The sequence below is a fragment of the Pseudotamlana agarivorans genome (genome assembly GCF_001642835.1).
GTDB classification, from domain to species: Bacteria; Bacteroidota; Bacteroidia; order Flavobacteriales; family Flavobacteriaceae; genus Pseudotamlana; species Pseudotamlana agarivorans.
In genome coordinates this window covers 230687-288357 of sequence record NZ_LXEI01000002.1, presented here as the reverse complement: position 1 = coordinate 288357, position 57671 = coordinate 230687, and the positions used below count along the sequence as shown (strand labels likewise).

Annotated in this window: 57 protein-coding genes and 1 tRNA gene (2 of these 58 running past the window's edge); 31 read left to right on the top strand and 27 right to left on the bottom strand. The window is 34.3% G+C overall.

The annotated features are described in order from the left end of the window. Positions 1-525, top strand: the 3' portion of a protein-coding gene (locus A6I66_RS04600; protein WP_067146088.1) for an IMPACT family protein. Its footprint begins 84 nt before the window's first position; the window shows 525 of its 609 coding nt (coding positions 85-609); its start codon lies off the left edge, out of view; the stop codon is at positions 523-525. Position 526: 1 nt separating this feature from the next. Here the strand turns inward: A6I66_RS04600 and A6I66_RS04595 are convergent, their stop codons facing one another. Further along, a complete protein-coding gene (locus A6I66_RS04595; RefSeq protein ID WP_067146542.1) occupies positions 527-925 on the bottom strand; it encodes an acyl-CoA thioesterase in 399 nt (132 codons plus the stop codon). A gap of 190 nt (positions 926-1115) precedes the next feature. Between A6I66_RS04595 and dnaA the strand changes: the two genes are divergently transcribed. The 3 genes from dnaA to A6I66_RS04580 are packed head-to-tail and all read left to right on the top strand — an operon-like array spanning position 1116 to position 3729. Next, positions 1116-2543 carry a chromosomal replication initiator protein DnaA gene (gene dnaA, locus A6I66_RS04590; RefSeq protein WP_067146086.1) on the top strand — a complete coding sequence of 476 codons (1428 nt, stop codon included), beginning with the start codon at positions 1116-1118 and terminating at the stop codon, positions 2541-2543. Positions 2544-2555: 12 nt separating this feature from the next. Then, positions 2556-3011 carry a low molecular weight protein-tyrosine-phosphatase gene (locus tag A6I66_RS04585; protein WP_067146083.1) on the top strand — a complete coding sequence of 152 codons (456 nt, stop codon included), beginning with the start codon at positions 2556-2558 and terminating at the stop codon, positions 3009-3011. 4 nt (positions 3012-3015) lie between these two features. Continuing rightward, positions 3016-3729: an SAM-dependent methyltransferase gene (locus tag A6I66_RS04580; RefSeq protein WP_067146081.1), complete on the top strand. Its 714-nt coding sequence runs from the start codon at positions 3016-3018 to the stop codon at positions 3727-3729. Between the two features lie 7 nt (positions 3730-3736). Here the strand turns inward: A6I66_RS04580 and A6I66_RS04575 are convergent, their stop codons facing one another. From A6I66_RS04575 to dapF, 4 genes are all read right to left on the bottom strand, one after another. Continuing rightward, the gene (locus A6I66_RS04575; protein ID WP_067146540.1) at positions 3737-4393 is read right to left on the bottom strand and encodes a peptidoglycan-binding protein LysM; all 657 of its coding nucleotides are present in this window, start codon (positions 4391-4393) and stop codon (positions 3737-3739) included. Positions 4394-5041: 648 nt separating this feature from the next. Further along, positions 5042-6085 (bottom strand): endolytic transglycosylase MltG, encoded by a 1044-nt coding sequence (gene mltG, locus A6I66_RS04570; protein ID WP_067146079.1) that lies wholly within the window; start codon positions 6083-6085, stop codon positions 5042-5044. After that, complete coding sequence (locus A6I66_RS04565) at positions 6086-6610, bottom strand: GNAT family N-acetyltransferase (RefSeq protein WP_067146077.1); 525 nt, start codon at positions 6608-6610, stop codon at positions 6086-6088. After that, a complete protein-coding gene (dapF, locus tag A6I66_RS04560) occupies positions 6607-7380 on the bottom strand; it encodes a diaminopimelate epimerase (protein WP_067146075.1) in 774 nt (257 codons plus the stop codon). The genes A6I66_RS04565 and dapF overlap by 4 nt, the downstream gene beginning before the upstream one ends. 174 nt (positions 7381-7554) lie before the next feature. Between dapF and A6I66_RS04555 the strand changes: the two genes are divergently transcribed. The 4 genes from A6I66_RS04555 to A6I66_RS04540 all read left to right on the top strand — a co-directional run bounded on the left by A6I66_RS04555 (position 7555) and on the right by A6I66_RS04540 (position 11541). Continuing rightward, the gene (locus A6I66_RS04555) at positions 7555-8964 is read left to right on the top strand and encodes a trypsin-like peptidase domain-containing protein (RefSeq protein WP_067146073.1); all 1410 of its coding nucleotides are present in this window, start codon (positions 7555-7557) and stop codon (positions 8962-8964) included. A gap of 124 nt (positions 8965-9088) precedes the next feature. Then, positions 9089-10537, top strand: coding sequence for a glyceraldehyde-3-phosphate dehydrogenase (locus tag A6I66_RS04550; RefSeq protein ID WP_067146071.1), 1449 nt, complete (start codon positions 9089-9091; stop codon positions 10535-10537). 141 nt (positions 10538-10678) lie between these two features. Then, on the top strand, positions 10679-11281 hold the full coding sequence (locus A6I66_RS04545; protein WP_067146538.1) for a tRNA (guanine-N1)-methyltransferase: 603 nt from the start codon (positions 10679-10681) through the stop codon (positions 11279-11281). 172 nt (positions 11282-11453) lie between these two features. Beyond that, positions 11454-11541 (top strand) — tRNA-Leu (locus tag A6I66_RS04540). A 68-nt stretch (positions 11542-11609) separates the two neighbouring features. On the opposite strand, the gene A6I66_RS04535 is transcribed toward A6I66_RS04540, so the two are convergent. The 5 genes from A6I66_RS04535 to A6I66_RS04515 form a co-directional block, all read right to left on the bottom strand. Continuing rightward, entirely contained in the window at positions 11610-12176 is a 567-nt protein-coding gene (locus A6I66_RS04535) for a TlpA family protein disulfide reductase (RefSeq protein WP_067146069.1), read from the bottom strand. A gap of 108 nt (positions 12177-12284) precedes the next feature. After that, entirely contained in the window at positions 12285-12713 is a 429-nt protein-coding gene (locus tag A6I66_RS04530) for a DUF5606 family protein (protein WP_067146067.1), read from the bottom strand. 54 nt (positions 12714-12767) lie between these two features. Further along, positions 12768-13358: a peptide deformylase gene (def, locus tag A6I66_RS04525; RefSeq protein ID WP_067146065.1), complete on the bottom strand. Its 591-nt coding sequence runs from the start codon at positions 13356-13358 to the stop codon at positions 12768-12770. A gap of 122 nt (positions 13359-13480) precedes the next feature. Beyond that, the gene (gene ruvX, locus A6I66_RS04520; protein WP_067146536.1) at positions 13481-13891 is read right to left on the bottom strand and encodes a Holliday junction resolvase RuvX; all 411 of its coding nucleotides are present in this window, start codon (positions 13889-13891) and stop codon (positions 13481-13483) included. Positions 13892-13977: 86 nt separating this feature from the next. Next, on the bottom strand, positions 13978-14268 hold the full coding sequence (locus tag A6I66_RS04515; protein ID WP_067146063.1) for a hypothetical protein: 291 nt from the start codon (positions 14266-14268) through the stop codon (positions 13978-13980). A gap of 338 nt (positions 14269-14606) precedes the next feature. On the opposite strand from A6I66_RS04515, the gene A6I66_RS04510 reads away from it, so the two are divergent. From A6I66_RS04510 to A6I66_RS04500, 3 genes are read left to right on the top strand one after another with little or no spacing between them, the layout of a single operon-like run. Then, positions 14607-15422, top strand: coding sequence for a 2,3,4,5-tetrahydropyridine-2,6-dicarboxylate N-succinyltransferase (locus A6I66_RS04510; protein ID WP_067146061.1), 816 nt, complete (start codon positions 14607-14609; stop codon positions 15420-15422). Further along, a complete protein-coding gene (locus tag A6I66_RS04505) occupies positions 15423-16466 on the top strand; it encodes a glycosyltransferase family 9 protein (protein ID WP_067146059.1) in 1044 nt (347 codons plus the stop codon). It abuts the gene before it with no gap. A 29-nt stretch (positions 16467-16495) separates the two neighbouring features. Beyond that, positions 16496-17254, top strand: coding sequence for a glycosyltransferase family 2 protein (locus A6I66_RS04500; protein ID WP_067146057.1), 759 nt, complete (start codon positions 16496-16498; stop codon positions 17252-17254). On the opposite strand, the gene A6I66_RS04495 is transcribed toward A6I66_RS04500, so the two are convergent. Beyond that, entirely contained in the window at positions 17251-18015 is a 765-nt protein-coding gene (locus A6I66_RS04495; protein ID WP_067146055.1) for a lipopolysaccharide kinase InaA family protein, read from the bottom strand. The genes A6I66_RS04500 and A6I66_RS04495 overlap by 4 nt on opposite strands. A 95-nt stretch (positions 18016-18110) precedes the next feature. Between A6I66_RS04495 and A6I66_RS04490 the strand changes: the two genes are divergently transcribed. Next, positions 18111-19226, top strand: a complete 1116-nt coding sequence (locus tag A6I66_RS04490; protein WP_067146053.1) for a glycosyltransferase family 4 protein — start codon at positions 18111-18113, stop codon at positions 19224-19226. A gap of 63 nt (positions 19227-19289) precedes the next feature. Continuing rightward, a complete protein-coding gene (locus A6I66_RS04485; RefSeq protein WP_067146051.1) occupies positions 19290-19724 on the top strand; it encodes a VOC family protein in 435 nt (144 codons plus the stop codon). Between the two features lie 117 nt (positions 19725-19841). Here A6I66_RS04485 and A6I66_RS04480 read toward each other — a convergent pair whose 3' ends face one another. Next, positions 19842-20717 (bottom strand): hypothetical protein, encoded by an 876-nt coding sequence (locus tag A6I66_RS04480; RefSeq protein WP_067146050.1) that lies wholly within the window; start codon positions 20715-20717, stop codon positions 19842-19844. Positions 20718-20992: 275 nt separating this feature from the next. Then, positions 20993-21748 (bottom strand): glycosyltransferase domain-containing protein, encoded by a 756-nt coding sequence (locus A6I66_RS04475; protein ID WP_067146048.1) that lies wholly within the window; start codon positions 21746-21748, stop codon positions 20993-20995. Between the two features lie 171 nt (positions 21749-21919). Between A6I66_RS04475 and A6I66_RS04470 the strand changes: the two genes are divergently transcribed. The 7 genes from A6I66_RS04470 to A6I66_RS04440 all read left to right on the top strand — a co-directional run bounded on the left by A6I66_RS04470 (position 21920) and on the right by A6I66_RS04440 (position 27567). Then, positions 21920-22873 (top strand): hypothetical protein, encoded by a 954-nt coding sequence (locus tag A6I66_RS04470; RefSeq protein ID WP_067146047.1) that lies wholly within the window; start codon positions 21920-21922, stop codon positions 22871-22873. Positions 22874-22875: 2 nt separating this feature from the next. Continuing rightward, a complete protein-coding gene (locus A6I66_RS04465; protein WP_067146046.1) occupies positions 22876-23436 on the top strand; it encodes an L-threonylcarbamoyladenylate synthase in 561 nt (186 codons plus the stop codon). A 143-nt stretch (positions 23437-23579) separates the two neighbouring features. After that, entirely contained in the window at positions 23580-23954 is a 375-nt protein-coding gene (locus A6I66_RS04460) for a GxxExxY protein (protein ID WP_067146045.1), read from the top strand. Between the two features lie 28 nt (positions 23955-23982). After that, complete coding sequence (locus A6I66_RS04455) at positions 23983-25401, top strand: CCA tRNA nucleotidyltransferase (RefSeq protein ID WP_067146044.1); 1419 nt, start codon at positions 23983-23985, stop codon at positions 25399-25401. Positions 25402-25498: 97 nt separating this feature from the next. Further along, the gene (locus A6I66_RS04450; protein ID WP_067146041.1) at positions 25499-25861 is read left to right on the top strand and encodes a four helix bundle protein; all 363 of its coding nucleotides are present in this window, start codon (positions 25499-25501) and stop codon (positions 25859-25861) included. 138 nt (positions 25862-25999) lie between these two features. Continuing rightward, positions 26000-27013 (top strand): COX15/CtaA family protein, encoded by a 1014-nt coding sequence (locus A6I66_RS04445; protein ID WP_067146039.1) that lies wholly within the window; start codon positions 26000-26002, stop codon positions 27011-27013. Between the two features lie 38 nt (positions 27014-27051). Further along, on the top strand, positions 27052-27567 hold the full coding sequence (locus A6I66_RS04440) for an IS1096 element passenger TnpR family protein (protein WP_067146037.1): 516 nt from the start codon (positions 27052-27054) through the stop codon (positions 27565-27567). Here A6I66_RS04440 and A6I66_RS04435 read toward each other — a convergent pair. Further along, positions 27564-28637, bottom strand: a complete 1074-nt coding sequence (locus A6I66_RS04435; protein WP_067146035.1) for a hypothetical protein — start codon at positions 28635-28637, stop codon at positions 27564-27566. The two genes, A6I66_RS04440 and A6I66_RS04435, sit on opposite strands and share 4 nt — an antisense overlap. Before the next feature lie 122 nt (positions 28638-28759). Here A6I66_RS04435 and A6I66_RS04430 point away from each other — a divergent pair, with 122 nt between their 5' ends. From A6I66_RS04430 to uvrB, 5 genes are all read left to right on the top strand, one after another. Further along, the gene (locus A6I66_RS04430) at positions 28760-29659 is read left to right on the top strand and encodes an ABC transporter ATP-binding protein (protein ID WP_067146033.1); all 900 of its coding nucleotides are present in this window, start codon (positions 28760-28762) and stop codon (positions 29657-29659) included. Positions 29660-29681: 22 nt separating this feature from the next. Further along, complete coding sequence (locus A6I66_RS04425; RefSeq protein ID WP_067146031.1) at positions 29682-30506, top strand: ABC transporter permease; 825 nt, start codon at positions 29682-29684, stop codon at positions 30504-30506. A 25-nt stretch (positions 30507-30531) separates the two neighbouring features. Further along, positions 30532-33234 carry a T9SS type B sorting domain-containing protein gene (locus A6I66_RS04420; protein WP_067146029.1) on the top strand — a complete coding sequence of 901 codons (2703 nt, stop codon included), beginning with the start codon at positions 30532-30534 and terminating at the stop codon, positions 33232-33234. Positions 33235-33614: 380 nt separating this feature from the next. Further along, positions 33615-38462 (top strand): T9SS type B sorting domain-containing protein, encoded by a 4848-nt coding sequence (locus A6I66_RS04415; RefSeq protein ID WP_084399458.1) that lies wholly within the window; start codon positions 33615-33617, stop codon positions 38460-38462. Between the two features lie 27 nt (positions 38463-38489). After that, complete coding sequence (gene uvrB, locus A6I66_RS04410) at positions 38490-40493, top strand: excinuclease ABC subunit UvrB (RefSeq protein WP_067146020.1); 2004 nt, start codon at positions 38490-38492, stop codon at positions 40491-40493. Positions 40494-40548: 55 nt separating this feature from the next. Here uvrB and A6I66_RS04405 read toward each other — a convergent pair whose 3' ends face one another. Further along, the gene (locus tag A6I66_RS04405) at positions 40549-40962 is read right to left on the bottom strand and encodes a hypothetical protein (protein ID WP_067146018.1); all 414 of its coding nucleotides are present in this window, start codon (positions 40960-40962) and stop codon (positions 40549-40551) included. A gap of 346 nt (positions 40963-41308) precedes the next feature. Here A6I66_RS04405 and A6I66_RS04400 point away from each other — a divergent pair, with 346 nt between their 5' ends. The 3 genes from A6I66_RS04400 (at position 41309) to A6I66_RS04390 (ending at position 43588) form a co-directional block, all read left to right on the top strand. Further along, the gene (locus A6I66_RS04400; RefSeq protein ID WP_067146016.1) at positions 41309-41560 is read left to right on the top strand and encodes a DUF1456 family protein; all 252 of its coding nucleotides are present in this window, start codon (positions 41309-41311) and stop codon (positions 41558-41560) included. Between the two features lie 281 nt (positions 41561-41841). After that, positions 41842-43125, top strand: a complete 1284-nt coding sequence (locus A6I66_RS04395) for a hypothetical protein (protein WP_157614081.1) — start codon at positions 41842-41844, stop codon at positions 43123-43125. A gap of 25 nt (positions 43126-43150) precedes the next feature. Further along, positions 43151-43588, top strand: a complete 438-nt coding sequence (locus tag A6I66_RS04390) for a hypothetical protein (RefSeq protein WP_157614079.1) — start codon at positions 43151-43153, stop codon at positions 43586-43588. Positions 43589-43957: 369 nt separating this feature from the next. On the opposite strand, the gene sucC is transcribed toward A6I66_RS04390, so the two are convergent. Beyond that, entirely contained in the window at positions 43958-45151 is a 1194-nt protein-coding gene (gene sucC / locus A6I66_RS04385; protein ID WP_067146010.1) for an ADP-forming succinate--CoA ligase subunit beta, read from the bottom strand. Positions 45152-45344: 193 nt separating this feature from the next. Between sucC and lysA the strand changes: the two genes are divergently transcribed. Next, entirely contained in the window at positions 45345-46580 is a 1236-nt protein-coding gene (gene lysA / locus A6I66_RS04380) for a diaminopimelate decarboxylase (RefSeq protein ID WP_067146008.1), read from the top strand. A 213-nt stretch (positions 46581-46793) separates the two neighbouring features. Here lysA and A6I66_RS04375 read toward each other — a convergent pair whose 3' ends face one another. From A6I66_RS04375 to A6I66_RS04360, 4 genes are all read right to left on the bottom strand, one after another. Beyond that, complete coding sequence (locus A6I66_RS04375) at positions 46794-47051, bottom strand: Txe/YoeB family addiction module toxin (RefSeq protein WP_067146006.1); 258 nt, start codon at positions 47049-47051, stop codon at positions 46794-46796. Between the two features lies 1 nt (position 47052). Further along, entirely contained in the window at positions 47053-47307 is a 255-nt protein-coding gene (locus A6I66_RS04370) for a type II toxin-antitoxin system Phd/YefM family antitoxin (protein WP_067146003.1), read from the bottom strand. 83 nt (positions 47308-47390) lie between these two features. Next, a complete protein-coding gene (locus A6I66_RS04365; RefSeq protein WP_245683421.1) occupies positions 47391-47966 on the bottom strand; it encodes a hypothetical protein in 576 nt (191 codons plus the stop codon). Positions 47967-48078: 112 nt separating this feature from the next. After that, on the bottom strand, positions 48079-48936 hold the full coding sequence (locus A6I66_RS04360) for a PPK2 family polyphosphate kinase (RefSeq protein WP_067145999.1): 858 nt from the start codon (positions 48934-48936) through the stop codon (positions 48079-48081). A gap of 136 nt (positions 48937-49072) precedes the next feature. On the opposite strand from A6I66_RS04360, the gene A6I66_RS04355 reads away from it, so the two are divergent. Next, positions 49073-49846, top strand: a complete 774-nt coding sequence (locus tag A6I66_RS04355) for a hypothetical protein (RefSeq protein ID WP_067145997.1) — start codon at positions 49073-49075, stop codon at positions 49844-49846. Between the two features lie 84 nt (positions 49847-49930). Here A6I66_RS04355 and A6I66_RS04350 read toward each other — a convergent pair whose 3' ends face one another. The 6 genes from A6I66_RS04350 to A6I66_RS04325 all read right to left on the bottom strand — a co-directional run bounded on the left by A6I66_RS04350 (position 49931) and on the right by A6I66_RS04325 (position 56396). After that, positions 49931-51094 carry a sigma-54-dependent transcriptional regulator gene (locus tag A6I66_RS04350; RefSeq protein ID WP_067145994.1) on the bottom strand — a complete coding sequence of 388 codons (1164 nt, stop codon included), beginning with the start codon at positions 51092-51094 and terminating at the stop codon, positions 49931-49933. A gap of 35 nt (positions 51095-51129) precedes the next feature. Then, on the bottom strand, positions 51130-52059 hold the full coding sequence (locus A6I66_RS04345) for a mechanosensitive ion channel family protein (RefSeq protein ID WP_084399454.1): 930 nt from the start codon (positions 52057-52059) through the stop codon (positions 51130-51132). Between the two features lie 6 nt (positions 52060-52065). Continuing rightward, on the bottom strand, positions 52066-53379 hold the full coding sequence (locus A6I66_RS04340; RefSeq protein ID WP_067145992.1) for an ABC transporter permease: 1314 nt from the start codon (positions 53377-53379) through the stop codon (positions 52066-52068). Between the two features lie 6 nt (positions 53380-53385). After that, positions 53386-54312 (bottom strand): ABC transporter ATP-binding protein, encoded by a 927-nt coding sequence (locus tag A6I66_RS04335; protein ID WP_067145990.1) that lies wholly within the window; start codon positions 54310-54312, stop codon positions 53386-53388. Between the two features lie 393 nt (positions 54313-54705). Continuing rightward, positions 54706-55824, bottom strand: coding sequence for a molecular chaperone DnaJ (dnaJ, locus tag A6I66_RS04330; RefSeq protein WP_067145988.1), 1119 nt, complete (start codon positions 55822-55824; stop codon positions 54706-54708). A gap of 8 nt (positions 55825-55832) precedes the next feature. Further along, positions 55833-56396: a nucleotide exchange factor GrpE gene (locus A6I66_RS04325; RefSeq protein ID WP_067145985.1), complete on the bottom strand. Its 564-nt coding sequence runs from the start codon at positions 56394-56396 to the stop codon at positions 55833-55835. A 150-nt stretch (positions 56397-56546) separates the two neighbouring features. Between A6I66_RS04325 and A6I66_RS04320 the strand changes: the two genes are divergently transcribed. Beyond that, on the top strand, positions 56547-57209 hold the full coding sequence (locus tag A6I66_RS04320) for a YceI family protein (RefSeq protein ID WP_067145983.1): 663 nt from the start codon (positions 56547-56549) through the stop codon (positions 57207-57209). A gap of 57 nt (positions 57210-57266) precedes the next feature. Here the strand turns inward: A6I66_RS04320 and A6I66_RS04315 are convergent, their stop codons facing one another. Then, positions 57267-57671, bottom strand: partial view of a TIGR01777 family oxidoreductase gene (locus A6I66_RS04315; RefSeq protein WP_067145981.1) — the final stretch only. Its footprint extends 498 nt past the window's final position; only the last 405 of its 903 coding nucleotides appear in the window; its start codon lies off the right edge, out of view; its stop codon occupies positions 57267-57269.

Genomic DNA, 57671 nt, shown 5'->3' with positions numbered 1-57671 from the left:
TATGCATTTCCAGTTACTAATGAAGATGAGATCAAAAATCATTTGGCATATGTTAAAAAGGAGCATCATTCGGCCAGACACTGGTGCTATGCCTACCAATTAGGTACAGAAACAATCACCTATCGGGCAAATGATGATGGCGAACCAAGTAATTCTGCAGGCATGCCTATTTATGGTCAAATTCAGTCTTTTGATGTTACAAACGTCCTCATTGTTGTAGTGCGCTATTTTGGAGGTGTAAAGTTAGGGGTTGGCGGACTTATTAGCGCCTATAGAACTTCAGCACAAATTTCTTTAGAGGCTGCAAAAATCATTAAGAAAACCATTAATCAGGATTTCCTCATAACATTTGACTATAAAAACATGAATACAGTCATGAGGATCATCAAAGAGAAAAAATTAAACATCACGCACCAAAAATTAGAACTGGATTGTCAGATTACCATAACGGTAAGAAAAAAAGATGCTTCATCAATTTTCGAGATTTTTAATAATCTATATGAAATAAAAATAAAAACACTTTAAGTTAATCACCAATAGCGTCTAAAATATATTTTGGCGGTCTTGTGGGCTTATTCGTTTTTTTGTCGATAAAAACTAAAACGGTACTCGCTGTGGTTAAAATTTCACCCTTTGAGTTGGTAATTTCATAGTCAAATTCAATCTTTACAGAAGGGATCTTTTTGAGTTGTGTTTTTACATTAATTACATCATCATAACCCGCTGATTTTTTATAGTTTAAGGTCATAGAAACAACTGGTAACATGATACCATCCTCTTCCATTTTTTTATATGACACGCCTATCTTACGAAGCCACTCAATACGCCCCATTTCAAGGTATAACGCGTAGTTTCCGTGATAAACGACCCCCATTTGGTCGGTTTCACCATAACGAACTCTTATTTGTATTTCATCGAATTTCATCTTCATAAGTGGATATTTTTTTGTAGCTTCGGCTACGGGTTAAACATGCGTAAAAAAATCTAAATATTCAATAGCTATTGATTTTTTTTTTAAGATTTTTGTTCACATATTTGCCCCACTATTAAAGAGGGTGCGAAAGTTCGATTTTCGCTGATTTCTAAACTAACAATTAAAATCTATATTAACAAAAATGAGTGTAACTGCGCAATCGGTATGGAATAACTGTCTTGAATTTATAAAGGATAATATCCAACCGCAAGCCTACAAAACTTGGTTTGAACCTATTGTAGCAGTTAAACTAACGGGCACTGCATTAAGTATTCAAGTACCGAGTAAATTTTTCTACGAATGGCTTGAAGAACACTATGTGAAAATCCTAAAAGTTTCACTCACCAAGGAGTTAGGAGAAACCGCCAAGTTGGTTTACATTATTAAAATGGAAAACACTTATGGCAACAAACAACCCTTCACTGAAAAAATTCCAAGTGCGAACCGCTCGGCTGTAAAATCGCAAAATGTTGATATTCCTTTAAATAATAAGAGCCCAGAATTACGCAATCCGTTTGTCATTCCAGGCATTAGAAATGTAAAGATTGAATCGCAACTAAATCCGAATTACAGTTTTGAAAATTTCTTAGAAGGTGACTCTAACAGATTGGCACGAAGTGCTGGATTAGCTGTAGCAGCCAAACCTGGAGGAACTTCTTTCAACCCCTTATTAATTTTTGGAGGAGTTGGTTTAGGAAAAACACACTTAGCTCATGCTATTGGTGTTGATATTAAAGATAAATATCCAGAAAAAACCGTTTTATATATTTCAGCTGAAAAATTCACGCAACAATATATAGATGCCGTTAAAAAGAACAACAGAAATGATTTCATCCATTTTTATCAAATTATTGATGTTTTAATTATTGATGATGTTCAATTCCTTTCTGGAAAAACAGGAACTCAAGACGTTTTCTTTCACATATTTAACCATTTGCACCAAAACGGCAAACAAGTTATATTGACAAGTGACAAGGCTCCTGTTGATATGCAAGATATTGAACAACGCTTACTGTCTCGTTTTAAATGGGGATTATCTGCAGAGTTACAAAATCCTGATTTCGAAACCCGAGTTTCCATCCTGAAGAACAAACTATACCGAGATGGTGTTGAAATGCCAGAGGAAATTATCGATTATGTGGCTAAAAACATCAAATCGAATGTTCGTGAACTTGAAGGCGCTATCATTTCTTTAATTGCTCAGTCTTCTTTCAACAAAAAGGAAATTACGATTGACTTAGCGCGTGTTATTGTTGAGAAATTTGTAAAAAACACAAAACGCGAAGTTTCTATAGACTACATCCAAAAAGTGGTATCCGATTATTTCCAAATGGATATCGACACTTTACAGTCTAAAACAAGAAAACGCCATATCGTTCAAGCCAGACAATTGGCTATGTTTTTTGCTAAAAAATACACTAAAGCTTCTTTAGCTAGTATTGGATCTCAAATAGGAAAAAGAGATCATGCCACCGTATTACATGCTTGCAAAACAGTGGATAATTTATCTTCAACAGACAAACAATTCAAAAAGTATGTTGAAGACATTACTAAAAAACTTTCGGTTTAAAACTTTTAAATCATGATTAATATACTGATGGTTTGCCTGGGAAACATTTGCCGTTCTCCCCTAGCTGAAGGCATCCTAAAATCTAAACTCCCATCTGAAGGATTTTACGTAGATTCTGCTGGCACTGCCAGTTACCATATTGGAGCCTCTCCAGATAGGCGCTCGGTTGAAGTCGCTAAGAAGGATGGTTTAGACATTTCGAATCTTCGCGGCAGGCAACTTGTAGTTTCAGATTTTGATAAGTTTGATTACATTTATGTGATGGATGCTTCTAATTATCAAAACGCACTTAAACTGGCTAGAAATGATGACGACCGTAAAAAAGTGAAATACATCTTAAACGAAGTGTATCCAAATCAAAATTTTGATGTTCCCGATCCCTATTATGGTGGAGATGAAGGTTTTCAAAATGTGTATAACATGCTTGAAGAAGCCTGCGAAAAAATTGCAAACGACTTAAGGTCTTAATATAATGACAAACCACGGCAAACTTTATTTAATTCCAACGACTTTAGGTGATAACAACCCTATGGAAGTGTTACCCATTACGGTAAAAAACACCATAGAGCAAATCGACATCTTTATTGTTGAGAATGAAAAAACAGCAAGACGCTTTATTAAAAAGATTTGCCCGGACAAACCTCAACCTTCGTTAAAACTTTTTCTTTTAAACAAATTTACGAATGAAGCTGATTTGCCAAGCTTTTTAGATCCGTGTTTATCAGGGACTTCAGTAGGGCTTTTATCGGAAGCGGGATGCCCTGGAGTTGCCGATCCTGGAGCCGATGTTGTTAAAATCGCTCATGATAAAAACATAAAAGTTGTGCCTTTAGTAGGACCATCATCCATACTTATGGCGATGATGAGTTCTGGTATGAACGGACAGAGTTTTGCCTTCAATGGATATTTACCTATTGATAAAGGCGAACGTAAAGCTGAAATTAAACGTTTAGAGCGCTTATCTTACGAACAAGATCAATCACAATTATTTATTGAAACACCCTACCGAAACAATAAAATGATTGAAGACTTAGCGAATATTTTAGAAAATAACACTCAAATTTGTGTGGCTTGTGACATCACTTTACCTACAGAATTCATCAAAACACAAACAGCTAACGATTGGAAAAATAATAAGGTAGACCTTCATAAAAGACCTACCTTATTTATTATTCATAAAAGTTAAAGACGTATTAAATCGCTTTAGCTTTTTTATCTGGTTTGATAAACGACGTATCGTAACCAGAAAAACGTTTCATATAATGACCAACAGTTGTTCCATAACCATCGGCAAAATTATCGATACCGTAACTTCTTAAGAATTTTTTCACACTACCAGGACCAGCTAAATGTGCTGCTGCAAGGATTCCAGATTCTGTAACCAAAATACCATTCACCTTTTTACCAACAAAGTTTTTAATATCACGCCTTAAAATCCATTTATTACGTGCTGTATTGGCGATAAAGGCATTTTCCTGTAAACTAGGACTGTTTAAAAAGTGATCTGGATTCGTAACCCCTAACAGTTTTAAAGTCCCTTTTCCAAATTGATACTTCCCCAAGTACCCATAAGTATTCACTACTGTATATTTCCCTCTTGACTCCTTAAAAGCTAAAGCTTCTTTAAAACCAACAAATGATTTTCCTAAGTAAGGGGTGAAAGTTTCCTCGTTATATTTTTGAGGCGCTGTACTTTCATCTATAACATCCAAACTTACGGTATAATCTAAATCTAAACCTTCAGTTGAATATTTACCAGAATCAAAAGTTTCATTTGATTGAAATGAGAAATACGCTAGTGTTGATATTGTAAGTGCGATAATTCCAATACTTCCAATATTTTTAACCATAATTTTAAATTTTTTCGGTGTGTTTTTCAATTAAAACCACCTTTGAAATTTGAGCCGGCAAAATTAAGCCTTTTATCAGTAACTTCAAAATTAATCGTTTAACTGTTTCTTTTTATTGAACAATAGACGAAATACACTGGTTTCTATTAAACATTTTCTACAAAATGAGTTCAATCATTAAGATTAAATCCATCATAAATTCGTCTGTAAACGTCCAAAACTATGACTTTATTTCATTCAATCTTAAAACATTAACAAATTATAACATTTTAAAAAACAGAAACTTACACTTTACAAATCACTATTTATTCGGCATTTTACTTAGCCTCAAGCTAGAAAAACATCCTATAAATAGGACTCAAACTTTAACATAAATTACGAATTCTAATGACTTTTATTCGTCCCTTATATTAACAATCAGTTGACAGAACAGATGTCATTTCTATAATATTTTTAACTCAAAATAGTTGTAAAAACACCTTAGAAAGTCATTTTTCTGCATCTCAACTTAAAAACTTAATTAAAGTTACACCTATTTTCAATCAAAATTTACGACATAGCATGTCCTAGATCCCAATTGAATATTCAATTTGACTTTATACGTAAAGTTGGATTAAACGGATGTTTTAAAAGTCACAAAACAAAAAACTATTTTCTAATACCTTGTGAAGAAAGGTAACGCCAATATTCTGCAGCGTTCCTATTATGCTGAGCCAATGTTTTTGCAAACTTGTGAAAACCTAAACGTTTTGCATCGGCTACAAAATAATAATAACCATGTTTTTCGTAATTTAAAACAGCATCAATCGCAGTGATATCTGGCATGGCTATAAGTCCAGGAGGTAATCCTGTGTGAAGGTATGTATTATAAGGAGACTCGATTTCCTTGTGTACATTTAATACACGTTTAATTACGGTATCTTTATATTCTGGCAATTGGTAAGCTGCATATTTAAGCGTAGGATCGGCCTGTAAAGGCATGCCCACTTTAATTCTATTCATGTACACCCCTGCAATTCTAGGTAATTCGGCAGCTTGCTTTGACTCTTCATGAACGATAGACGCTAAAGCAATCACTTGATCTTGAGATAATCCTATTGCTTTCGCTTTTTTAAGTCTGGAATCGTTCCAAAAAGCTTTGTATTCTTTTAACATGCGATCTCTAAAACCTTCAGCAGAGGTATTCCAGAAAAACTCATAACTATTAGGCACATACATTCCTAGTGCTGTAGCAGAACTAAATCCATTGTTTTTTAAAAAAGTCGCATCAGTCATCGCTGTTAATAAAGATAGACTATCAGCTTCGATTTGCTCGGAAACACGTCCTGCAAGCTTTTCAAGAGATTCTTGATTATTAAATGAAACTCGAATAGGCAAATTTCTACTTCTTATAGAATTAATAATATCATTATTATTCATGCCCTTTTTTATCTCAAAACGACCAGCTTTAATGTTAGATATGTATTTTTTCTGTTTCGCTAGATCATCAAAAGTCTCGATGTCGATTAATAAAGGCTCTAATTGAGCTCTTACATCTTGATAAGTTGCTTGAGTAGGTACAAAAATGTAAGCAGATTCATTGTTAAAAGCAGTATTAGGCTTTAGCATTGCCTTATAAACAAAATTTGCAAAAAACACGGCGGCAACAAGCCCTAAACCAACAATAGCAAGAAGTATCTTTTTTATATACATTTAATTATTAATAAGTTGAAATAAATATTCGTTTTTATATGTGCCTCGAACACAAGTCCAATCTTTTTTAAGTCCAATTTCTTTAAAACCATGATTAGAAAACAGCTTTATACTAGCCATATTACCTTCGGTGATATTACAATATAGCTGATGCAAATCTAAGTGTGTAAAACAGTAATCTATAAGCAAGCTTAGAGCTTCCTTTCCATAGCCTTTTAATCGATCGCTTGGCGTTTTAACCAAAATACCCACTCCTGCCCTTTTATTTTTAACATCGAAATCGAACAAATCGATCATTCCAACAGCAATATCATCATAAGTGGAAATCACCAAGCGCAATTGCTTTGCTTCATATATATCCTTATGAGCATTCTCTAAATATTGTTTTATTAAAAATCTAGAATAAGGCGTTTGAGTGCTGCTCATTTCCCATATGGATTCATCATTTTCTACCTCATAAACAAAGTCTAAATCCTCAGGTTCTAAGGCACGTAAATAAATGATATCACCTTTTAAAGTTATCATATGTTTCCTTCAAACACGTAAGTTGCTGGACCGATTAGCCAAACATTGTGGTAATTGCCATTTTCTACATCGAAACGTACTTGAAGCTTACCGCCTTCAACATTTAAGTTTACAGTATTCTGATTGGTTTCACCGGTAGCATGCATAGCGATGGCTACGGCAGTTACTCCTGTTCCACATGACAAAGTTTCACCCTCAACACCACGCTCATATGTGCGTACTCTAAAAGTGGTATCTGAAATTTTCTGAACGAAATTCACATTAGTACCTTCTTGATTATAAGGTGCACCATAGCGAATGCCAGAGCCTTTACTTTTAATATCAAAATCTTCAATAGCTGTTTCGAACTGTACGTGATGTGGTGAGCCTGTATTTAAAAACACATGATTATCATGTTTTTCAACAACATCAACATCTAACATTTGCAAGTGTACTATACCGTTTTCTATGGTAGCATGATGTAAGCCATCAATAGCTTCAAAAACAGCTTTATTGGTAATAACACCTAATTGCTGAGCAAAAGCCACCAAACAACGCCCCCCATTACCACACATGGTACTTTCGTTTCCATCGGCATTATAATAGACCATTTTAAAATCGTATTCAGGGTGATTTTCTAATAAAATTAAACCATCTGCCCCTACGCCAAAACGTCTGTCACATAAAAAAGCAACTTGTTTGGTATTATTTTTGTCGAATGTTTGCTGACGATTATCAATCATCACAAAATCGTTTCCTGTTCCTTGGTATTTGTAAAAAGTCTGTTGCATAATAGGCGGCAAAGATAAGATTTTATACGGTTTTTTGGGTTGTTAAATCGCAGTTAAAGTTGAAATCAAAACTCAATAAATATTTAATTTTAATCATTATTATCGTTAATTACTTAGAGAAACAGAGGTTTGAACTCAATAAAATAAATTTAAAATAATACTTAAAACGAAATTATGAAGAAGATTTTTTCCATGCTATTAGTTTCAGCTTTAGGTGGTATTTTCACCTTAAGCGCATACAAAATTTTTATAGAAAACAACCATTCAGAATTGGTTACAACTACCGATACTGAAGCCGTAAGCATACCAACAACCCCTGTTAATAACATGGGTAACTACAAAGCTTATGAAGCCCCTGATTTTTCTGTAGCTGCAGAAAACACCGTTAATGCCGTGGTGCACGTAAAAAATGTGACACTAAGCTCTGGCCAAATGACCTTTCAAGATTTCTTTTACGGAAGAAGTCCGCAGCGAGCACAAGTAGGTACTGGTTCTGGGGTGATTATTAACGCCGATGGCTACATTATCACCAACAATCACGTGATTAAAAATGCACAAGAACTATCGGTAACATTAAACAATAACAAAACCTACACCGCCCAACTTATTGGTGCGGATTCAAAAAATGATATTGCATTACTTAAAATAGATGCTGATGAAGCATTGCCTTTTGTGACTTTTGCCGATTCTGATAACGTAAAAATTGGTGAATGGGTATTAGCTGTTGGTAATCCTTTTAATTTAACATCTACAGTGACCGCTGGAATTATTAGTGCCAAGTCGAGAGATTTGTCTGGAACCAGTTCGCAATCCTTTCTTCAAACCGATGCAGCTGTTAACCCTGGAAATTCAGGAGGGGCTCTGGTAAACACAAAAGGGGAACTTGTTGGTATTAACACAGCCATCTCGTCTCAAACTGGATCATATATTGGATATTCCTTTGCCGTACCTAGTAATATCGCTAGAAAAGTTATTGAAGATATTTTAGAATACGGCAATGTACAAACCGGTATTTTAGGTATTCAAGGTGGTGCATTAAACAGTTCTGTCGCAGAAAAAATTGGCATCAACGATACCGAAGGTGTTTATATCGATAGTGTTGTTGAAGGTTCTGGAGCAGACAAAGCGGGACTTAAAAATGGTGATATCATCAAAGAAATAGATCAGATTAAAGTTTCAAAATTTTCAGACTTAACAGGACACTTAAGCGCAAAACGTCCGGGTGATGTTGTAAACCTAACTTTACTAAGAGACGGATCGATAAAAAATGTGAATGTGACGCTCGCAAAAAACAATACGTATAACATGCCTTTAGTCGGCCGTATTAAAAACACCACCAGTAGCGATCTAAAAAAACTGAAAGCTAATAATGGCGTAAAAATTATTGAGTTGAATGGTGAATATGAACAATACTGGAAAAACAACGGCATTTTAGAAGGTAGCATCATCACCTCCATAAATGATGTTAAAGTGAACACCGTTGATGATGTTCAAAACATCTTAAAAGAAAGGTCGACTTATGAGCCTATAAGACTAGAGCTTATTAATACAAACGGACAAAGAGAACGTTTTAATTTTAGATAAAACACACTCGATATTATTAAATAACCCTTCAGTTTTGAAGGGTTATTTTTTTGTTAAAACCAATTACGAAAACGTTTGAAATATGGTATTTTTGAAAAATAATACCATTAAAAAACTAAACTAAATGACTTCTAACAAAAATTACGAGAAGGAATTAGCCTTTCAGGCAGACCGTAGAAAAGCTACCGTGGCCTTTATTAAGATTGTAAGCGACCTTTGGTATGACAAATCAATCGAATTGGTTCTTTTTAGAAACCAGCTTATCGACAGAAATGTGAGTCAGATTTTAAACTTACATGAATATGCTGGCAAATTTGTGCAAAAACCTATTTCTATTTTTGATACCGTTGAAATTGCTGAAGCTATTAAAGCCTTAGACATCCCTCCTGCCAAACTAGATATTGGAAAACTCACTTACGAGTACCATATTGAGGAGAACAAATCTATTAATGCGACAGCTTTTGTTGCCGATAAATTAAAAGACGCACATAAAAGTGGTAATATAGAACCTAAAGATGTAGTGTTATATGGCTTTGGACGTATTGGAAGACTGGTTGCACGCGAACTTATGGTGCGAACAGGAAAAGGTAGTCAATTGCGATTACGCGCCATTGTTACACGTGGACAAATAGACGCCAAAATATTAGAAAAGCGTGCTGCGCTACTACGCAACGATTCTGTTCATGGTGATTTTCCTGGAACTGTTTCCATAGATGAAAAAAAAGAAGCCCTAATCATTAATGGTACCACCGTAAATATTATTTCTGCCAATACCCCTGAAGACATCGATTATACCAAATATGATATTAATAATGCACTTGTCATTGATAATACGGGTGCTTTTAGAGATAAAGTAGCACTGTCTAAACATTTAAAATCGAAAGGTGTTGACAAAGTTTTACTCACTGCACCAGGGAAAGAAGTTCCTAACATTGTATACGGTGTTAATCATAAAACCTATAACCCAGATGAAATCGATATTTTTTCAGCAGCATCATGTACTACCAATGCGATTACACCAATTTTAAAAGCTGTTGAAGATTCTTGTAAAGTTAAAAGTGGACATTTAGAAACCATTCACGCTTATACCAACGATCAAAATTTAGTGGATAATTTTCATAGTAAATACCGTAGAGGTCGTGCAGCAGCACTTAATATGGTTATCACCGAAACTGGAGCAGGCAGTGCTGTTGCTAAAGCCTTACCTAGTTTGGAAGGTAAATTAACCTCTAACGCCATACGCGTGCCTGTCCCGAATGGGTCATTAGCTATTTTAAATTTAGAGATCGAAAAAGAAACTACCGTTAACGGTATTAATAGTGTTTTAAAAAAATATGCTTTAGAAGGCGATTTGGTAGAACAAATAAAATATGAACTTAGCGATGAACTTGTTTCTAGTGATATTGTAGGTTGTTCGGCCCCTTCAATTTTTGATAGTAAAGCCACTATAGTTAGAAAGGACGGTAAAAACATCATTCTTTACATTTGGTACGATAACGAATATGGTTATAGTCACCAAGTGATTAGACTAGCAAAATATATCGCTAAAGTGAGACGTTATACATATTATTAAAATAATATAATCTAAATCACGTTTAAAATCGTATCTATACCAGCCTCACTAGTTGAGGCTTTTTGTATATCTTGAATTATATACTAAACATTATTTTATAAATTGCGAAAATTAGAAAAATTACGAAACACCATGCCAAAAATGACATTCATCAAATCATCACTATGCATTGCCTTTACTTGCCTTTTTACACTACACTCAACTGCCCAAACGGATATCGATGAAGATAAATTATCCTTAAACAGCGGTACTATTGATAGTCAGTTTGAATATGTTATTCAAAAATCAAATAAATATCAGGATTACAAGGTTGTAAAAAAAGATTGGTTATACACTTTAAAATCGCATACTATTGATTCTTTAAATGCCGTAAGAAAAGATTTGGTAGCAACACAAGGTGTTGTTAAAACTCAAGAGCAAGAGATTTCAGACCTAAAATTAAAACTCACGAACACTCAAACGGACTTAGATCAAACGAACATTGAAAAAGACAACATGTCTTTATTTGGGATCCAATTAGGAAAAGCGAATTATAACGTATTAATGTGGTCTATTATTGGAGTTCTTCTGGCCTGCTTGATATTCTTTATCTACAAATTTAATAACAGTAATATCATTACCAAAGAAGCTAACCGTAACTTAGCGGAAGTGGAAGAGGAATTTGAAGAACACCGAAGAACAGCCTTAGAGCGTGAACAAAAAGTACGTCGTCAACTTCAAGACGAACTGAATAAGCATAAGTAGTTATCCTTATAACTCATATAAATTATAAAAGAAGGCTAAACCTAAGGCAAAACACCAAAGGTTTAGCCTTCTTTCATTTGAAGTACTGGGATATAAACTGTAATTCTTCAAAAAACATAAGAACAAGTTGAGGAAACTTTTAAAACTTCTGTATATTTGCGCCTCAAATTAAGCGCACGTGGCGGAATTGGTAGACGCGCTGGCTTGAGGGGCCAGTATCCGTTTAGGATGTGGAAGTTCGAATCTTCTCGTGCGCACCACTTGTTATAAGGTTTTATTAATCATTTTAATAAAACCTTTTTTTATACCTCAAAGCCACATAAATCCATCAAACTTTACGATCTAACAATGCATCAATGGTAGTCCTTACGGTTTCACTATTCCAATTGGCAGCTCCTGTTTTATCGATTATTATATGTCCAGATTGATCGATTAAAAAAGTCCGTGGAATATTAGTTACATCTAACAGGTCTGGTAACTGACTTTTAATCGTATAGGTTTCAAACGTATAGCCCTCCTTTTTTATAAAGGCTTTAATTTTTTCAGGAGGATCACTTGAAACAAAAACAAAATCTACTTGATCTTTATAATCCTCATAAAGCAATTGTAGACTAGGCATTTCAGCAATGCAAGGCGCACACCAGGTTGCCCAAAAATTTAAAAGCACTACTTTGCCTTGACTTTGTTCAAAACTAACAATTTGTCCTGATTTTGTTTGTAAAGCCCATTTATAATCTGTTAAAACAGCTTGCTTATTTTCGTCAACTACGGCTGGACTAAATAATGCTAAGCCCTTATTTAGCCACACTTGAATTGGGTGTCTTGTTTGAGGAATTAATAGTAAAACTATTACAACAATAAACAGAATATTTTTTGTGCTAAAATTAGTTTTCATACGAGTTTAGTTCGTTTGGCTATGAGTTGGCAACTTTACAAGTTAACAAATTCCCATAAAAAAACCTCCCAAAAAAGGAGGTTTAAATATTTAACAATGCTAAATCGTTTAGGCTTCTTCTTCTGAAGACTCAGTCGCTTCAGCTTCAACTAAATTATCAAGCATCTTATGTTCTTGTAGTAAGTTGTACCATTGGATAACCTTTTTAATATCGCTAGCATACACACGATCCTCATCGTATTCTGGCAGTATTGAAAAGAAATATTCTTCAAGTTTATCTTTGCTATCTTTAGGTTTTACCGACGCTTTTTCGCCATTTTCTTTCACCTTGATGTTTTCAAAAACCTGAGCTAAAGGCACTTCTTCCGTTAAGGTATAAATAGCTATTTCACTTAATACGCTTACATTGTTTTGTACGCTTACAGAAATGCGTTTTTTGTCTATTAAAGACTCTGCAACAAAACCACCACGGGTTTGTGTTACCAATTTATATAATCCTGGTTTACCTGAAATTGATATAACTTTTTCTAAACTCATATTTTATTTTTTAAGGGTCACAAATATCAACTGATTATTGATGTATTGCAAACATTATCGTTTCTTTTTTTGATCTGGAAAACGCATTCTATAATCTACATTTATCTTTCCTTTAGAGATATTAGTAAGTCTTCCTTTTATTAATTTTTTCTTTAAACTTGATAGCTTATCGGTAAATAAAACACCATCTATATGATCATATTCATGTTGAATAACACGAGCTACTAATCCATCGAAAGATTCCTTTTGAGGCTGAAAATTTTCATCCAAATATTCTATAACAATATTAGGTTTTCTAAAAACATCTTCTCTAACGTCTGGGATACTTAAACACCCTTCATTAAAAGCCCATTCATCTCCCGATTCCTCAATAATTTTAGCGTTAATAAAAACACGTTTAAAACCGACTAATGCCTTTTGCTCTGCCTCAGATAAATCTTCATCTTCCGAAAAAGGCGTCGTATCTATTACAAATAAACGAATAGGCAATCCTATCTGAGGAGCAGCTAAACCAACCCCATAGGCGTTGTACATGGTTTCAAACATGTTTGCTAATAAATCCTGTAGGTTAGGATAATCATTTGTAATATCGGTGGCTTTCTTCTTTAAAACGGGATCGCCATAGGCTACAATAGGTAAAATCATAAGGTGCTTTATTAAGGCTTGCAAAAATACAACTCTTATTAATTATGTTATATGTTTAACAGGAATTATTCTGAAAAAATTAAGAAATTAGGTATTTATAACAAGATTTTATCAAAAAAAGGTTACTTAGAATGTAAATAATCTTGCAGAATAATTGTGGCACTAATTTCATCAATTAATGCTTTATTTCGACGCTGTTTCTTTTTTAACCCACTATCAATCATCGTTTGAAAAGCCATTTTAGAAGTAAAACGCTCATCAACGCGTTTGATAGGCATATTAGGAAATGTTTTTTCTAATTTTTTTAAAAAAGGTATTATATAAGCTTCACTTTCTGATGCCGTATTATCCATTTGTTTGGGTTCGCCAACTAAAATTAATTCTACATCTTCCTGTTTTATATAATCTTTTAAAAAAGGTAAAAGCTCTTGAGTAGGCACAGTAGTTAAACCTGAAGCTATAATTTGTAAAACATCGGTTATTGCTATACCTGTTCTTTTTGTTCCGTAATCTAATGCTAAAATGCGAGCCATCTTTTTTTTTACAAAAATAGTGTATAAAAAAAGGTTACCGTAATATGGCAACCTTTTTCTATTCATATATAGGTAATGGTTAGTTTTTAAGCTAAGGCTTCTAAATTCATTTTAGGAAAAACTAAACTGATATTTCCTATTTTTTTCTGCCTTTTGTAATATAATTTGATATCACTTTCTAATCGTACGAATTTTAAATTAACTTTTAATTCGTCAAATAATATAACATTTTTTGGAGTTAGCTCATTAACAGAAAAGTTTCTAGTTTCTGAGATTTGCTGCTTCTTTCCTGCCTTCAAAGTTGAATCAGGATTTTGAGCACTGGCAATAGAACCAAAAAATAAAAATATTAAAATGAAGTAAAAATTGATTTTCATCTGCGTTTTAATTAAATGATTACTTATGATTAAAATGACTAAGGTAATATTGGCCCGAACCTAATTATAGATGGAGCAAACCATAAAGCTTTAAATGTAGTGAGACAAAAATTACCCTCTTATAAACACCGTTAAAAGTCATATTTTAACGATGAACGAAGTAAATCTAATAATTTTTTTTCAATTACAAAAAATACGTGTTAATAAACTCACAAAATTTTATAAAAAACCAGCAGTTTTATAAATACATCCGTATAAGGACCCTTTTTATATTAATTTGATAAATCCTTTATTGTATTTAAATCATAGCTAGTATATTTGCTTAAAATAATTTTACAATGACAGAATTACAACAGATCATAGAAAATGCTTGGAATGACAGAGCGTTATTAAATGAAGAAAACACTATTGCTTCAATAAGAAAAGTAGTAGATTTAATAGACCAAGGTGAGCTACGTGTTGCTGAACCAATTGAAAACGGTTGGCAAGTAAACGAATGGGTTAAAAAGGCCGTAGTTTTATATTTCCCGATTCAGAAAATGGAAACTATAGAGTGTGGTCCATTAGAATTTCATGATAAAATTCCTTTAAAAACAGGTTACAAAGAAAAAGGTATTCGTGTCGTACCTCACGCTGTAGCACGTCATGGCGCTTATATCTCTTCAGGAACTATTTTAATGCCTAGTTATGTAAACATTGGTGCTTATGTAGATGAAGGTACTATGGTTGATACTTGGGCTACTGTTGGTAGTTGTGCTCAAATTGGTAAAAACGTTCACCTTTCTGGTGGTGTTGGTATTGGTGGTGTTTTAGAACCATTACAAGCTGCTCCAGTTATTATTGAAGATAACGTTTTTGTGGGGTCACGTTGTATCGTTGTTGAAGGGGTTCGTGTTGAAAAAGAAGCCGTTTTAGGTGCTAATGTTGTACTTACCATGAGTACAAAAATTATTGATGTAACTGGCGACGAACCTATTGAAATGAAAGGTCGTGTTCCTGCCCGTTCTGTAGTCATCCCAGGAAGTTATACTAAAAAATTCGCTGCAGGAGAATATCAAGTACCATGTGCTTTAATTATTGGAAAACGTAAAGAAAGTACTGACAAGAAAACCTCTCTAAACGATGCGCTTCGTGAAAACGACGTAGCTGTTTAAATGAAAATTCTTGTTATTCAACAAAAAATGATTGGCGACGTGCTTACAAGCAGTATTCTGTTTGAAGCACTTCGCCATAAATATCCTCAAGCTCAATTACATTACCTCATTAACGAGCACACCTACCCTGTTGTAGAAAACAATCCTTTTATAGATCGCTATATTTTCTTCACCAAAACTGAAGAAAACAGTAAAAAGGCTCTAATAAAGTTTGCTAAAAACATTCAATCTCAACATTATGACATTGTGATTGATGTGTACTCCAAATTATCTAGCAATATCATCACCGCTTTTTCAAAGGCTAAAACTAAAATTTCGTATCATAAATCATACACCTCATTTGTATATGATTATAATATAAAAAGGCAACAAAATCTTGAAGCAAATAGTCTAGCTATAACTCATAGGCTTCAATTGCTAAAACCTTTGGGTATTGAAGTTAAAGACATTCAGCCAAAAATTTATTTAACTGAAAAAGAAATTCACGACAGCAAACAGTTTTTAGAAGATTCGGGTATTGATTTAAACCATCCGCTTTACATGATAAGTGTATTAGGTAGCGGAGAAAACAAAACCTATCCCTTTGATTATATGGCTAAGCTTATTGATGAGATCATTAATGAAAAACCTGAAGCTCAAATTCTATTCAACTACATTCCTAATCAAGAAAGAGAGGCACAGGCTATTTACGATTTATGTGTACCAAAAACTCAAAAACAAATCTATTTCGAGGTTTTTGGAAAGAGTTTACGTGAATTTCTTACCATTACGCAACACTGCGATGCCTTAATTGGTAACGAAGGAGGTGCTATTAATATGGCTAAAGCACTTAACATTAAAACCTTTGCTATATTTTCGCCTTGGATTAATAAAAACACTTGGAATCTTTTTGAAAACAAAAACCATGTTAGTGTACATCTAAAAGACTTTAATCCTGAAATTTACAACCAGGAAGAAAAAAAATTTAAGAATCAAACAGAAATCCTATACAAACAGCTTAAACCCAAATTATTTATAGATAAGCTTAGAACTTTTTTGAAATAATTACTTTTGCCAAAAATTAGATTTTTATAATGATAAAACTTTCGGGCGTTATTATAACCTACAATGAAGAAGAGCACCTAGAGAAATGCTTACAATCACTTGTAAATATTGTTGATGAAATTGTTGTAGTGGATTCGTTTTCGACGGACAAAACCCCTGAAATTTGTGCAAAATACCGAGTTAACTTTATTCAACATCCATTCGAAGGTTATATTGAACAGAAAAATTTTGCCATCTCCCAAGCAAAACATGACTACATTTTGTCGCTAGATGGCGATGAAGCACTTTCTGAAGCGTTAAAAGACAGCATCCAAAAAGTCAAACAAAATTGGACTCATGATGGTTACTATAGTAATCGCTTAAACAATTATTGCGGACAATGGATCAAGCATTCCGACTGGTATCCCGACAGGAAACTACGTTTATTTAAAAAAGGTAGTGGCGAATGGCAAGGTATAAATCCGCACGACAGCTATACCTTAAAAAAAGGGTATAAGGCAGGGTTTTTAAAAGGAGACTTATTACATTGGATTTATAGAGACTACCAAGAACACAACCAAAAAGTAGAACGTTTTTCAACGATTGCAGCTCATGCTTATTACAAGTTAGGCATTAAATCGTCTGTATTTAAAATTGTATTTAGACCCACTTGGGCATTTTTCAAAGCTTACTTTTTACGTTTAGGATTTCTAGACGGCCTAAATGGTTTTGTAATTTGTGTACAAACCTTTAACGTTACCTTTTTAAAATATTTGAAGCTTTACGAGTTATACAAAGGAAAAGATTAGTCTTTTTTCCAAAACTTCAACTTCTTTTTCAAACGTTGTTTATTATGGTATTTTTCTTGAAACGCTTCCGTTTCTCCCCACATTAAATCAAAAATAGTTTGATAATCTTCGCCTGAGCATTTAGCATATTCATCGCTCATCACTTCAACCATAGATTTATGAATCGTAAGTCGTGAAAAGTTCTTTATACGTGTTTCAAAATCTAAAGTCCCAAATTCCATGCGATTTAAATCCACTAAATAAAATTTATAATCGCCATTATTATATTGAATTAAAGTGTTTCCTGGAGAATGATCTAGAAAATGAACACCGTTTTCATGTAACTTAAATGTAAACCTCGTAAAAGCACGAAGAATGTTTTCGTAATTGGGGATATTGAAATCTGTGGTTAATTCTCGATACGTAATATCATAATCCACATACTTACTTATGTAATAACTTTTTTTAAATAAATATGGTGTTGTTTTTTCAAAATAAGCAATAGGTTCAGGGGTGCCAATTCCCAATTCTAATAGTCTCGTAGCAAACTCAAAAGAGCGTTGTGCTTTACTTTTTCTAAAATAATTATAGGCAATTTGATTTACGAGATTCGGGATTTTAAAGGCTTTTATACTAATTTTTTCACCATTAAAATCAAATAATTTTATGGTGTTTCTATCGCCGTCAACAAAACGTTCACCGAGTTTATTAAATTTTTTTACAAAACGCTTTAATTGTTTTTTATCGCCTTTATACGCCGGTGTAAAAACTTTCTTCTTCATCCTGCGAAATTACAAATTTTATGCTTACAGTTTAACAGACTAAATCCCCACATATTTCTTTTGTCTTTTTTACCTTTGGTGTTTAAAATAAAACTATGCGCTTATTACAAATCACTGCCTCTGGAGTTTGGAGAGGTCACGAACAAAAAATCGTTTACCTCTATGAAGCTTTTAAAGACAAGGGGTATGTTGAAGATCAGTACATCGTTTGTGCCAACAACACGCCTATTTTTGATGTTGCGACTTCTAAAAACATGCAAGTTATTGGGTTTGATTATAAAAGTGAATACGATTTAGGTTTTGCCAAGCGTTTATCGAAAATTGTAAAAGAAAAAAATATTGATGTTGTGTTTATTCACAATAGCAAAGCCCATACATTGGCGGTATTATCGCATTTATTATTCAAACTTCCTGCTCCACTTGTACTTTGCCGCACTCTTATTAAACGGGTTGATTCTAACGCGTTACGCAAGTGGAAATACGATTACTCTGGAATCAGAAAGATAATTTGTGTGTCCCATCCTGTTGTTGAGATTTTAAAACCAGCCGTTAAAGACCATAGTAAAATGTGCGTAGTGGGAAGCGTAACGGATGTGAATAAATTCACTAAAAAAACAAAAAACGGATTGCTTCATAGGGAATATAATATTCCTTTAGACTATAAAATTATTGGCAACATCGCAGCTTTTTCTGAGTTTAAAGACCATTATACTTGGGTGGATACGGTAGAAATTTTAGTAAAAAGAAACAACTTTAAAGCTAAATACCTTTTGATCGGTGAAGGCGAATTAGAAAATGATATTAAACAATACGTCACCGAAAAAAACTTAAACAATCATATTATTTTTTCTGGCTTTAGGAAAGATATTCCTGAGGTCTTACCAGAATTTGATTTATTCCTATTTACGTCTAACAACGAACCTACCGGTGGTGTTTTATTAGAGTCTTATGCTTGTAAAGTACCTATAGTAGCTGCCAATGCAGGTGGCATTCCAGAAGTGATTGTTAATAATAAAACGGGACTACTTGCCGAGGTTGGTAATCCAGAAGATTTTGCCGATAAAGTTGAATTTCTAATCGATAACGAAACTTTAAAACAAGAACTCACTGAAAACGGCTATAAATACCTCTTAGACAATTTTACCAAGGATGTCATTTCAAAAAAGATGTTTGAAGAGTTACAGGATGTTGTAAATAAATATAAACGTTAATTTTTAATTATTTTTTTTTAGAAAACATTATATATCAATACCTTAGACATAAAAAACTTTTTTATGGCTACAACAAACACATATTTAAATTTTAATGGCAATTGTGAAGAAGCTTTCACTTTTTACAAGTCCGTTTTTGGAGGTGAGTTCAGTTACTTAGGTCGATTTAGTGACATACCGCCTAGTGAAAATTTAACGATTCCTGAAGCAGATAAAAGCAAAATTATGCATATTTCGCTTCCTATAGGAAATTCTATTTTAATGGGCAGTGATTCTGGTGGTGAATGGGCACCTGATTTCAAGCAAGGCAACAACTTTTCAATTTCCATTTCGGCTGATAGTAAAATAGAAGCTGATAAACTATTTAGTGCTCTTTCTAAAAACGGAAAAATAAACATGCCTTTAGAAAACACTTTTTGGGGTGATTATTTTGGCATGCTCACCGATCAATTTGGTATCAGTTGGATGGTAAGTTTTAATGAACAACAAAATCAATAGAACTTTCTTCTAGACCTTAAATCATTTTAATTTCAAAAAAAACAGCCAATAGGTATAAAAAAAAGCGATCGACTAAAATATTTTAGTCGACCGCCTTTTTAAAAATATCTATAATTATTAGTCTCTTTCAACTTTCACACTTGAAATATGATCATTCCAACCATGTTCTAAGCAACCGTTATCTTCATATAAGGTTTTGCTGCTTCCTCTCCATCCACCATCTTGGTAAATAATAATTTTATAACCTCTTGGTACACGAATAGAAGATACTCTATCATTTCCAACACCGAGTTCATCATGATCATAACGACCAACACCTAAAGTCTTGTGACTTCCCTTAAAACTACAGTCTCCGTATAAAGTTACACCATGATCAGATCCGCTACTGTGATGACTGCTGTTACTGTGCCCATTATAATTATTGTGTGAGCTGCTTCTAGCTCCACTTTTACACATGCTAGAGTTTGACATTTTAGTCACAGAAGTAACACGGTCATTTTTTACCATCATTAGTAAACACTTGTCATTACTTTCTTTGTGCCAGTACATTGAAATAACAGATGAACCAAATTGGTTCGTCACTCTATATCCATGATCTTGAAGTTTTGTTGAAGCATTTGGTTCAGACATACCACTTAAACTAGACAAATTAAGATTATTATTATGTGAAGAATTGTGAGAAGAATGGTTTGAACTACTATTACCCGACTTACCACAATCGAAAGCATCAGTATTTACAACAGATTTAACTCTACCATCTTCAATACGTACAGTTACACATTTGCCTCTTCTACTGCTCCACCAGTTTTGATAAATTCCTGCAGAAGACTTATCAACTTTTTCTAGATGATATCCTTTATCTTGTAATACAGTTTCGGATGACATACCTTTCAATCCGATAATTTCATTTAGTTCCGTTGCATTACTTTGCCCGAAAACTAAGGTGTTAACTACTAAAAATGCTATAATAGCACATAATTTTTTTGTATTCATAATTAGAAAATTTAAATTATTAAGTTCAATGAATCGTAAAATAAAGGTAATATAAAATATTCATTAAAATTAAAATAAATTAAATTCCCTCCCCGAAGCATTGACAAAATATAAGAATAAGATTACCAAATTAGAATATAATCCATTCGTAATTAATCGTTTTACCCTAACGAATAAACTCACAAGTTTAACAAGAAAATAAGCGTTAAATCTAAGTCGGTATTAAGGATTCTTTCCAGAATTCTGCCCATTGAGACGCCTGTTTCATAAAGCATTTACTCAATTCTCAGAAATCGTTTCAGTTTCAGTTTAAAAATTTTAAAAGCATAACTATCTCTGTGTCTTATCGTATAAAACCAAGGATTTCCTTCACGAACATCACCATCAATTAAACTAAAGCTTGTGAAATTATGCTTCCAAGCCACATAATTAAAACTTAATTGATCTCGTTTACTTTCGTTTAAAACAATATGCCACCAAGCTTCCATTAGGTTAATAATTTCTGGATCGAAGTGTTTTCTAATCAAAATGGGAGCAGTTATAAGTCCATTATTTTCCGGATAACCCTCTTTTTTAAAACGATCCATTTGCTGCTTCATAACTGCAGGATCGTCCTTTTGATAATCATTTCTAGTGGCAAAATCTAAAATACCAAGATACTCTTCGTAAATACAATTACGCCTATCTCTAGTTGTTTGATTATGGTCAAAACATGCCATTTTTGCATTTTCAAGTTTTTCTCTAACAAGCGTATTGATGTCTTGTAATATCCAAATATTCGAATCTATATAAATACTAATATCGTACTCATTCGATAAATGCTTATGTGGCAGTATTTTATAATAACGATTACTTCTAGTGTTATCATTTTCAATAGGAGGCTTAACCTTAATAATTTCCCAGTTTTTAGCGACTAAATTTTGATCTGTATAACAAATATAATCTACGTTTTCTATTTTGGGTTGAGCTATTAAGCCACTATAACTTCCAAAAATGGCGGTATATACCACTATCCTACTTTTTTCTACCATAAATTCTCTTGTAATATAACAGCCAACTTAGTAACCTTCTATAATTATATTTTTATTTAAGAATACCAATTTTATATTTTTTAAAAAAATTGTTTGAATTAAAAAAACAACTAGACCCAATTTAATTGAACAATTTGTTTTTATTTGAAAACAAACTTATACTTTTATTCCATGAAAAAAAAGAAAATACTACTTATCAACTGCAGTGCTAGTACCTATTACAATATTATTAATGAAGAATTATCACAGCAATTTACTGAAGTAGAATTTCATAATGCAGTCTCCCTAAAACCATTTAAATATGAATCCTTCGGACAATGGCTTAGAGTTAAAGCTAATAAATTAATTGGACGTAAAAACTTCAAAAGCCATTATAGGTTTAAATATGTGATGGACTCTACCGCAAATAAATCTTATGATTATATCATAATAATACGGCCAGATGTCCTTCTAGACGCACAGTTGAAGGAATTAAAAAATAAAACAAAACATTTTATTGCCTACTTCCACGATTCAATCAATGATATTCCTAGAGAAAAAGATATTATACATTTTTTTAACAAGGTATATTCTTTTGAAAAGAGCGATGTTAAAAAATATAATTTACAGTTCCTTCCTAATTTTATTTACCTAAAGGAACAACTACCTAGCGCCCCTCTAAGTTATAATGCTTTTACTATCATGTCGGATGATTACAGAGTTGATTGCTTAGAAAAATTAGGCCACTTTTTCAAAACAAAGAATATCAACTTTAAATTTTTAGTTCAGTCTGATAAAAGAAACACTTCAACCATCATTGATTTTATTAAGCAACGTAAAAGCAATGAACAGGTTTTACAGTATACAAATAAAACGCATGTACTAGTGGATATACACAAGTACCGTATTCAAAACGGGCTCACCTTTCGCGTTTTTGAAAGTTTATTTTTTGAAAAAAAGTTAATAACGACAAATGCAGATATAAAAAACTACGATTTCTATAACCCTAATAATATTATAATAATCGATCCAAATGCTGAAATAAATATCCCTGAAGACTTCTTTAGTACACCTTACGAAAAAGTACCTTCAGAAATTTATCAGAAATACCATTATACCAACTGGTTAAAAACCATTTTAAGTTAATTATGCAAACAGAAATTAAAAACGCTTTAGATACTTTAAAACAAGGAGGTATTATACTCTACCCTACTGATACCGTTTGGGGTATTGGTTGTGACGCTACAAACCCAGAAGCTGTAAAAAAGGTTTACGATTTAAAAGAACGCATTGATAGTAAGGCGCTTATTTGTTTAGTTGCAGACGACCGAATGCTTACTAAATTTGTAAAACAGGTACCCACTGCTGCTTTAAATATTATTGAAGTAACCGACAAACCCACGACAATAATATATGATGATGCTCAAAATTTAGCAAAAAATTTAATTGCCGATGATGGGTCCATTGCGATTAGAATACCAGATGACGAATTTTGTTACCAGCTCTCCAGAAAACTAAATGGTGCCATAGTATCTACTTCGGCGAATATTAGCGGTCATCCAACACCAAGCTCATTCAAAGAAATAGCACCCGCTATTTTAAAAGGTGTAGACTATGTTGTAAATTTGCATCACGAAAAAATTTGCGCAAAACCGTCGTCCATTATTAAATTAAGCAATAATGGTGTTGTGAAGATTATACGCAAGTAAAAACAGCCACGAATACACGAATAATTTTGCTTTTTGCCATTAAAAAAAGAAACAAACTAGAATAAATGTTAAGTTCTAGTTTTAGAATGGGGTAAAGCATTTTATAATGTTGGTGAATTGGGGCTAATAAAAACTATAATTTAATGTCTAAAATTGTATATAAAGACGAAAGCTATGAAATTGTTGGTGTTTTATTCGAAGTTTACAACAACTTAGGAAGTGGCTTTTCTGAAATTGTATACAAAGATGCTATTGAACATGAATTTAAATTAAGAAATATTCCGTTTCAAAGAGAAAAAGAATACTCCGTTAACTATAAAAACATTGTTTTAAAACACAAGTTTTATGCAGATTTCGTAGTGTTCGATAAAATAATATTGGAAATAAAATCTGTAGAAAGTTTACACGACAAGCATATTTCACAATGCATTAATTACCTAAAAGTCTCACAAAACAAACTCGCACTTTTGGTGAATTTTCATAAAGATTTTCTAGACCATAAACGCATCGTATTATAAAAACATTCGTGTATTAGTGGCAAATAAAATGAATTACAAAGAAGCATTACAACATCCAATATTTAAAATCATTTCGCAATCGGCAAAAGAACTACAATTAGATTCTTATGTTATTGGCGGTTTTGTACGCGATTTTATACTTAAAAGAGGTACGGCGAAAGACATTGATGTTGTCGCCATTGGTGATGGTATAAAACTAGCGAAGCAAGTCGCCAAAAACTTACCAAATAAACCTAAGGTTCAAGTATTTAAAACTTATGGTACAGCCATGCTTCGTTATGATGATATTGAAGTTGAATTTGTTGGTGCCAGAAAGGAATCATATACAGAAGACAGCAGAAATCCTGCAGTTGAAAACGGCACTCTTGCCGACGACCAAAACCGAAGAGATTTCACTATAAATGCATTGGCCTTAAATTTGAGCACCGAGAACTTTGGTGATTTATTAGATCCCTTTAATGGTGTTCAAGATTTAAATGATAAAATTATCAGGACGCCATTAGATCCAGATATTACTTATAGTGACGACCCTTTGCGCATGCTACGAGCTATTCGATTCGCAACGCAATTAAATTTTACCATTGAAGCCAAGTCTTTAAAAGCCATAACCAAAAATAGTGATCGCATAAAAATTATCACTAATGAACGTATTGTTACCGAAATCAATAAGATTTTAGAAAGTAAAGTACCTTCCATTGGTTTTTTATTGCTAGAGCAAACAGGACTTTTAAAACATATTCTTCCTGAGCTTACCGCTTTAAAAGGCATAGACGAAATTGAGGGACAACGACACAAAGACAATTTTTACCACACCCTTGAAGTCGTAGATAACATTGCTGAAAACACAGATAATGTTTGGCTCCGTTGGGCAGCATTGCTTCACGATATAGGTAAAGCACCTACTAAAAGGTTTAGTAAAAAAGTAGGCTGGACGTTTCATGCCCATGAATTTGAAGGCTCGAAAATGGTATATCACCTGTTCAAGCGTTTAAAAATGCCTTTGAATGACAAGATGAAGTTTGTACAGAAAATGGTGTTTATGAGTTCACGTCCTATTGTTTTAGCTCAGGACATCGTAACCGATTCGGCAGTACGCCGTTTAGTTTTTGATGCTGGTGAATATGTAGAAGATTTAATGACCCTCTGTGAAGCAGACATCACTACTAAAAACCCGAAGAAGTTCAATAAATACCACAACAACTTTAAAATTGTTCGTGAAAAAATTATTGAAGTAGAAGCCCGTGATCATGTTCGTAATTTCCAACCTCCTATTTCTGGTGAAGAAATTATCGCTGCTTTCAACTTAAAACCTTCTAGGGAAATTGGCATTATCAAAGAAGCTATTAAAGAAGCTATTTTAGAAGGCGTAATTCCGAATGAATATGAAGCAGCACATGCTTTTATGTTGGAGAAGGGACGAAAATTGGGGCTTACTGTTGGAGGTTAGTTTTATAGTAATAGAGGCTTACAGCAGCAAAGTTCCAAAGTCGCAAAGCTACAAAGTAACTTTGATACTCTAAGTTACGAAGAATAAGTGATTCAATATGCAAAACAGTTACACCTATAGAAAGTTATTAGTTTGGCAAAAATCTATGTCTTTAGTCACGGAAGTATACCGTAGTGTTAAAAGCTTTCCTCAAGACGAACTGTATGTACTCACTTCTCAAATAAAAAGATCTGCAACATCAATTCCCAGTAATATTGCTGAAGGTTATGGCAGAGATGGCACAAAAGATTATTTACGATTTTTAAATATAGCTTTAAGTTCTTTATTCGAATTACAAACACAACTAGAAATAGCTTATAATTTATCATTTTTAAAAGAAGAAAATTTCAATAAATTATTTTTAGACAAAAGAGAAATTGAACGTATGCTCACTAGTTTCATCAGAAGAATTAAGGGTTAAGCGTTAGAGTGGGAAAGTAACAGAATCGCAGAGGGAAAAAAACAATTAAAATAAAACAAAGATTAACAAACTAGAGATCACTTTGAAGCCATGAGTCTTTGAAACTTTGAAGCTTTGAAACTCAGCAACTCCAAAACCATGAAAAAAGACAACAAAAACGTAATATACTGGCTACTAACAGGCTGTTTCCTGATTTTCATAATGGTTGTAGTTGGTGGTATCACTAGATTGACCGACTCAGGTTTATCCATTTCAAACTACCGATTAATTACTGGAACCATTCCGCCTATTGGGGATCAAGAATGGCAAGTAGCTTTTGACCTCTACAAACAACATCCGGAGTATCATGCCTATAATAATCATTTTAATATAGAAGATTTTAAAAACATTTACTTCTGGGAGTGGCTACACCGTGTTATAGGGCGTTCCATAGGATTGGTCTTTATTATTCCGTTTTTATATTTTTTAATTAGAAAACAGCTTAGTAAAAGCACCATAAAAAAATGCATGGTGTTATTAGCTCTAGGAGCTTTTCAAGGCTTTTTAGGCTGGTACATGGTTAAAAGTGGCTTGGTAGATATGCCAGATGTAAGTCACTATAGATTAGCAGCACATCTCGTAACCGCCTTTTTAACTTTTGCTGCTACACTTTGGGTAGCCTTAGATCTCATGTTTCCCATACGCAAACCCGCCAATATCCCCATGAAAAGACTGCTTATTTGGGGCTACATTGTTTTAATTATTCAAATTATTTATGGCGCTTTTATTGCTGGTTTAAAGGCTGGTTTAATGCACAACCATTGGCCATTAATGAGTGAAGGCAAGTTTATACATCACACCGTTTACGTATTAGATCCTTTTTATAAAAACTTAATTGAAAACCCAAGTGGGATTCAGTTTGTGCATCGTATTTTAGCTTTTGTGGTGGTGTTATTCATTTTCTTAATTTGGAGAAAATCTAACAAGTTTACGCTAACAGCACATCAAAAACAAGGTGTTAATTCTTTAATACTTCTCGTATTATTACAGTTTTCATTAGGAGTTTTCACCCTTATTTATCAAGTACCCTTAGGATTAGGAATTGCCCATCAAGTCGGAGCCTTTTTCTTGTTAACGAGTATGACTTTTACTTTACATCGTTTTACTAAATAGTTTAAATAACATACCTTTGTGCTTTAATTTTTTCACCAATGATTTACAGATTTAGAGTCATATTAGACAACGATACCACCGACGAAGACGTTTTTCGCGATTTAGAAATTCGTGATAGCGATACGCTTGAAGATTTACACAATATCATCACGCAGTCGTTTGGCTTTGATGGTACCGAAATGGCCTCTTTCTACGTAAGTAATGATATCTGGGAACAAGGTGAAGAAATCTCTTTATTCGATTTAAGTGAAGAAGCTACAGCGCGTTTAATGCACGAAACATCTTTAGATGGTCTTCTGGATGAAAATCAGACGAAACTTATCTACGTTTACGACTTTTTAAGTATGTGGACATTCTTTGTTGAATTAGCAGAAATCGTTGAAGAAACTGAAGGACACGACTACCCTAACCTGATGTACGTACAAGGTCAAGTGCCCGAATCTGCTCCAGAAAAAACTTTTGAAGCCGATGCTCTTGATGATTTTAACGAATTTGAAGATGATTTCGATCCTGAAGATTACGACCAGTTAGATTTTGACGAAAACTGGAACTAGTATTTCTTCCTTTTTAGCGCTTCTAAATTGACATTTTCATAGTTTCTTGTTAGAAACTCTAAAGAAAACCTCAAAATTTCGCCCATGTTTTTGCTCTTTTTAAAGTTAACATCATGGGTATAATTAAAGATGGTTGTTTTTAGTAATTGAATATTTTCTTCAGTAGAAATCACATCATTTTCTAAACTATCTAACAACATTTCTACACGAACATGTGAACTTTTGAGACGTTTAACCAAAATAGAACGTTCTTCAGTTTTATATTGATCTATAGATAATTTCTGAATAATATTAGAGACCAATTGAACCATTTCATAGTTTTCTTTAAAAAACTGAGGTCGGTAAATATTAAATTTCCCTTCATAGCACTGCTGATCAAAATCGATGGCTCTAATTTTATAAACCACTTTATCAAAATCGTGGGTAGGTACAATAACATAATTATAGGAGCGCATATCTCCCAATAAACGAATCATACAGCGCTCATTAAACTTCACAAACTCTTTAGCTATTTGCGCTTTTTCCGATTTACTACAATTTGGCAGCATGTTCTTTATAAACTCGTCACCTGGAATACCCGCTATATGTTCTTCAATTAAAGTATTTTCATAAACCAAATAATTCAAATTATATGGCGATAGCATATGCTCTAACTCTAGCCCATATACACGAGATGCATCAGCGGTTTTAATATAAAAATACGTGGAGTTGTCATTTAAAACATTTCTAATTTTAATCCTAAAAGGCTTCGAGTTCCCAAAGGTGCAATAATCAATAGCATCAACACTTAAAAACGGCAAGATGTTTTCATTACCATCAGAATGAAATATGGTATACACTTTTTTTAGCGAGGACTCTATCTCTTCACGTTCAAATTCATTAAAGTAAACGCGAATCCAAAGTGTATCGTTATCATCTTTATCGTATACTACAACAGAGCCTTGAAATCGAAGTAAATCATCATAAAAAATAGGGATTTCTATATTTCTATTATATCGTGATAAATACTTTTGTAACTTCGGGGTTATAGGATAAGATGGTTTTCTCTTTGATATTTTTAAATCTTGCATAACGACTAATCTTCCTCAAATTTAAGCTTTTTAAAAAGATATTGTGTAACAATATGGCATAGGATTCGTCATATTTATGATTACCAAAAAGCCTAAAAAGTTAACTTTTAAAATTTACACTTTTGGAAACCATTCTAAAAATTGAAAATCTCACTAAAAAATTCGGGTCATTAACTGCCGTTAATAATTTATCCTTTACCATTAAAAAAGGTAATGTTTATGGTATTCTAGGTCCCAATGGTAGCGGAAAATCGACCACCCTAGGTATTGTTTTAAATGTTGTAAATAAAACGGAAGGCCAATTTCAATGGTTTGATGGAACGATGACCACACATGAAGCATTAAAGCATGTTGGTGCTATTATCGAACGCCCCAACTTTTACCCTTACATGACGGCTGTTCAAAACCTGAAACTCGTTTGTAAAATTAAAGGTGTTGATATTAGTAAAATTGAAGAAAAACTAGAGATCGTAGGCCTTTTAGAAAGAAAACACAGTAAGTTTAGTACTTTTTCTTTAGGTATGAAACAACGGCTAGCCATTGCCTCTGCCCTTTTAAACGATCCACAAATATTAATCCTAGACGAGCCTACTAACGGTTTAGATCCCCAAGGCATCCATCAAATACGAGAAATTATAAAACAGATTGCCGCTAAAGGCACTACCATTTTGTTAGCCTCCCACTTGTTAGATGAAGTTGAAAAAGTATGTTCGCATGTGGTGGTTTTACGCAAAGGTGTGAAACTGTATTCCGGTCGTGTAGATGCCATGATTTCTACACATGGTTTTTTTGAAGTGACATCCAATAACAACTCAAAATTAATTGAACTTTTAGAAAACCATAATGCGTTTGGAACTATTAAAGTTAACGACAACCAAATGATTACCGCTCATTTGAATGAACCAATGCTATCAGAAGACTTCAACAAATTCATGTTCGACAACCAAATTATACTGACTCACTTGGTACAGCGTAAAGAAAGTTTAGAAGAACAATTTTTACAACTTACAGACCATAATTAACTGTCAAAAAAAACCATTTTAAATGTTCCGACTTTTAAACTTAGAATTGCAAAAGCTCCTGCTAAACCGCGCCAGTAGAGTCTTAATTTTTATATCGTTTATATTACCCTTTTTCGTTATATTACTTTCTTCATTAAAAATTAATGTCTTTGGTTTTTTTACCTTAGAACTAGGTGAACTTGGCGTTTTTAATTTTCCGCTAATCTGGCACCTAACCACCTTTTTTGCTTCACAATTCAAATTCTTTTTTGCCATTGTAGTGGTGAGCATGATTGGTAATGAATACAGCAATAAAACGATTAAACAAAACCTCATTGATGGCCTTAGTAAAAAGGAATTTATTTTATCGAAATTCTATACTATTGTCTTCTTTTCATTAATTTCTACCATACTTATATTCTTTATTACCTTAAGTATTGGTTTATATTATTCGAGTTATAATGAGGTATCAATAATCTTTACTAACATTGAATTTTTATTAGCTTACTTCGTAAAACTTGTTGGCTTTTTTAGCCTCTGTTTGTTTTTTGGTATGTTGGTAAAACGTTCGGCCTTTGCTTTAGGATTTCTATTCATTTTGTTTATTGCTGAATGGATTGCATTTGGTATTCTAGCTTGGAAATTTAACAGCAAAACAGCCGAAAGCATTCAAAATTTCTTTCCTCTAAAATCAATGTACAAACTCATAGATGAACCCTTTCAACGTATAACTATGTCCAAGTTTCCAGACAAGGTCAACTTGGCATACGACTATAGCGTACATGCCTATGAAATCATTATCGTTCTCGGATGGACCTTCTTATTTGTGTTTTTATCTTATAAACTATTAAAACGTCGCGATTTATAATATCTTTACCTCTTTATACCTAAAGATGTTAAGAAACTTTATCGCTTTATTTTGCATTATTTCCATACATACTTTCGCACAAAATCAAGCTGCAAATTGGTATTTCGGAAAAAATAGTGGTATTCATTTTGATTCTAGTACCAATACCGTAACCCCTGTTTTTAATGGTAAAATTAACACCCTGGAGGGATGTACTTCGATTTCTGATAATTCAGGTCATTTATTATTTTACACCGACGGTATAACGGTTTGGAATAATAACCATGAGATTATGGTTAACGGTTTTTGGCTCTATGGTAATCCTTCTAGTTCGCAATCGGCCATAATCGTTCCTAAACCTAACCACCCCAATATTTACTATATTTTTACAGTTGATCATTATGGAGGTCCTTCCGAACCTAGTAAAGGTTTAAATTACTCTGAAGTCGATTTATCTTTAGATGGTGGCTTAGGTGCTGTAACCTCTAAAAACATCAACCTCCTTAGCAATTCGACCGAGAAAGTAACAGCGGTACTTAAAGATTGTCGAGACAAATCTATTTGGGTACTTAGTTATGCTTCTATAGATGGGACATCTGACGTGTTCGACACCTTTCATGCTTTTGAAATTACCGATGCAGGTGTTAACACCAATTCTGTAAAATCGACTTTGTCAAAACAAGTATTAGATCGTCGAGGTTATTTAAAATTATCGCCAGATGGTTTAAAATTGGCTTGTGCTAATTCGTACGACGGACTCGATTTATACGATTTTGATATTGCAACAGGTCTTATTTCCAACCATACACCGCTCATTCTTCCGGGCATCAGGTCTGCCTATGGTGTGGAATTTTCACCAAATAGTGAATTATTATATACACAGACTTCAAATATTCTACCAGATTTTGCTGACATAAATGACCCTAACATTCATAATTCGCAGTTAGTCCAATTTGATATCTATGCCGCCAACGTCGCTGGTTCGGTTACCATTATTGACAACAGAAAACTTTACAGAGGCGCACTACAAATGGGACCTAATGGTAAAATCTATCGGGCTTTAAGCGCGTCATACAATACCGGACTCCCTTACTTAGGAGTTATTAACGAACCCAATAAAAGAGGCCTAGCCTGCGATTATGTTCACGATGCTATAGACCTTTCTCCTTCGTTTTCAACACAAGGCTTACCACCTTTTATCAGTTCTTTTTTTAATAAACAGATTGATATTATTAAAAATGGTAAACAAAATACAAGTTTAAGTCTATGTGAGGGCGAAACCTATACTTTACAAGCCGATCCGATTTCTGGAGCAACCTATTCTTGGTTTAAAAACAATACGCCCCTACCTGAAACCGGCCATAAACTTCCAGTTTACGATTCTGGATATTATGAAGTTATTGTTAGTCCGAATAATGGCGAGTGTGACATAGAAGGTGCCGCGAGCGTTATTTTTAATCCGAATCCAACTGCTCTAGACATGACCCTTTTGCAATGTGAAGACGATCTTGTTTTCGATGGAAAATCTATTTTTAACCTCAACGAAGCAATTAATGATCTCACTGGTAATGCCACCGATGTTTCAGTTAAATTTTATTTAGACGCCGCTAGAACTAACGAAATTCTAGACCACGATAAATTTGTAAACTCCTCAAACCCACAAACCATTTACACTTCTGTAGTTAATGAAAATACAACTTGCATTTCATTTTCTGAATTGACGCTTGAAGTGAGCAATACAAATATTAAATCTGGACAACTCTTTTCTTGTGATGATGATGGCATTGAGGACGGCTATTATATATTCAACTTAAAAGATGCCGATTCCTTTATTCTTGATGGTAGCTCTATTGGTTTAGATATTACGTATTATGAAACCTATGAAGATGCTCTTTTAGAGCAAAACCCTTTGACTGACCAATACCAAAACTTAATCCCTTATTCGCAAACCATTTTTGCACGAGCAGAAAACGCGAATAATTGCTATGGCATAAATGAAATAGAGCTTAAAGTACAAGAGCCTTTCTCTATATTAGACGACAGTACTACTTATTATTGCTTAAACAGGTATCCAGAAAAAATTACTATTGATGCTGGACTAACAAGTAATAATCCGAGCGATTACTCATATCTATGGAGTACAGGAGAAACAACGTATAGTATTGATATTAACGCCGCTGGTGTATACTCGGTGACTCTAACCAACCTTTCAGGATGTGAAAGAACCAGATCCATAACTGTAGAAGCTTCAAATATTGCCACAATTAATCATGTAGAGGTTAAGGATGCCAGAGAAAACAATGTAGTTTCTATAATTGTTACAGGAGAAAGTACTTACCAATACCAACTAACCAACACGAATAATAATTTTAGTACAGATTACCAGGACAGCAACGTATTTGAAAACGTGCACCCTGGACTCTACACAGTGTCGGTTAAAGATGTGAAAAATGATTGCGGTACGACAAACGAGCTTATTTCGGTGATAGGCTTTCCTAAATTTTTCACCCCAAACAATGATGGGATTAATGATACTTGGCAAGTTTATGGTGTTTCTGAAGCCTTTCAAGCCAATACTAAAATTTTAATCTTCAACCGCTATGGTAAACTACTCAAAGAGCTTCATCCACTTGGCGAAGGTTGGAATGGTACTTTTAGAGGTGAAAAATTACCACATGATGATTACTGGTTTTCAGTTAAACTAGCAGATGGCCGCCTGTTTAAGAATCACTTCACTCTAAAGCCCTAGAGCTTAAAAACCAATTAAATTGTATTTCAACTAAAGTTTTTTAAAACAAAAAAATTATACACTACTTTTCTCGCAAACTTAAGCCCCAGCACCTTAAGTTTTATAACTGTTTTGATTAAAACCTCAACGAGGCAGTATGAAAGTTAATAAATTTTGATTTGTCAAGTTGATCTTGTCGAAACCGATACTAATTCGTTAGCTATAAATATTTCGACAAGATCAATATGACATAAACGAGACTATGACACCGCTTCATATAATGGTTTGTGAGACTTTTACGTTTATAAATAGTTATTAACGAAAAAATCAAACTGAAATACCTACTCGCAATGAGATTAAATTACTTCTTGGTCATATTTACACTTTTAAGCTGTGAGCTTATGTTCTCACAGCGCATAATCGTTAACGACGCGGTAGACTTAACCACATTAATTCAGGACAATCTTGTAGATGGTTGTGTTAACATCAGTAATATTAACTCTCCTGTTAATGGTACATCAAGCGGATTTTCAAGTTACGCCTATTTTGAAAGAGGGAGCTCAAATTTCCCGTTTGCCAATGGCATTATGTTAAGTACAGGAGGAGCTTCATCCGGAGGAAATTCTGTAATCACCCCTACCCTTAGTGAGGGTTCTACCACTTGGGGCACCGACCCCGATCTAGAAGCAGCTTTAGGCACATCCAACACCCACCTCAATGCTACGGCTATAGAATTCGATTTCGTTTCCATTTCCAACCAGTTTCAATTCAATTATATTTTAGCTTCAGAAGAATATTTCGACGTTTATCCCTGTCATTTTTCCGATGGTTTTGTTTTTTTAATTAAAGAAGAAGGCACCGCAGACCCTTTCCGAAACATCGCTCTCATTCCTAACACTAATATACCAGTAAACACCAATACCGTTCACGATGAAATTTTTGGAGTTTGCCCTGCCGAGAATAAAGCCTATTTTGATGGTTACAATGTTGGCGACACGAATTATAACGGACGTACCACCGTATTAACGGCATCGGGCACCATTAAACCTAATGTTAAATACCGCATCAAGTTAATCATTGCCGACCAAACCAATGGTGGGTATGATTCTGCTGTTTTTATTGAAGGTGATAGTTTTAGAGTTTTAGACTTAGGAGATGATATTACAACCTGCGAGCCCAATGTAACCATAGATGCTAATATACAAAACCCAGCTGCTTCTTATGCTTGGTACCTAAATAACACTTTAATTCCAGGTGCGGGAAACGCCACCTATAATGCCACACAAGATGGTACCTATCGTGTTGAAGTTTCTGTGCCCGTTAACGGATCCATTTGTGTAGAACAGGATGACATTGCTATCGTTCTCAATACTGAAGAACCTATGCAAACACTGTCCGATTACACACTGTGCGACGATGGTAGTGGTAGTAACACGCGAGAATTCGACTTATCTACGAAAGATGCCCAAGTTGCTTCACTAAGCCCTTTTACTAACTTTGACTTTAGCTATCACTTATCAGATTCCGATGCTCGGAACAATCGAAATCCCATTACTTCTCCAATAACGAATACGAGTCCTTCTCAAACCATTTATGTTAGAGTTCAAGATTTAGATGGCAATTGTTATGCCTACTCAACCTTTAACATTGCTGTTAACCCATTACCTAACATTATCACCCCTACACCATTGGAAGTATGTGATAGCGATGAAACCCCAGACGGCTTTGCGGTTATAGATTTAAGCGTAAAAACCGATGAAATCACTGGAGGCAATCCCGATTTATATGTGTCTTACCATTATAATGCTCTTGATGTTACCACTGGGGCCAACCCAATTCCTTACCCGTACATCAACACCAACACGCCAAATGAAATGGTTTATGTTCGTGCGGTTGACATCAATACACGTTGTTCTACAACCACAACTCTCGATGTTAATATTCAAATTAGTCCGATTGTTAATACCGACCCGCAATACATTGATGCCTGTGACACCGACTTGGATGGGCATGCTTTTTTCGATTTGACTGAAGTTTTAGACAATATACTAAACGGCTTAACAGGCGTAACAACAACTTTTCATGTTAGTTATTCTGATGCCGATAATGGCACAAATCCTGTGGCCGACGAAACCAATTACGAGTTTATAAATGGTATCGATGAGCCCGGATACACAACTATGTATTTAAGAGTTGAAGACAATACTACAGGATGTGCCTCGGTGGTTCCTTTTGAAATTCACACCAATTTATTATTAACAGCAACCGATACGGGAGATTTTGCCATGTGTGATGAAAATGACGACAGTACCGACACGGCTTTATTTAATCTTTTTTCTGTTGAAACTTTTATTATTAATGACTTGCCCTACCCGATTACCGTTGATTTTTACGAAACTGAAGCCGATCGAGCTAACGGAAATAGCTTAGACAAAAATCAATTTTTTGAAGCAACGAGTCCGCACACCTTATTCATTTCCATGGGATATGGCTCCTGTACCAATGAAGCCGAAATAAACCTAAGAGTGAATCCTATTTTACTTTTTAATAGTCCGCCATTAGCGTATTGTGATGATGATGACGATGGATTTACGAGTATTGATTTGGAATCCTTAGACGAAACCATTACCAATGGCAACCCTAATTTTACGGTGAGTTATTTTGAAACTGAAACTGCTGCTGAAAACAACGACACCTCACAACGATTACCTCGTTTTTTTAACAATACTACTGCCACAACCACATTATATGCTCGTATTGAAAGCATTGGATCTACAGGCTGTTCTACTGTTAATGAATTTCAAGTTGAAGTACTTACTGCTCCCACAACCATTCAGCCAAGCGATATTGTTATTTGTGATAGTGATCAGGATGGCTATGCGGTTATTGATTTGAATAGTAAAATCTCTGAAATTACTTCGAGTGCTTCTAGCTTTGACGTCTCTTTTTATACCACTCTAAACGACGCCAATAATAAAACCAACGAAATCCCAGCCTCTGAACATACCAGCTACAATACAAATACACAAACTATTTTCGCGCGTATCGAAGATCCTTCAAATCCAACTGGATGTTATGCCATTGAAACCTTTGAAGCGATTATTAATACCTTACCTGTTTTTCCTGTTATAAGCAATTATCAAATCTGTGAATCATCAGGAGCCAGTGTAGCCGATTTTTATCTTTACGAAAAAGATGCTGAAATTTTAGATGGTCAAACTGGTAAAGAGGTTTTTTACTTTGAAGATGCTGCCTTAACTATACCTATTCCTAAAAATACGGCCTATCAGAATACATCTAGAATGCAAACCATTTACGTTCGGGTAGAAAATATTTCGGATCCGAGTTGTTTTGGCACGTCTTCATTTACCTTACAAGTTTCTCCCGATCCGATTTACAATCCAATAAGACCATATTTAGTGTGCGACGATATTTCGAACGATGGAAAACATGAATTTCATTTTCAAGATAAAGTAGACGAAATCACTCAAGGCATATCAGATGTTTTAAATGTTTCGTTTCACGAATCACGACATGATGCTGATAATAACCTCGACCCATTGCCTGATGTTTATACAAACATAACCAACCCACAAACCGTTTACATTAGAATTGAAAGTGACGATTCGCTTTGTCATGTGGTTGAAGAGTTAGGTATCAACATTATTGTTGCCCCAGAAATAACCGATGCTTCGCCTCTTATTAACTGTGACACCGATTATGATGGCATCACCACTTTCGACTTAACGACAGCGGATTTCGACATATTAGATCGTGTTCAAACCGATCTTATAATCAATTATTTTAATGCTTTTGAAGATATCAATCAGGATGATGGCTTAGACAATTCTCAGGAAATTACCGATCCTGTAAATTTTATTTCGGAAGCAAAAACGGTGTACATTAAAGTTGCCAATACCCTAACCGGATGTTTTAGTGTTATCCCTTTAGAACTTATGGTTAATCTGCCTCCAAACATTAATACGATTGGCAATTACGCCATTTGCGACAATGCTTCTAAAACGGTAGATCTATCTACCATAAGTCCGTTGATAGTTGATGACATCTCTACGGTTAATATTAATTATTACAACAATTTAACCGATGCAGAAACCAGCACGGCACCGTTAGTTCCAACGTATAATTTCACCGCCAATAGGCACACCCTATTTGTTCGAGTATCTAACCCTACAACCGGCTGTTATATCATTGATGATTTCGATTTAATTATTAATGAAAACCCTTTAGCACATACCCCACCAGATTTAGAACATTGCGATGACGATTTTGACGGACAATATGTTTTTGATTTGACATCAAATACAGCTGCAATTCTGGGCACACAATCACCATCACTTTTTACGGTAAGCTACTTTATGGCCCTAATTGATGCTGAAGAAAATACCAATCCGTTACCTTCATCATATACAGCATTCGACGGCGAGACCATTTTTGCTCGTGTGGAAAACACAAACACGGGCTGTTTTAGTACTACCGAATTCAATATCATTTTGCATCCCTTACCTATAATTCCTATTGAAGATGTAGTGACACTTTGCCGGGAATCGTCACCTTTGTACATTGACGCCAATACAGGGGAAGCCGGAGATATCTACCTTTGGACGACAAGTGTAAACGCATCAGTCAATAATTCAACGGCCTCTAGTATTTCAATAGATGCCAGTCAATTAGGAACGTATTCAGTTGAAGTAACTACGCCTAACATGTGTAGTTATACTAAAACTTTCACGGTAATAGAATCAGAGCAAGCCGAAATTAACTTCACTTCAAGCATTGATTTTTCAGACCCCAACCAAATTTCAGTAGATATAAACATGGGAAGAATTGGTGACTATGTTTATATTTTAGATGGAGGCTCCCCTCAAACGTCATCTGTTTTTGAAAATGTGAGTTTTGGAAATCACACCGTTACAGTTCGTGATTTAAATGGCTGTATGGATATTTCTAAAGATGTTTTTGTTTTCGATATTCCTAAATTTTTCACACCAAACAACGATGGTTTTTATGACACTTGGCATATCGTTGGTGCCGATCAGCTCCCGGGAAGCTATGTGTATATTTACAACCGCCTTGGAAAACTCCTTAAAACATTAAAACATTCATCACCAGGATGGAATGGCACATTTAATGGCGAAAACATGCCTACTGATGATTATTGGTATGTGGCAAAAATTATCCAAAATGGAAATGAAATGGAAATAAAAGGCCACTTTACTTTAAAACGATAGCTTGTAAATTTTGCTTAATTTTGCAACATGCAGTTTAAAGTCGAATCAGAGTTTAGTCCCACTGGAGATCAGCCTCAAGCCATAAAGCAGCTTGTGGATGGTATCAATGAAAACGAAAAATATCAAACCCTACTTGGTGTTACCGGCTCGGGAAAAACCTTCACCGTCGCTAATGTTATACAAGAGGTACAACGCCCTACCCTAGTTTTAGCACATAATAAAACTTTAGCAGCACAGTTGTACTCGGAGTTTAAACAATTTTTCCCAAACAATGCGGTAGAGTATTTTGTGTCCTATTACGACTATTACCAGCCCGAAGCTTACATTCCCGTTTCAGGTGTTTATATAGAAAAAGACCTCTCTATTAATGAAGAAATAGAAAAAATGCGATTAAGCACGACCTCGTCACTCCTTTCTGGAAGACGTGATGTATTAGTTGTCGCTTCGGTGTCGTGTTTATATGGTATCGGGAATCCGGTAGAGTTTCAAAAAAACGTGATTACTTTAGAGTGTGACCAGGTCATTTCTAGAACCCAGCTTTTGCATCAACTTGTGCAAAGTTTGTATTCCCGAACAGAAGCCGATTTTAAACATGGTAACTTCAGAATTAAAGGCGATACTGTAGATATTTTTCCGAGCTATGCCGATGATGCCTTCAGAATACACTTTTTTGGTGATGAAATTGAAGAGATCGAATCTTTCGACATTCAAACCAACCAAGTTGTTGAAAAATACGAGCGCCTAACCATTTATCCTGCCAACATGTTTGTGACATCACAAGATGTTTTGCAAGGTGCCATAAAAAGTATTCAGGATGATTTAGTAATTCAACATGATTATTTCAAAGAAATAGGCAAACATTTAGAAGCCAAACGCCTTAAAGAACGAACCGAATTTGATCTTGAAATGATTCGAGAATTAGGCTATTGTTCTGGGATTGAAAACTATTCGCGTTATTTGGACGGACGATTACCAGGCACAAGACCTTTCTGTTTACTGGATTATTTTCCTGATGATTACCTGATGGTTATCGATGAAAGTCATGTTACCGTTTCGCAAGTTCACGCCATGTACGGTGGTGATAAAAGCCGAAAAGAAAACTTGGTGGAATATGGTTTCAGATTGCCTGCTGCCATGGACAACCGTCCTTTAAAATTTGAAGAATTCGAGTCTTTACAAAACCAAGTGATTTATGTAAGCGCGACGCCCGCCGATTATGAATTGGAAAAAACCGATGGTATTTATGTCGAACAAGTCATTCGCCCTACAGGTTTACTGGACCCTATCATTGAAGTACGCCCTAGTTTGAATCAAATAGATGATTTAATTGAAGAAATTCAGCAACGGGTTGAAAAAGATGAACGTACTCTTGTAACGACTTTAACCAAACGTATGGCGGAAGAACTCACCAAATATTTAGATCGTATTCAAATTCGTTGTCGTTATATCCATAGTGACGTTGATACTTTAGAACGTGTTGAAATCATGCAAGATTTACGGAAAGGCCTATTTGATGTTCTAGTTGGTGTTAACTTACTTCGTGAAGGTTTAGATTTGCCAGAAGTATCTTTGGTTGCAATTATAGACGCGGACAAAGAAGGTTTTTTACGTTCGGCTAGATCTTTAACACAAACGGTAGGACGTGCCGCAAGAAACTTAAACGGAAAAGCTATTATGTATGCTGATAAGATTACAAAAAGCATGCAAAAAACCATTGATGAAACCAATTACCGTCGAGAAAAACAAATAGCATACAACACTAAGCATCATTTAAAACCAAAAGCGCTAAATAAAAGTTTAGATAATGTGCTATCGAAAAACTCGGTAAGCACTTATAGCTACGAATTGGAAGCTGCCAGAGCTGCAGAGCCAGAAAGCGCATACCTTAGCAAACCAGAACTTGAAAAGAAAATACGTGAAAAGCGAAAGCTTATGGAAGAGGCTGCTAAAGCATTAGATTTTCTAGTAGCAGCAAAATTACGTGATGAAATAAAAAGCTACCAAGATAAACTAGAAAAGCTAAAAGTGTAAACTTTTAGCTTTTAATGGGCTATCAATGGCCTATAAAATGAAAAGAGAGAACGGTTTAATTGTATTGTGTTTTAAAAATATCGATTAATACATCGGGCGGTACAATTTTATTCGGAAAGCTCTCCATGAGATAGAGTACTTTCGTAATAGATTCGTGACTTAACCCCATACGCAATCCGAAATTATATAGCTTTATAGCGCCTTTAGAATTATTGTTATCACCAAACTTCTGTTCAATATTTAATAACAATACTAATCTATGAAACTGAACAATGCGTTCGCTATGCGATTTTAAATGCGTATAGTCAATGGGGTTATCTAGTAAATAATCAAAATCATGTCTAGATATTTCCAACTGTTTAGCAACACCTAATAAAAAATTGTATTCTATACGGTTAATGTCATTATCATATTTTGCAAAAGCAATCATTTCAGACAATAGACTTAATTTCTCGAGCTTATTAATCATGTTTTGAGGGAGTTAATGCGTTACACTATAAATTTAAACAGAAAAAACCATTATATATCGTTGAATCTTAACGTCTTATCGAAAAAATGCAGGTATTTTATCGTAAATTTTATTGCGTTTATCAGTTTCACTTTAAAATACATCTTAAATAATGGCATTTTATCTAAACTACTTTTAAATAACAATTACAAACACACAACACAAATAGTTGATTATTAGATTTTTACAACAATTAAAATAAGACTTCTTAGTCAGCAATAAAAAAAGTACCTTTACCGATGCATCAAAACGCTAAATCTTCGTCTTTTGTGATTACAAATAGATGAAATGAGTAAATACAGAAACTATGACGAATAATGATATCTTTAAAAAATTACGTGTAGCCCTAAAACTTCGGGATGATGACATAGTAAAAATTTTAGAGCTCGTTGATTTTAGGATTACTAAAAGTGAACTTGGCGCTTTTTTCAGAAAAGAAGATCACCCAAAATATATGGAGTGTGGTGACCAAATTCTTCGTAATTTTTTAAATGGACTGGTCATTCATATGCGTGGACCGATGCCTAAAAAAGGAGAAGCTCCTAAACCTAAAAAATAAGCATTCGGTTTTCTTAACGACACACACCTCGACATCGTTACTTTTTTATTATAAGTTGAATTAATAACCCTATGTTAATATTGGGTAAATTAATCAACCAATAGATTGCCAATAACTTAACCTTTTATCGAGTACATATCGCGCTATTACTCTTAATATACCAATAACCTAAGCGTAAACTAGAATTTTAACATTTCCCTTTTTCATATTATAAATTTGTGTTTCATTTTTTCTTAAAGCTATGTCTTGAGAAAATTAATGTAAACCCCAAATAAATTATTATGAAAAAGAACTACACATTACTGTGTTTATACTTTTTTAGTATAAGCATAACGTGTCTCCACGCACAAACAGATACTTCCAGATGGATGAATGGTTGGACAAATTTTCAGCCCAATTTAGAACGTTACTTTGAAGCCGATACCAAAATTCCTTCAATGATTACTAATGATTTAACACTTACAAAAAACAAAGTATATCTCATGTCTGGTAATGTTTACGTTGCAAACGGTGCGACATTAACCATTGAACCTGGTACAACAATTAGATGCGATCATACTAACCCTGCTAGTTTACTGGTAGCCAAAGGAGCAAAACTCATTGCTGAAGGATCGAAGTTTGAGCCCATAGTATTCACGTCTAATAAACCTGCAAAATCAAGACAAACAGGCGATTGGGGCGGTATTGTCATCTTAGGAAATGGAAAACTAAACACGGGCTCTGGAGTTGCAAAAGTAGAAGGAAATTTTGCACCACAATATGCTTTATATGGTGGGGATAACCCTGAAGAAGAAACAGCCATAATAAAATATGTACGTATTGAGTATCCTGGTCGTAAAATAAATGAGGCCAAAGAGTTAAACGGATTAACACTTTGCGGTATTGGCTCCAAAACCATTTTAGAAAACATCATGATTAGTTATTCTGCCGACGATGCTTTTGAGTGGTTTGGAGGCCAGGGTGATTTCAGTAATTTAATTTCATACAAATCTAAAGATGATGATTTCGATATTACCAACGGATTTCAAGGTAGTCTAACACATATTCTCGCGGTAAGACATCCTTATATTTCAGATGTTAGTGGCTCCTATGCGATTGAAATTGATGGTTATACTTCTGAAAATTTCAAACCAATGGACGAGCATTTATCCTCATTAAAAGTGTCGTATGCCACTATAATAAACTTAGCTAATCAAGAAAGTACTCCTTTTATAAAAGCGGCAATTTCTGCCAAGTCACATGCCTATGTTTCAGTGGAGTACTCATCTATTTCTGGATTTGCTCATGTGATAAAACTAGACCAATCTTATGTAGATTCTAGTGATATCGTGAGTAAAATAAGCCTACAAAAGAACCTCTTTAATATAAGTGACCAGGGATTAAACTACCGAAAAAATACCATTTACCACCCTAATGGATTCTTTGCTAGCAATGTTTTCACTAAAGGATTTAGCAATCCGGAAGATCTATACATTGCGCCCTTGGATGATGCACGCCCATCTTTCGTTTTAAAATCTACCGAAATGAAAAATAACCTCGGACAACCTATTTCATTAAGTCATTAACAATTAACAAACAAACCATCCAAAAATGAATAAAATTTTACTTAGTATCTCCATTCTAATAATGGGAAGCTCAATTATAAACGCGCAATCGGTTAATACCTTTTTTACCAAATCAGATCGCATAAATAAATTTCATACCATCGATGACTTAGAAGGTTTGGGAAAAGGAGATTTGGTAAGTCTATACGCCGATCGCTTTGCTGAAATAACTAAAATAATGCCTTTCATGGCCATTACTACGAAATCGGATCAGAAATTACAAGATGTTGGAATCCGTGAAAATTCTGAAAATTTAAAATTATTAAGCAAGTATAAAGAAGATGAACGTGAGCGCATCAAAGCTAGTAACAACTTAATAGCTGACTTTGTTGCTTATGCCGATAGCGAAAATATAATATGGTCTATTCTTTATATGGAGGACATAATTAAGAAGCTGAGACTTGGATTCCATGGGAATTTTTAGACTCTATCGAGAGTTATAGGTTTTATGCAATGGTAAGTACATTATTATTTTATAAGGACAAGACATAACGTCTGAAGGTATTGATTATTTATTATTGATAATTGATTATTAAGGCTTAAATAAAACCTTGTACCAAATTGTCACACCTATTCTATTGTCGAGGTACCTCTTTATGACTTTACAGTTCAGCAATCTTCTGTGATTCATATGACCAATAATGACACGAATTGTAATACTGAGCTTGTCAAGATACTTTTGTAACCTTAAAACCTTATAACTTTATAACTTCAATTCTATAAAACAAAAATCTCCGAAAGTTAAAACTCTCGGAGATTTTTTATGTAAAGTGTTTATTTAAAACGCTTATAACTATTCAGCAAGTACTTGTTGTACTTTATCTGCAGCTTCTTGGAATTCAGTTGCACTTAATACAGCTAAACCAGAATTGTCAATTAATTCTTTAGCGATATCAGCATTTGTTCCTTGTAAACGTACAATAATTGGCACATTGATGTTACCCATGTTTTTGTAAGCATCAATAACACCTTGAGCTACACGGTCACAACGTACAATACCACCAAAAATATTAATTAAGATTGCTTTTACAGCAGGATCTTTTAAGATAATTTTGAAAGCTGCTTCTACACGAGCTGCATCGGCAGTACCACCAACATCTAAGAAGTTAGCTGGCTCACCACCTGCTTGCTTAATTAAATCCATGGTTGCCATAGCTAAACCAGCACCGTTAACCATACACCCAACGTTTCCGTCAAGGTCAACATAGTTTAAACCAAGTTCTCCAGCTTCAACTTCAATAGCACTTTCTTCACGTACATCACGTAAATCTACGTAGTTTTTATGTCTGTATAAGGCATTGTCATCGATAGTTACTTTAGCATCAACAGCCATGATTTTATCATCACTTGTTTTTAACACCGGGTTGATTTCAAATAAAGAAGAATCAGATTTTACGTAAGCAGTATATAAAGCAGTTACGAATTTTGTCATCTCTTTAAAAGCAACACCTGATAAACCTAGGTTAAACGCTATACGTCTTGCTTGGAAAGGCACTAATCCTACGATAGGATCAATTTCTTCAGTAAAAATTAAATGAGGTGTTTCTTCAGCAACAGTTTCGATATCCATTCCACCTTCTGTAGAATACATAATCATGTTACGACCTGTAGCTCTGTTTAATAAAACAGAAACATAAAACTCACTAGTTTCACTTTCACCTGGATAGTATACATCTTCAGCAACTAAAACTTGGTGTACTCTTTTACCTTCTGCTGAAGTTTGAGGCGTTATCAAATCCATACCAATGATTTGTCCTGCAATTTCTTCAACTTCTTGAAGGTTCTTTGCAAGTTTAACTCCGCCACCTTTACCACGACCACCAGCGTGAATCTGTGCTTTAATAACATGCCAGCTCGTTCCGGTTTCACTAGTTAATTGCTTTGCAGCAGCTACTGCTTCTTGAGCATTCTGTGCAACAATACCTCTTTGGATACGAACTCCAAAACTACTCAATATCTCTTTACCTTGATATTCGTGTAAATTCATAATTTGCTAATTGTTTAAGAAAAAAGCAAATATATATGATAGGCTTTACTTACCCTAATATTTAATAGTGAAAACAACAATAAGTTTTTACTTAAAAGTTAAATAATTAACACTTTGTTTATTTTGTATAATTTTTTATTTATTCCTTTTTTTTATTCAACAAAGAAATATCTTTGCCAAAAATTTTTAAATTATGTTAGATAGTCAATTGCTTAAAATTGCAGAAGATTTTGGAAGTCCTGTTTATGTGTATGATGCTGAAAAAATTGAATTTCAATATCACCGATTAACAAACGCCTTTAAGAATGTTAAGAAATTAAAACTTAATTATGCGGTTAAGGCACTATCTAACATCTCTATTTTAAAGCTTTTTAAATCCTTAGGTTCAGGAATTGATACCGTTTCTATCCAAGAAGTACAACTTGGATTGGCGGCTGGTTTTTTACCTGAGCAAATTATTTTCACGCCTAATGGAGTATCGCTATCAGAAATTGAAGAAGCGGCTAAATTAGGTGTAAAAATTAACATCGATAACCTTTCTATTTTAGAGCAGTTTGGGACTAAACACCCTAACGTACCTGTTTGTATTCGTATTAATCCGCATGTAATGGCTGGAGGAAATGCTAATATTTCTGTAGGACATATCGATTCTAAATTCGGAATATCAATCCATCAAATACCGCACATTTTACGTATTGTTGAAAATACTAAAATGCACATTAACGGTATTCACATGCATACAGGAAGTGATATTTTAGATATTGAAGTATTTCTTTACGCTAGTGAAATTTTATTTGAAACAGCGAAACAATTTAAAGGTTTAGACTTTATTGATTTCGGATCTGGATTTAAAGTACCGTACAAAGCTGGAGACATTGAAACCAATATTGAAGAATTGGGTGAGAAATTATCGGCTAGATTTAATGATTTCTGTAAAGAATATGGAAAAGATTTAACCTTAGCTTTCGAACCTGGTAAATTTTTAGTGAGTGAATCTGGTAGTTTTTTAACGCATGTTAACGCAGTTAAACAAACGACATCAACGGTATTTGCTCAAGTTGATTCTGGTTTTAATCACTTAATTCGCCCAATGCTTTACGGTTCTCATCATGATATTGTAAACATTTCAAATCCTAACGGGCGTGAGCGTTTCTATACGGTTGTGGGATACATTTGTGAAACAGATACCTTTGGTAACAACAGAAGAATTAACGAGATTACAGAAGGTGATGTTTTATGCTTCAGAAATGCAGGTGCTTATTGCTTCTCTATGGCTAGTAACTACAATTCAAGGTTTAAACCAGCTGAAGTTTTATGGTATAATAATGAAGCGAAGCTTATTAGAAAACGTGAAACTTTTGAAGATATTCTTAAAAACCAAGTTGAAGTAGATTTTTCACCTAAAAAGAAAGTAGCTGTTTCTAAATAAACAGAACATTCAATATAAACATAAAAAATCCTCTTTAAACAATCTGCTTTAAAGAGGATTTTTTATACCTGTTAACGGTCTCGTGTATGATTAGTGACGTGATTTAGCACCGAATTTAACAAATAGAAACCGAATAAAATATTCCTGCGAAATATTCGTAAGCAAGCTCGAACTAGCCATAAATTATACACCTTGCTACCAACAGTACTTTTTTCAGTCGTAATGAAATCTGCATTTTGCAATCAATATTTCTCCTTCTCTATATTGATAAATCAGTCTATGTTCGCTATCAATTCGTCGTGACCAAAATCCTGCGTATTTATGCTTTAGCGGTTCGGGTTTTCCAACTCCGTCAAAAGGGTTTCTAGCGATGTCTTTGAGAAGTTCATTTATTTTCTTCAGCTTTTTTTTGTCCGTTTTTTGCCAATACAGATAATCTTCCCAAGGCTCGTCAACGAATATATACTTCATTTTAACCTTCGATTAGGTCTTTGCTAAAAGTAGTTCCGTTTTTTAGCTTGTTAATTGCAGAGTCTAACCTTAACTCATTCTTTCGAGAGGAAAGTTCGTGATTTGTAGCCATTAAAGAATTGTATTCTTGCAATGACATAACCACAATCCCAGAATCTTTTCCACGATTTATTATCAAAGTCTCAAAGTTCTTCACAACTCTGTCTAAGTAGCTTTTAATATCTTTTCTGAAATCAGAAACAGTTGTTATTAGCATAATGTTGTATTTTATTAAGTACAAATATATGTACAAAATATGGTTTATGAAATTTTTTTGTACTGCTGGCAACTATAAAAGTATTATGCCTTCAACTTTCCTGCAAAAACACTCACCTTAGAATTAAACGGATTTCCAGAAGCACGCCTTAACATTACTATTTGTCCGCAATGCCAAGTAGCATCAGCAATTGGACCATTAATAATATTCCAAAAGGGAACTTCAGTTTCTTCTAAGTTAATTGGGTTTTCAGTGTCTCGTAACAAATCAGATACTAATTTCAAATTTAATAGGGTCTGCATTCGCTGCGCTTCAAAACCTATTACTTCTATATCTAAATCTTTATCATGGCTAAGCACCGCGTTTCTAATAAATTTAGACAAGCCGTAGATATGTTCAATAGTTTCCGCACTTGTTCTTCCTGACTCGCTGCATTTGTGATTCAAATCTTTTTCCGTTAAGCCTTCTGTAGACCAAAAATATCTAAATCCTAAGCCATCAATCATACGAGCTGCAACAGTTCCTGCTGTATAGGTTTCTGGTGCCTCGGGAATTTCATAAAATGGCAATTTTTCTGAAGTCATATTATCTTGTGCATTTCCTGTAAATACTATCAGACTTAATATTATAAGGAGTTTGAATTTGTTCACGAACATCATAAATTATTTTTAACGCCAAATATAATACTTCTAAAAACCTTTAAGTAATCTCCTAATTCAACTTCCAAAACACGTCAAACTGTCCTGGTTTATCAAGAATATTACTTAAAGATTATTCGGTTTCTAATTGCTTTTTATACTCCTTAAGATGTACTTTAATGGCATCATCTAATTCTGGTTCCTTAATGTCATCAAATTGTTTTAGGGTTTCGTATATAATTTTTGCAACTAATAAACGTGCAGAAGGTTTGTCGTCGGCAGGGATATTATACCAAGGCGCATGAGGTTTAGAAGTTCTATTAATAGCATCTTCATAACAATCTTGATAAAGGTCCCAAAGTTTACGTTCCTTTAAATCACCAGGCGAGAATTTCCAATTCTTTTCTTGTTTATTCAAACGACGTAACAACCTGTGTTTCTGTTCCGATTTAGAAAGGTTTAAAAAGAACTTAAAAATAAGTGTTCCGTTTTGAGCCACATGCTTTTCAAAATTATTTATTTGCTCGAAACGTTTATCCCAAAAAGCATCATCGACATCATCAACGCTATGGATATTTGGTAAATTTTCACCTAAAACATATTCAGGGTGTACACGAGTTACCAAAACATTTTCATAATGTGTTCTATTAAAAACACCAAATTTTCCACGGGCAGGCAAAGCGATGTAGTGGCGCCAAATAAAATCATGTTTTAACTCTAATTCTGTAGGCACTTTAAAGCTGTGAACCACAACGCCACGGGCATTAAAATCTTTAAAAACCTCACGAATTAAACTATCTTTCCCCGCTGTATCCATACCTTGTAAACAAATTAAAACCGCATATTTACCATGTGCATATAAGGTATCTTGAAGCTTCCCTAATTTTTTTCTAACCTTTTTTAGTTCCTTTTCGGCATCGTCAAAAACGACTTTGGTTTGGGAGTTTTTTAAAGATATTTCTGATGTGATTTTATAGTGATTGATGTCCATTGGATTTCATTTTAGTTAACAATTCGCTTAATAATAGGTTAAATATAGTAAATCTAAAATTTGAAATAGAAGACACTGCTTGGTTTCATATATTTTCTATATCTTGGACCTACCTATTTATGTTAACCCTAAGTTTATGAAAAATTATTACCTACTATTTTTTCTAACGGCCTCTATGGTTGTTAGTGCCCAAACGAAATGTGACAATGCAAATTCCTACCTCGGAAATGCCTATTCACATGTTAAAGATTCCTATGAATCCAATAATATTAGTCACTTAAAACACTATGCCAACAGATCGGTAGAGTCTTTTAAACTTGCTAAGGAAGCACTTAGTTTTTGTAACTGTGATAAAGCTGTAGAACTTGCAGAAAAAAGTATTGAATTACTTGAAAAAGTTGAATCGGCAGAAACCTACGAAGACGGACGATTTTTTGTAAAGCGTGGTCGTGAATTAAGTAAAGAAAGCTTAATTGAAATTGACAAATGTGCTTATAATCAATATCAAAAAGTAGCACCATCAACGACAAGTGTTGCTGTTACTAATTCTTCTAATAGTTCGGAATTATCAGATTTACAACAAGAGCAGTTAAAATTAAAGCAACAGCAAGAAGCTTTAAAGTTAAAGGCTGAACAAATCAAAATGCAATTGGCTCAGCAAGAAGCTCAAGAATTAGCACTTAGAAAGCAGCAAATTATCAAATCTTATAAAGCAAGGATTTTAGAAAACGTAAAATCTTATAATGAAACTTTAAAGGTATATGGCAGTAACACTCCAATAAATTTCGAAGAAACTGTTATAGATATGGAAACAAAGTCTGTTAGTGAGATTAAAAGTCATTACATTAATGAAATGAAAGCTATTACCAAAAACTATTTGGAAGCTTTAAACCAATGTGAAGCGAGTTAAAACTAACTTGTTTATATCATAAAAAAAGCTGTTAGATTCGTCTGACAGCTTTTTTTTATATCCTAAAAATTTTGATGTGTCAAATTATTTAGAAGCAAATAACTTAACATCTTGTTCGCTAACTTCTTGCCCGCCTAAAATAATTAAACGCTCAACAACGTTACGAAGTTCTCTAATATTACCAGTCCAATCGTACTCTTGCAGCTGTTTAATGGCCTTGTCGGAAAAGCCCTTTTGAGAAGATCCATTATCTGAAGCTATTTTTTCAGAAAAATGACGAACCAACAAAGGAATATCTTCTCTCCTATTATTTAAAGAAGGCACTTCAATTAAAATAACGGCCAATCGGTGATATAAATCTTCACGGAAACGCCCTTCTTCAATCTCCTTTTTTAAATTTTTATTGGTAGCTGCAATGACACGCACATCAACTTTAATATCTCTATCGCTTCCAACACGTTGGATTTTATTTTCTTGTAAAGCGCGTAATACTTTAGCCTGTGCCGACAAACTCATGTCGCCAATTTCATCTAAAAAAATGGTACCTCCATTGGCAGCTTCAAACTTTCCAGCACGATCTTTATTCGCACTTGTAAACGCACCCTTTACATGACCAAACAACTCACTTTCAATTAGTTCCGATGGAATCGCGGCACAGTTAACTTCTATCAAACTGCCTTTAGAACGGGCGCTTTTTTCATGTAGCCAATGCGCTACCAACTCCTTCCCTGTTCCGTTTGGCCCAGTAATTAAAACCCTCGCATCGGTTGGAGCTACTTTATCTATCATGTCTTTAATTTGAGAAATTGCTTTGCTTTCCCCAATCATGTCATACTTCTTACTAACTTTTTTCTTCAATATTTTGTTAGCCACTACCAATTCTTTTCTATCTAAAGCATTTCTAACCGTATTCAATAACCGGTTTAAATCTGGTGGTTTAGAAATATAATCGAAAGCCCCTAAACGCATGGTATTTACTGCCGTATCTAAATCGCCATGACCAGAAATCATAACCACAGGAACTTCAGCTTTTATTTTTTTTGTAGCTTCAAGAACCTCTACACCATCCATTTTAGGCATTTTGATATCACAAAGAACCAAGTCGTAATCTTCATTTTTTATTTTTTCAATGCCTTCTAAGCCATCAACAGCTTCATCAACTTGGTAGGTATCGTTTTCTTCAGAAAGAATTTTAACCAAAACACGTCTAATGGCTGCTTCATCTTCAATAACTAATATTCTTGGCATAATGCTATTTTTAGTTCAATTATTAAATTCAATATTTATTGTGGTTTTTGAATGATATGAATATCGCGCTGCGGAAAAGGAATGCTCACATTGTGCTCTCTAAAGAGTCTATCAATTTCAAAACGGATATCACTTTTAGGAAATTGAGCTCTAAAGCTATTATTTATAGTAAACACGAGTTTAAAGTCTAAGGAACTAGCTCCAAAATCCATAAAAACAACCGTAGGTTCTGGCTCACTCAAAACCAATTCATGGGTTCTTGCTGCCTGAAGCAGTAATTTTTTAACCAACTGCACATCGCTTCCATAGGCCACACCAACATTAACAGACTCTCGGGTTAACGTTCCGTTTTGGGTCCAGTTATAAAGCATATTTTCTAAATACAAATGATTTGGGATCACAAGCACCTTATTATCAATAGTTACAGCTCGGGTGGTTCGTAATTTAATTTCTTCAACACGACCAATTTTCCCTTCAATTTCAATAATGTCACCCACATGGACCGTTTGATCCACAAGTATAAAAATTCCAGAAATAATATCTTGAAATAAGGTTTGAAGCGCTAAACCAATACCAATTAAAAGGGCTGCGGAAGCTGCAAAAATAGCGGTTACATTAACCCCTATAGAATCGAAAACAACAAGAATAACGATAATATAAATCAGCCATCGCGCAAATGAAAATACTGTGGTGAATTTCACTTTATCGTCTGGCGGCATTTTTCTGGTAACAACACCTTTAACCCATCGTAAAACATAGGTCGTTACCAATAAAACGATAGCCACCAGTAACACGTATTTCACTTTAAGAACAATCTCATGAGTATCTCCTTCACTCGCGTATGAAAAATCGATGATTTTAAATTCCAGAAACTGAACAATTTTAGCCCAAACACCACTTTCGGTAATGGTTTCGCTCACGGCATCTACACTCTTCTCTATTTTATCGGCTGTATCTTGTTGCATCGGTTACTAATACTTAATCCATTTTATTAACTCTTTGTAAGTTGGCTTTTTTCCATACATTAAAATACCTACGCGGTAAATTTTTGAAGCAAACCATACTGTTGCTATAAACGTAGCAATTAATATGACTAATGACAAAATTTGTTGCCAAATAGGCACACCAAATGGGATGCGCATGAGCATCACCACAGGCGATGTTAACGGTATAAAAGAAAACACTGTGGAAACCGTACCGTGCGGATCCTCTATCACTGTAAAGAAACCAATATATACTGCCAAAATTAAAGGCATAATAATAGGCATCATAAACTGTTGGGTATCGGTTTCGTTATCAACAGCGGCACCAATGGCAGCATAAAGTGAGCTATAAAATAAATAACCTCCAATAAAAAACAGAATAAAAGCTATAATTAAATTAGTTAAAGGTAGGTGATAAAAAGCATTGGCTATATTTTGAACTTGAGAGTTTACTTCCGGGTTTTCCATGGCCTGTTGCATAGCTTGCTGCTGTGGACTTTGCATTTCAGCCATATCTACGCCAAAAACTAATGAGGCAACCATGGTTAAAATACCTCCAAATATAATCCAGATAACCACTTGGGTGATTCCTGCTAAGGACGTACCTAAAATTTTACCAAGCATAAGCTGCATAGGTTTTACTGAAGATATAATGACTTCGATAATACGACTGGTTTTCTCCTCTATGACACTACGCATAATCATATTGCCATAAATAATAATAAACATGAACAACAAGTAACCTGCAGCGCCACCAAAAATGAGTTTGATAACACTATCTACTTTTGAAGTTTTTTCACCTTCAAAACTTTCTTGAGCGATGGTTATTTTTACTTTTGAATTGTTAATCATCTCAACATCAACCCCATTTTCCTGAAGTTTGATGTTCGTTAGGCGCTTTTCAACTTTATTTTCAATTTCTGAAATTAAACTCAATGAAGGCGCTTCTTCGGAATAAAACGTAATATGTTGTGAGTCTATCGTTTTATTTTCTAACTGATGGATATGTAACAGCCCCGTACCCTCGGTTTCTAAAACCAAAGCTTTTGCATCTTCCAGCGACACCCCTTGAAGAATGTTATAAGTTGTATGCTCGGTATTTTTAAATACATTTTGAACGGTTTCTGATTCGTCTAAAACAGAAATGACACGAACCTTATCATTGTTCAATTGAGTGAGATAAGCCACAAAGGCAATGAGTGCGATAAATATTATCGGACTCAAAAAAGTCATAATAATAAATGATTTATTTCTAACTTTTGTTAAGTATTCGCGTTTTAAAATTAGCGGTAAGTGGTTCATAAAAAATTAGTTATTCTTTACGGTTTGAATAAAAATATCGTTAACACTAGGAATGAGTTCTACAAAATGAGAAACTTCCCCTCTTGAAGTTAAATAGTTAAGTAAGTCGTTTGGTTTATCTTCCTTATCTAATTTAATATTCAATTTTAATTCGTCATCAAGGGTTTTAAATTGAGCTCGTGACACATTGAATTTATCATTCAATTCCAATCTAAGCTTTTCCTTATCTTCCGCTCGTATACCGACTTCGAAGGTATTGCTTTTATAAGCTCTCTTGATATCTACTAATTTACCGTCCAGAATTTTATTGGACTTATTTATTAAGGCGATATCATCGCAAAGCTCTTCCACAGATTCCATACGGTGGGTTGAAAAAATGACCGTTGCACCTTCTTCGCGCAAGCGTAAAATTTCATCCTTAATTAAATTGGCATTTATAGGATCAAAACCTGAAAAAGGTTCATCAAAAATTAATAATTTAGGTTGATGTAAAACGGTAACTACAAATTGAATTTTTTGAGCCATCCCTTTAGAAAGTTCTTGGATTTTTTTGTTCCACCAATCTCCAATTTCTAAACGCTCAAACCAGTAGTTCAGTCGTTTTTTAGCTTCAGCTTTGCTTAAACCTTTAAGCTGTGCTAGGTATAAAGCTTGCTCACCTACTTTCATCGATTTGTATAAACCACGCTCTTCTGGCAAATACCCAATGTCTTTAATATGATGTTGATTAAGTAATTCACCTCCCAAATGCACCGTTCCTTTATCTGGCATGGTTATTTGATTTACGATACGTATTAAGGTGGTTTTACCCGCACCATTTGGCCCTAATAAACCAAAAATACTGCCTTCGGGAACCGAAACAGAAACATCATTTAAGGCTCTAAAGTCTCCAAAATGCTTCGAGACCTTATTAACCTCTAATAAATTACTCATAGATATACTTTTGATGGTAAAGATATTAAATGTATAAAAGTTACCCCGTGCTTTTATAGGATTTATACGCTATTTATCGGACAAACTAAGAATTAGCTTCCATGCAGACTTTGACAACTCTAGCCTTGATTCTGTTATTAGCACACAACTCTTAAATATACCCAAAACACTAAGAAAACTCAAAGGGTATTAAAAACAAAACCCACCCTTAAAAAAAATTAAGGATGGGAAAAAAATTGCTATGAAAAAGAAAAATTACCACCAAATAAAATTTAGTGGTTGCCAAATATAGTTTTTTTTTCCAAACTTTTAACAAAATTATAAGATATCTTACTTTTATTGACAAAAAAAATCCGCCTTTTAAGCGGATTTCTCAATATTTTATATGTTTTATTACGAAAACATATCTTTAACTTTTTCAAAGAAAGACTTATCTGAACTCTCTGGTTTAGGGTCAAAGTGCTCATCATCTTGCATGGCTTCAAAAAATTCTTTTTGCTGTTTATTTAACGTTTTCGGTGTCCATACATTAACATGAACTAACAAGTCGCCTTTACCGTAACCGTTTATACTTGGAATCCCTTTTCCTCTTAAGCGTAAAATCTTTCCAGATTGCGTACCAGCTTCTATTTTAATACGCACTTTACCTGTAACGGTATCTATTTCTTTGGAAGTACCTAACACAGCATCTGGGAAACTCACATACAAATCGTAGTGTAAATTATCGCCTTCCCGCTTTAAACGATCATGTTGTTCTTCTTCAATAACAACAATTAAATCGCCTGAAATACCATTACCTGGTGCTTCATTTCCTTTTCCTGAAACTTTAAGTTGCATGCCATCTACAACACCTGCAGGAATTTTAATAGAAACAGTTTCTTCTGAAACTTTTAAACCTTGTGCATCGGCATCGCTAGGTTTTTTATCGATCGTTTGTCCTGCGCCACCACAATCATTACATGGTGCCGAAGTTTGCATACGACCTAAAATGGTATTTGCAATTCTTGTTACTTGTCCGCTACCTTGACAAGTAGGACAGGTTTTATAGGTTGTACCTGGTGCTTGAACTTTACGTTTTACTTTAACTTTTTTCTCTACACCATTAGCAACTTCTTCTAAAGTTAGCTTCACACGAATACGTAGGTTGCTTCCTTTGGCACGACGTTGACCGCCACCAAATCCACCTCCGAAGCCGCCACCAAAACCGCCGCCTCCGAAAATATCGCCAAACTGACTGAATATGTCATCCATATTCATACCGCCACCGCCGTATCCACCACCGCCATTCTCGAAGGCTTGGTGACCGTATTGGTCGTAACGTGCTTTTTTATTTTCGTCGCTTAAAATTTCGTATGCTTCGGCTGCTTCCTTAAATTTTGCTTCAGCCTCCTTATCATCAGGGTTTTTATCTGGGTGAAATTCAATCGCTTTTTTTCTATAAGCTTTCTTAATTTCAGCGGCAGACGCCCCTTTACTAATTCCTAATATTTCGTAAAAATCTCTTTTAGCCATATTTTATTTTATTGCCCAATAACTACTTTTGGAAAACGGATAATTTTCTCACCTAATAGGTATCCTTTTTCAACTATATCAATAATTTTTCCTTTTAAATCGTCGTTTGGTGCAGGTATTTGTGTAATCGCTTCGTGTGAATCGGCATTAAACACATCGCCTTTTTCAACTTCCATAACTTTTAAGCCTTTTTGACCTAAAGTGTTCACTAATTTCTGATAAATTAACAATACACCTTTTCGCAATTCTTCAGCCTCTTTATCGTCTTCAATATGACTTAAAGCACGCTCAAAATCATCTAAAACAGGTAGTAATGTTTTCATCACACCCTCACTTGCTGTAGAAAACAACTCGATGCGTTCCTTAGAAGTTCTTCGTTTATAATTTTCAAACTCAGCAAATAAACGCAAAAACTTTTCCTTCTCTTGTTTTAATTCAGCCTCAAGCTTTTCTTCCACGGTTTCTTCTACCGCTTGCTCTTCAGCAACTTGCTCTTCTACTTCAACGGTTTCGTTTTGTACACCGTCTACTTGTTCACTTTCTATATCGTTGTTTTTATCTTCTTTACTCATCGTAAATTCACGTTTTGAAATACTAAATTTAAAGTTGGCAAAAGTACTGCCAATATTGTAAAAATGTCATAATGTCATTAAATTATTTTAATTTTTTTTGAAGGTAGGTTTCATTACTTTTGAGACTTAAAACCCAAAAAACATTATATAATGAAGAAGAATTTATCTGCATTTGTTCTATTAATCGCTTTATCGGCGGCATTTACATCATGTAAAGACAAAGCTAAGGAAGCTGAAACAACTCCTGAAGCCGCTATTGAAGAAACCCATAGCAAAACCGAAGGTGTAACATTTAATGTTGATCCCGTAGCCTCTACTATGGAATGGAAAGGTACGAAGCCAACAGGTGAGCACTTTGGAACCATTTCTTTTGCTGAAGGTACTTTAGTGAGCCAACAAGGTCAAATTTCTGGTGGTAACATTGTTATCGACATGAACTCAATTGTTGTGGTTGATATCCCTGCGGAAGACGAAGGTAATGCGAAACTTTTAGGCCACTTAAAAAACGACGATTTCTTCGACGTAGAAAATCATCCAACATCAACTTTTGAAGCGGTTGATTTCGTTGAATCTGAAGGTAAAAAAGAACTTATCGGTAACTTAACCATTAAAGGAATTACTCAGAAAGTTGCTGTTCCTGTAACTGTAAATCAAACTGAAAACGATTTGACCATAACTAGTGAAACTTTTACTATTGATAGAACGAAGTGGGATATTAAATACGCTTCAAAATCTATTTTCGGTGATTTAGGAGATAAATTTATCAGTGATGATATGGAATTTAAGATTGTAGTTAAAGCGACTAAGGCTTAAACAAAAACCTTATAAACCTAAAAAGCTACTCCTTGAAAAAAGAGTAGCTTTTTTATTTTATAACAAATCGGATAAGGCGGGTTCTAAATGGTGAAACTTAAAGTAAAAGCCTTTATCTTCAATCTTTTTGGAACTTACACGCTGACTCTCATACAAGATGGTGTGCATTTTTCCTAAAACTAGTTTCATGACTGCTTTGGGGATATTAGGAAGAAATAATGGTTTTTCCTGAATGGATGCAATGGTTTTAACAAGCTCATTATTTGTGACAGGATTAGGTGAAACAGCATTATAAACACCTTCCAACCTATATTTTAAAACATATAAAAACAATTGAGCCAGGTCGTGAACGTGAACCCAAGACTGCCATTGTTTCCCCGAACCAAAAGCTGCTCCTAATCCGTAATTTACTGGTTTTACCAATTCTTGTAAAGCACCACCTTTATCAGAAAGTACCAAACC

Excerpts from the sequence above, each read along its gene's own strand:
- A6I66_RS04415 (WP_084399458.1), top strand. The coding sequence starts at position 33,615 with ATGTTCTCACAGCGCATAATCGTTAACGACGCGGTAGACTTAACCACA.
- A6I66_RS04535 (WP_067146069.1), bottom strand. The coding sequence starts at position 12,176 with ATGAAAACTAATTTTAGCACAAAAAATATTCTGTTTATTGTTGTAATA.
- A6I66_RS04400 (WP_067146016.1), top strand. The coding sequence starts at position 41,309 with ATGACGAATAATGATATCTTTAAAAAATTACGTGTAGCCCTAAAACTT.
- A6I66_RS04495 (WP_067146055.1), bottom strand. The coding sequence starts at position 18,015 with ATGAAGAAGAAAGTTTTTACACCGGCGTATAAAGGCGATAAAAAACAA.
- lysA (WP_067146008.1), top strand. The coding sequence starts at position 45,345 with ATGTTAGATAGTCAATTGCTTAAAATTGCAGAAGATTTTGGAAGTCCT.
- A6I66_RS04440 (WP_067146037.1), top strand. The coding sequence starts at position 27,052 with ATGATTTACAGATTTAGAGTCATATTAGACAACGATACCACCGACGAA.
- A6I66_RS04445 (WP_067146039.1), top strand. The coding sequence starts at position 26,000 with ATGAAAAAAGACAACAAAAACGTAATATACTGGCTACTAACAGGCTGT.
- A6I66_RS04335 (WP_067145990.1), bottom strand. The coding sequence starts at position 54,312 with ATGAGTAATTTATTAGAGGTTAATAAGGTCTCGAAGCATTTTGGAGAC.
- A6I66_RS04395 (WP_157614081.1), top strand. The coding sequence starts at position 41,842 with ATGAAAAAGAACTACACATTACTGTGTTTATACTTTTTTAGTATAAGC.
- A6I66_RS04355 (WP_067145997.1), top strand. The coding sequence starts at position 49,073 with ATGAAAAATTATTACCTACTATTTTTTCTAACGGCCTCTATGGTTGTT.
- dapF (WP_067146075.1), bottom strand. The coding sequence starts at position 7,380 with ATGCAACAGACTTTTTACAAATACCAAGGAACAGGAAACGATTTTGTG.
- A6I66_RS04580 (WP_067146081.1), top strand. The coding sequence starts at position 3,016 with ATGACAAACCACGGCAAACTTTATTTAATTCCAACGACTTTAGGTGAT.
- uvrB (WP_067146020.1), top strand. The coding sequence starts at position 38,490 with ATGCAGTTTAAAGTCGAATCAGAGTTTAGTCCCACTGGAGATCAGCCT.
- A6I66_RS04530 (WP_067146067.1), bottom strand. The coding sequence starts at position 12,713 with ATGAGTTTAGAAAAAGTTATATCAATTTCAGGTAAACCAGGATTATAT.
- A6I66_RS04435 (WP_067146035.1), bottom strand. The coding sequence starts at position 28,637 with ATGCAAGATTTAAAAATATCAAAGAGAAAACCATCTTATCCTATAACC.
- A6I66_RS04550 (WP_067146071.1), top strand. The coding sequence starts at position 9,089 with ATGACTTCTAACAAAAATTACGAGAAGGAATTAGCCTTTCAGGCAGAC.
- A6I66_RS04340 (WP_067145992.1), bottom strand. The coding sequence starts at position 53,379 with ATGAACCACTTACCGCTAATTTTAAAACGCGAATACTTAACAAAAGTT.
- A6I66_RS04575 (WP_067146540.1), bottom strand. The coding sequence starts at position 4,393 with ATGGTTAAAAATATTGGAAGTATTGGAATTATCGCACTTACAATATCA.
- A6I66_RS04515 (WP_067146063.1), bottom strand. The coding sequence starts at position 14,268 with ATGAAAATCAATTTTTACTTCATTTTAATATTTTTATTTTTTGGTTCT.
- def (WP_067146065.1), bottom strand. The coding sequence starts at position 13,358 with ATGATTTTACCTATTGTAGCCTATGGCGATCCCGTTTTAAAGAAGAAA.
- A6I66_RS04490 (WP_067146053.1), top strand. The coding sequence starts at position 18,111 with ATGCGCTTATTACAAATCACTGCCTCTGGAGTTTGGAGAGGTCACGAA.
- A6I66_RS04465 (WP_067146046.1), top strand. The coding sequence starts at position 22,876 with ATGCAAACAGAAATTAAAAACGCTTTAGATACTTTAAAACAAGGAGGT.
- A6I66_RS04470 (WP_067146047.1), top strand. The coding sequence starts at position 21,920 with ATGAAAAAAAAGAAAATACTACTTATCAACTGCAGTGCTAGTACCTAT.
- A6I66_RS04325 (WP_067145985.1), bottom strand. The coding sequence starts at position 56,396 with ATGAGTAAAGAAGATAAAAACAACGATATAGAAAGTGAACAAGTAGAC.
- A6I66_RS04480 (WP_067146050.1), bottom strand. The coding sequence starts at position 20,717 with ATGAATACAAAAAAATTATGTGCTATTATAGCATTTTTAGTAGTTAAC.
- A6I66_RS04420 (WP_067146029.1), top strand. The coding sequence starts at position 30,532 with ATGTTAAGAAACTTTATCGCTTTATTTTGCATTATTTCCATACATACT.
- A6I66_RS04510 (WP_067146061.1), top strand. The coding sequence starts at position 14,607 with ATGACAGAATTACAACAGATCATAGAAAATGCTTGGAATGACAGAGCG.
- A6I66_RS04565 (WP_067146077.1), bottom strand. The coding sequence starts at position 6,610 with ATGATAACTTTAAAAGGTGATATCATTTATTTACGTGCCTTAGAACCT.
- A6I66_RS04450 (WP_067146041.1), top strand. The coding sequence starts at position 25,499 with ATGCAAAACAGTTACACCTATAGAAAGTTATTAGTTTGGCAAAAATCT.
- A6I66_RS04405 (WP_067146018.1), bottom strand. The coding sequence starts at position 40,962 with ATGATTAATAAGCTCGAGAAATTAAGTCTATTGTCTGAAATGATTGCT.
- A6I66_RS04485 (WP_067146051.1), top strand. The coding sequence starts at position 19,290 with ATGGCTACAACAAACACATATTTAAATTTTAATGGCAATTGTGAAGAA.
- A6I66_RS04505 (WP_067146059.1), top strand. The coding sequence starts at position 15,423 with ATGAAAATTCTTGTTATTCAACAAAAAATGATTGGCGACGTGCTTACA.
- A6I66_RS04595 (WP_067146542.1), bottom strand. The coding sequence starts at position 925 with ATGAAATTCGATGAAATACAAATAAGAGTTCGTTATGGTGAAACCGAC.
- A6I66_RS04350 (WP_067145994.1), bottom strand. The coding sequence starts at position 51,094 with ATGCCAAGAATATTAGTTATTGAAGATGAAGCAGCCATTAGACGTGTT.
- A6I66_RS04455 (WP_067146044.1), top strand. The coding sequence starts at position 23,983 with ATGAATTACAAAGAAGCATTACAACATCCAATATTTAAAATCATTTCG.
- A6I66_RS04360 (WP_067145999.1), bottom strand. The coding sequence starts at position 48,936 with ATGGACATCAATCACTATAAAATCACATCAGAAATATCTTTAAAAAAC.
- A6I66_RS04370 (WP_067146003.1), bottom strand. The coding sequence starts at position 47,307 with ATGCTAATAACAACTGTTTCTGATTTCAGAAAAGATATTAAAAGCTAC.
- A6I66_RS04500 (WP_067146057.1), top strand. The coding sequence starts at position 16,496 with ATGATAAAACTTTCGGGCGTTATTATAACCTACAATGAAGAAGAGCAC.
- dnaA (WP_067146086.1), top strand. The coding sequence starts at position 1,116 with ATGAGTGTAACTGCGCAATCGGTATGGAATAACTGTCTTGAATTTATA.
- A6I66_RS04365 (WP_245683421.1), bottom strand. The coding sequence starts at position 47,966 with ATGATGTTCGTGAACAAATTCAAACTCCTTATAATATTAAGTCTGATA.
- A6I66_RS04585 (WP_067146083.1), top strand. The coding sequence starts at position 2,556 with ATGATTAATATACTGATGGTTTGCCTGGGAAACATTTGCCGTTCTCCC.
- A6I66_RS04545 (WP_067146538.1), top strand. The coding sequence starts at position 10,679 with ATGACATTCATCAAATCATCACTATGCATTGCCTTTACTTGCCTTTTT.
- A6I66_RS04375 (WP_067146006.1), bottom strand. The coding sequence starts at position 47,051 with ATGAAGTATATATTCGTTGACGAGCCTTGGGAAGATTATCTGTATTGG.
- ruvX (WP_067146536.1), bottom strand. The coding sequence starts at position 13,891 with ATGGCTCGCATTTTAGCATTAGATTACGGAACAAAAAGAACAGGTATA.
- A6I66_RS04390 (WP_157614079.1), top strand. The coding sequence starts at position 43,151 with ATGAATAAAATTTTACTTAGTATCTCCATTCTAATAATGGGAAGCTCA.
- A6I66_RS04460 (WP_067146045.1), top strand. The coding sequence starts at position 23,580 with ATGTCTAAAATTGTATATAAAGACGAAAGCTATGAAATTGTTGGTGTT.
- sucC (WP_067146010.1), bottom strand. The coding sequence starts at position 45,151 with ATGAATTTACACGAATATCAAGGTAAAGAGATATTGAGTAGTTTTGGA.
- mltG (WP_067146079.1), bottom strand. The coding sequence starts at position 6,085 with ATGTATATAAAAAAGATACTTCTTGCTATTGTTGGTTTAGGGCTTGTT.
- A6I66_RS04320 (WP_067145983.1), top strand. The coding sequence starts at position 56,547 with ATGAAGAAGAATTTATCTGCATTTGTTCTATTAATCGCTTTATCGGCG.
- A6I66_RS04555 (WP_067146073.1), top strand. The coding sequence starts at position 7,555 with ATGAAGAAGATTTTTTCCATGCTATTAGTTTCAGCTTTAGGTGGTATT.
- dnaJ (WP_067145988.1), bottom strand. The coding sequence starts at position 55,824 with ATGGCTAAAAGAGATTTTTACGAAATATTAGGAATTAGTAAAGGGGCG.
- A6I66_RS04345 (WP_084399454.1), bottom strand. The coding sequence starts at position 52,059 with ATGCAACAAGATACAGCCGATAAAATAGAGAAGAGTGTAGATGCCGTG.
- A6I66_RS04475 (WP_067146048.1), bottom strand. The coding sequence starts at position 21,748 with ATGGTAGAAAAAAGTAGGATAGTGGTATATACCGCCATTTTTGGAAGT.
- A6I66_RS04425 (WP_067146031.1), top strand. The coding sequence starts at position 29,682 with ATGTTCCGACTTTTAAACTTAGAATTGCAAAAGCTCCTGCTAAACCGC.